This is a genomic window from Cedecea neteri NBRC 105707 = ATCC 33855, assembly GCF_001571265.1.
In the GTDB taxonomy this organism is placed as follows: domain Bacteria; phylum Pseudomonadota; class Gammaproteobacteria; order Enterobacterales; family Enterobacteriaceae; genus Cedecea; species Cedecea neteri.
Map to the genome: position 1 here is coordinate 1 of NZ_BCTL01000038.1, position 57,671 is coordinate 57,671.

Sequence of the window (57,671 nt, forward strand, 5' to 3'; positions counted from 1 at the left end):
GCGTTCACCGTGCTCTGAACGAGCAGGGAAAATTGATCTACGGGTGAACGGAACAACAGCGAACTTACAGATGTAATATCTTCAAATTATTGCGCTTTACATATTTCCCAAATACAGGCCAAAGTACGCTTGGCGCTGCATTTAACTCCCCAGTCCTGGTTAGGTAGCTAAACCCCATACCCCATCATCTTCAGCAATTTCTGCGCATGCTGTACCGCATCCTGACGATGCGCCACGCCCAGTTTCTGATACAGATTTCGGATATGCGTTTTAATGGTCGTTGCCGCGACGTCCAGCTCTCCGGCGATCTGCTCGTTGCTGTAACCTGAATAAATCAGCCCCAGTACCTGCCACTCTCGCTGTGTCAGCGGGCTGGTGCGGATAAGCTCCGGCACTTCCGGGTGGTTGAGCAGGCGGTTCACAAAGCTTTCGTCAAAATGAGCAAACTTATGGCGGTGATGCTGGTTTATCTCGCGCAGGATACGCTGGGCGCGGTGTTGATCCAGCTCCGGCAGCGTGTTGAGCTGGATAAGCTGACGCAGCTGCTGCGCCATCGCTTCCCCTTCAATCACGAAGTGGCTGATGAATCCGGTGCGGTTTGCCAGCGACAGCGCTTCCAGCAGCACGCGCTGAGCATCACTTTTACGCCCCGACTGCCAGTACAGCTGGTTGAGCAGCAGCAGGTTGCGGTTAAGGTCGCTCATCAGGCGCAGGCTGCGGGCGTTTTCGTTTAGCTCTTCCAACACCATTTCCGCCGGATCGTACTCGCCCAGCAGGATTTGTACGCGAGCAATGTTACGCCACTGGCTCTGCAAGAAGTGGTTATTGGCAAATTCAGGCTTCGGCGTCTGACGCAGCCAGTTGGCCGCCGACGTTTTATCGCCAATCATTTGCCAGTAGATCACCCGCACCTTATCGGCGTTGGAGACCCAGTCGCTGTGCCAGGGACCGTTCCCAAGCAAATTTTCAAGGCGGTTAAGGTGATTGCGAGCATTATCCAGGTCACCGCGTGCCAGAGAGCACTGCACCAGCAGCGCCAGGCACTGCAGCTGTTGCTGCGGCTGGAAGCTGGAAAGCACCTCCATTCCGCTGCGGGCTGCCGTTTCGGCTTCATCCAGCCGGGCCCATGCCCAAAGCAGCTGGGCGCGGATACGCTGTAAAAACTCATGCAGCGGCAGTTGCTCGAGGTGCTGCTCGCGAATCAGCACAAAGGCTTTTTCCTGCGTTTCCCATGCGGCCTGTAAAAAACCTTGAGCCAGCAGAATTTCGCTTTGCTGAATCAGACTCCACAGCGCGTAGTGCCAGACATCGTGGCGGCGAGCCATTTGCTCTGTTTGCTGCATAACGGAAAGCGACTTCGTGAGGTCGCCCTTGCAGTGCAGCACTTCGCCGTGAACCGAAGTGGCGACAATACGGCTGTAAAAATTGGCCAGCGGCAGCATTTCCAGCGCCACCATCGCCAGGCGCTCGGCTTCCGCAGGATCGCCCGCGTTGATGGCAACCTGGGCCCGCAGGGCATTAAATTCGCCATGTAGCGTGTCGTCGATAACCAAATTCATTTCCTGCTCGGCTCTCGCCAGCAGGGTGTTCACTTCGCTATAGCGGTGCTGGCTTTGCATCAGCCAGGCCTGGAGCAGTACAAGTTTGGGGTTTTCCAGCAGGCTTTCCCACGGCAGCGCTTTAAGCGACTCTTCCAGCAGCGTCAGTTCGCTGTGATTGAATAGCGCCCATGCGTGTCCCAGCAGGATGTCGCGCAGCATATTGGCATCTCCCGCCGCCAGCGCGTGGTGAATGGCCTCGCTTGGGAAGCCCTGGGCCATCCAGCTTTCAGCGGCCGCCCGATGAATATCCGGCAGCTCTGCGGCCAGCTCCCACTGGCAGCGCTGGCGCAGGAAACTGCCAAACAGCGGGTGGAAACAGAACCATTCGCCGGAATCATCCATGCGCTGCAGGAACAGGCCCTGGCGCTCGGTCTCTTCCAGACGCATCTGGCCGTTTTCTTCGCCTGTCACCTGGCTTATCAGCGTGTCATTCATCGAGCGCAGAATAGAACTTCGCAGCAGGAAGTTGCGGGTATCGGCATCAACGTTATTCAGGACTTCATCCACCAGATAATCTGAAAGATGGCTGGCGTTAATGCCAGACAGGCGGCGCGCAGAATGTTGAGCCGGGGTGTTGCTCTGGCGAGCGGACAAGGCAATTAACTGTAGTGCCGTGACCCAGCCCGCAACGTCATCACACAGGCGGCTGCTGTCCGCTTGCTCGATAGGCGTTGCCAGGCGGTTATCGAAGAACTGTTTGGTTTCCTGATGCGTGAAAGCGAGCTGCTGGCTACCGATTTCCAATAGCTGGTCGCGTACGCGAAGGTTGGCAATGCCAAGCTGCGGTAAGTTACGCGACAGAATCACCAGCGTCAGGTTTTCCGGCTGGTGGCGAATGAAAAAGCGCATCGCTTCGTGGATCACCGGGTTGGCGATCAGGTGGTAATCGTCAATGACCAGATATAGCGGCTTGTCCCATCCCGCCAGTTCGATGAACAACTGGGAAAAGAGCGAAGACAGGCTGGCATATTGCCGCTTTTGCGCCATGATTTCGCTACTGACACAGTGGCCGCCGGTAGCGTGTTGCACGGCAGCAATCAGGTAGCTGGCAAAGCGTTCCTGCTGGTTATCCCCTTCATCAAGGGAGTACCAGCCCAGCTCTTTTCGCCCGGCCGCCCACTGTGAGACCAGGGTAGTTTTACCATAACCGGCAGGGCTGGCGATCAGCGCTAAGCGATAGTTGGCGGCAGTCGAAAGCTTTACCAACAGGCGGTCGCGAACCACAGTGTTTTCCAGCCGAACAGGGCGACTTAATTTGGATGGGATTAACATAGTTGATCACTTCACTGTGTATAAATTTCCCCAACGTATTCCGCGCTGCAAGGCAGTCTTACCGCACTGCAGAAGGAATCATGGAGGGAAATGTTCAAGGATGCGATTTTTTTTACGCTTCGTAATTAATGCTTACGGATAAGGTCTGCCAGAATGCTTTTTATTGCAAGGTTGTTGAACTTTCTATTCTCGGTAAGTTGCACCCTGTCACAGTTCCATTTTTTTCATGAATGCGATTGCCCACTCCTTATGGCAACGCGGCTGAAACCTGTTACATCGCAGCGTCGAGTGGCAGGGATCACATTTTTCACTCATCCTCGCTACTCCTCCCCGCGTAATCCGCGCCGGGAGGAGGAAGTCCCCCAGGCTGCCCGGCACACTAACGGGTAATGATTTTCGAACATTACAGGACCGATTTCCTATGTCACAGCCGATCTTCAGTAAAGAACAGTTCCAGTCCGCTCTGACGCGCCAGTGGCAGCGTTATGGCCTCACTGATGCCAGTGAAATGACCCGGCATCAGTGGTGGCATGCGGTTAGCGGTGCGCTTGCCGAGCTTTTAGCGGCTCAACCAGCAGAAAAACCTGAAGCCAAACAGCGCCACGTAAACTACATCTCGATGGAGTTTCTGATCGGGCGTCTGACGGGGAATAACCTGCTTAACCTGGGCTGGTTCACTGAGGTGAGCGATATACTGAAGGGTTACCAGATTAACCTCACCGATTTACTGGAAGAAGAGACGGATCCGGCCTTAGGCAACGGCGGGCTGGGGAGACTGGCGGCCTGTTTCCTGGATTCAATGGCCACGGTCGGGCAATCGGCCATCGGTTATGGCCTGAACTATCAATATGGCCTGTTCCGCCAGTCCTTTAAGAACGGCAAGCAGATGGAAGCCCCGGACGACTGGCAGCGCGGCAGCTACCCCTGGTTCCGGCACAACAGCGCGCTGGACGTGCAGGTTGGGATCGGCGGTAAAGTGGTTAAAAACGGTAAAAATCAGCGCTGGGAACCGGCCTTTATTTTCCAGGGCGAAGCGTGGGATTTACCCGTGCTGGGCTACCGAAACGGCGTGGCACAGCCGCTGCGCCTGTGGCAGGCAAAGCATGCCCATCCCTTTGATTTAACGAAATTTAACGACGGCGAATTCCTTAAGGCCGAGCAGCAGGGCATTGACGCCGAGAAGCTAACCAAGGTGCTCTACCCGAATGACAATCACCTGAACGGCAAAAAGCTGCGCCTGATGCAGCAGTATTTCCAGTGTGCCTGCTCGGTGGCGGATATTCTGCGCCGTCATCATCTGGCGGGGCGCAAGCTCGCCGAGCTGGCGGATTACGAAGTGATCCAACTCAACGATACTCACCCAACTATCGCAATCCCGGAGCTGCTTCGTGTGCTGATTGACGAGCATCAGTTGAGCTGGGATGAGGCCTGGGCGGTGACCAGTCAAACGTTCGCCTACACCAACCACACCCTGATGCCTGAAGCTCTGGAGTGCTGGGACGAGAAGCTGGTGAAAGCGCTGCTGCCACGCCATATGCAAATCATCAATGAGATTAACAAGCGCTTTAAGCTGCTGGTCGATAAAACCTGGCCGGGCGACGAGGCCGTTTGGGCGAAGCTCGCCGTGGTGCATAACAAACAGGTGCGTATGGCAAACCTGTGCGTGGTGGGTGGCTTTGCGGTTAACGGCGTTGCCGCGCTGCACTCTGAGCTGGTGGTTAAAGATCTGTTCCCGGAATACCACCAGCTGTGGCCGAACAAATTCCACAACGTCACGAACGGCATTACGCCACGTCGCTGGATCAAGCAGTGCAACCCTGCGCTTGCCGCGCTTTTCGACAAGACGCTGAAAAAAGAGTGGGCGAATAATCTCGACGTGCTTGAAGGGTTGGAAAAGCACGCCGATAACGCCAAATTCCGCCAGACCTGGCGCGAAATCAAATACCAGAACAAGGTGAAGCTGGCGGCCTTTGTGAAGGCCCGTACCGGGATTGTGATTAGCCCGGATGCGCTGTTCGATGTGCAGATCAAGCGTCTGCACGAATACAAGCGCCAGCATCTCAACCTGCTGCATATCCTGGCGCAGTACAAAGAGATCCGTGAAAACCCGAAAGCAGACCGCGTACCGCGCGTTTACCTGTTTGGCGCGAAGGCGGCACCGGGCTATTACCTGGCAAAAAATATTATCTTTGCGATCAACAAGGTGGCCGAGGCGATCAATAACGACCCGCTGGTGGGCGACAAGCTGAAGGTCGTTTTCCTGCCGGACTACTGCGTCTCTGCGGCGGAGATCATGATCCCGGCGGCCGATATCTCCGAGCAGATTTCGACCGCGGGCAAAGAAGCTTCCGGCACGGGCAACATGAAGCTGGCATTGAACGGCGCGCTGACGGTGGGGACGCTGGACGGTGCTAACGTTGAAATCGCCGAGAAAGTGGGTGAAGAGAATATCTTTATTTTTGGCCACACCGTCGAGCAGGTTAAAGCCCTGAAAGCCAAAGGCTATGACCCGGTGAAATGGCGCAAAAAAGATAAAGTGCTGGATGCGATCCTTAAAGAGCTGGAGCAGGGCAAATACAGCGAGGGTGATAAGCACGCCTTTGACCAGATGCTGCACAGCATCGGCAAAGAGGGCGGCGATCCTTATCTGGTGATGGCGGACTTTACCGCCTATGCCGAAGCGCAGAAGCTCGCCGACAAGCTTTATCTCGACCAGGAGGCGTGGACGCGCGCGGCCATTCTGAACAGCGCCCGCTGCGGCATGTTTAGCTCCGATCGTTCGATTCGCGATTATCAGCAACGTATCTGGCAGGCAAAACGCTAAGGGAGCGCCATGGAACGTAAACGTCTTGATAGCGCCGCGCTGGCGGCCGGTATCAGCCCGAACTATATCAACGCCCACGGCAAACCGCAGGCTATTCCTGCCGAGACAAAGCTGCGCCTGCTCGAAGCCATGAATCGCACCGCCGCGCCGAAGCAGGTACCCACGCCGGTGCCCGTTGTGCAGGTTTTCACCGCGGGACAGCGGATGCAGCTGACGCTGGAAGGCGAAGGGGAGTTTAGCTGGCAGCTGACTACCGAAGAAGGATATGTCCATCACGGGCATGCCTCCGGCGGCAAGAAATTATCGCTGCCGACGAAGTTGCCTGAGGGATATCACTCTCTGATGGTGACCCAACAAAAACAAAGCTGGGCGAGTCGGGTTATCGTCGCGCCGCCGCGTTGTTATGAGCCGGATGCCTTATTGCAGGGCAAAAAACTGTGGGGTGCGTGCGTGCAGCTGTATACGCTGCGTTCTGAGGCGAACTGGGGCATCGGCGATTTTGGTGACCTGAAGCAGATGCTGGCGGATGTGGCAAAGCGTGGCGGGGCATTTATCGGCCTCAACCCGATTCATTCGCTTTATCCCGCGAACCCGGAAAGCGCCAGCCCGTACAGCCCTTCGTCACGCCGCTGGTTGAATGTCATCTATATCGACGTCAACGCGGTAGAAGATTTCCAAAACAGCAAAGCGGCGCAGGCGTGGTGGAAAAAATCCGCCGTGCAGAAACAGCTTCAGGACGTGAGAGATGTCGAGTGGGTGGATTATTCCGCCGTTACGTCACTTAAAGTTGCGGCGCTTCGTTTAGCCTGGCAGCAGTTCTCGCTGCGTAAATCCAGCGATGAACTGGTGGTCGCGTTTGACAGGTTCGTTGCTGAAGGGGGAGAAGGGCTGTTCTACCAGGCCGCCTATGATGCGCTTCATGCCAGTCAGGTTAACGAAGATCCTATGCGCTGGGGCTGGCCGGTGTGGCCTGAAGGCTATCGCGACGCCCATAGCCCGGAAGTGAAGCAGTTCTGCGAGCAGCATCGGGATGAGGTTAACTTCTGGCTTTGGCTGCAGTATCTGGCCTGGCGTCAGTTTAAGGCGTGCTGGGATGCCAGCCAGCAAGACGGGATGCCGATTGGCCTTTATCGTGACCTTGCGGTGGGCGTTGCTGAAGGCGGCTCCGAGACCTGGTGTGATCGCGAGCTTTACTGTCTGAAAGCCTCCGTTGGCGCGCCGCCGGATATCCTCGGCCCGTTAGGCCAAAATTGGGGGCTGCCGCCGATGGATCCCCATGTCATGGCTGCTCGCGGCTATCAACCGTTTATCGAACTGCTGCGCGCCAATATGACCCACTGCGGCGCGCTGCGTATTGACCACGTGATGTCGATGCTGCGGCTATGGTGGATCCCTTACGGCGAAACGGCGGATAAGGGCGCGTACGTCCAGTATCCGGTCGACGATTTGCTGTCTATCCTTGCGCTTGAGAGCCAGCGTCACCGCTGCATGGTGATTGGTGAGGATTTAGGGACCGTGCCGGTTGAAATTGTCGGTAAGCTTCGCGACAGCGGCGTTTATTCTTACAAAGTGCTGTACTTCGAGCACGATGGCGAGAAACAGTTTAAGGCTCCAGCCTCATGGCCGAGGCAGTCGATGGCGGTCGCCACGACTCACGACTTGCCCACGCTGCGTGGCTACTGGAATAGCGGAGATTTAACGCTGGGCAAAACGCTGGGGCTTTATCCTGACGAAGAGGTGCTGGCGGGGCTGTATGAAGACCGTGAGCGAGCTAAACAAGGCTTGCTGGAGGGTTTGCATAAGTACGGCTGCTTGCCGAAGCGGGCCGGGCATAAAGCGGCGCTAATGACGATGACCGACACCCTCAACCGTGGAATGCAGCGTTATATCGCCGACAGCCATAGCGCACTGCTGGGGCTGCAGCCGGAGGATTGGCTGGACATGGCCGAGCCGGTGAATATCCCTGGCACCAGCGATCAGTATAAAAACTGGCGCCGGAAGCTAACGCGCTCGCTGGAGGCAATGTTTGCCGATGAACGGGTGAATAAGTTGCTGAAGGATTTGGATAAGCGGCGTAAGAAAGCGTAGATACGTCTCAGGTTTCGCGATCTATCCCCTCTCCCTTTTAGGGAGAGGGTGAGGGTGAGGGTGAGGGTGAGGGTCAAACTAATAGTAAGAGTGCTCACCGCGCTGATGTTCGGTCAGGTCACGCACGCCTTTCAGCTCAGGGAACTCAGCCAGCAGCTGTTTCTCAATCCCTTCTTTCAGTGTTACGTCGACCATAGAACAGCCGTTACAGCCGCCGCCAAACTGCAGGATGGCGTAGCCTTCATCGGTAATTTCCATCAGCGTAACGCGACCGCCGTGGCCGGCCAGCTGTGGGTTAACGGTCGCCTGCAGCATGTACTCGACGCGCTCCATCAGCGGCGCATCGTCAGACACTTTACGCATTTTTGCGTTAGGGGCTTTCAGCGTCAGCTGGGAACCGAGCTGATCGGTAACGAAGTCGATTTCGGCGTCTTCGAGGTAAGGGGCGCTCAGCTCATCAACATAGGCCGTTAACTGCTCAAACGGCAGCGCCGTGTCGGTCGCTTCAACCGCATCCGGCGGACAATAAGACACACCACACTCCGCATTCGGGGTGCCAGGATTAATAACGAATACGCGGATTTGCGTCCCTTCTTCCTGATTTGCCAGTAGCTTGGCAAAGTGGGATTGTGCAGCATCGGAAATACGGATCATAACGATTGCTCAATAGTTGACTATTTTAGTCGGTTATAATACGCCCATCGTCGAGGGTCTACAAGGTTCGACACAGGCACCATACCTGGACAGTCGCTGCGCCCTGCTTTTTCAGCAATCGCGCTATCTCCGCAACAGTACTACCCGTCGTCACGACATCATCCACAATAGCCATATGGCGACCCGCCACCGGGATTTCAACCCTAAAGATGCCTTTCAAATTCCTCTTTCTCTCTTTGGCCGTTAACGTGTGCTGCGCCGGTGAAGAACGTATACGTTTGATGGCAAAAGGGAAATACTTGCAACCCAGCCAGCGAGCAAGTGGAGTAGCAATAAGTGCGCTTTGGTTGTAGCCCCGTCGCCACGCTCTGGTGTGGTGTAAAGGCACGCTCAGCACGCTATCGGGCATTTGAATACGTCCCTCTCGCCTGGACGCCAAAATGCGTAGCAGCAGCAGGCGTGCCAAAGCCGGGGCGAGCGAGGGCGTACCGGTAAATTTCAGGTGATGAATCAATGTGCTTAGCGGCGGCAGATAGTCGGTCACGTAGGTTATTGCGTCCCACTCGGGCATTCGCTGCAGGCAGCGACCACAGGGCAAACTCCCGCTCAGGGCCGGTAAACCGCATTGCGGGCAGCAGGCCTGCGGCTTAACGAGCGAAGTGGTGCAGCATGAGCAAATCCCCCAGCCTGAACAGGCAAGCGGTAACTGGCATAGCCAACAGCGGCCAGGGATTGTTAGCATAGCGTTCTCCTTACTGATGAAAATGAGAACGGTAACCGATGAGCGACCTGTGGTGGCAAACAAAAGGTGAAGGAAAAAACGATCTTGTGCTGCTGCACGGATGGGGGCTGAATGCGGAGGTTTGGCACAACATAGAATCAGAACTCGGCTCGCAATTTCGGCTGCATCTGGTCGACTTGCCGGGGTATGGTCGGAGCAAGGGGTTTGGTGCGCTGACGCTGGAGGAAATGGCCGACGTTGTGCTGGCTAAAGCTCCTGAGCGCGCCCTCTGGCTTGGCTGGAGCCTGGGCGGACTGGTCGCTAGTCAGGCCGCACTCGTCAGGCCTGAGCGTGTGAAGGCGCTGGTGACGGTGGCTTCCTCACCCTGTTTTACCGCCGCAGAAGGCTGGCCGGGCATTAAGCCGGAGGTGCTGGCCGGGTTCCAGCAGCAGCTAAGCGAGGATTTTCAGCGTACCGTGGAGCGTTTTCTGGCGCTGCAAACCCTGGGGACGGAAACCGCGCGTCAGGATGCTCGCCTGCTGAAAAGCGTCGTTCTGGAGCAGCCGATGCCGGAGGTGTCCGTGCTTAATGGAGGGCTTGAGATCCTGAGAACCGCCGATTTGCGCACGGGGCTTGCCGCATCAGCAGTACCACATTTACGCCTGTATGGCAGACTGGACGGGCTTGTGCCACGTAAAGTGGTACCTCTGCTGGATGCTCTGTGGCCGCAGTCCAGCTCGGTTATCTTCGACAAGGCCGCCCATGCGCCGTTTATCTCTCATCCGGCGGAGTTTTGCCAGGCGATACGGGAGTGGGAACCAAGCCAGGGGCGGTAAGTTGTTCATCTGTGGCGAAAAAAGCATTTTGTGCCAATACTCAATTATTCACCTTGCGAAGGGTGAATAATTAAACCGTTGCGGGATGAGTCCCGGTTACTAAAAAAGCAGATACCTACGGAGAGTACTGGCTATGAAATTGATAACAGGCATTGTTACTGGATTGTTGGTTGGTGCTGTTTCCTTTGGCGCTTTTGCGGCTAAAGAGCTTGAGAAAGATAAAGTTGCGGGCATGAAATTAACGAAGATCGGCACGATCGTAACGGATAAAACTTCCGCTCCGATGGATGCGAAGCGCGATCTGGTTAAGAAAGCCGATAAGCTGGGGGGTGACTATTACGTGGTGACCAGCGCCGAGAAGTATACTAAAAACGTTCGCGCTACTGCGGATGTTTACAAGATAGCGAAATAACACGCATTTCATGAAGCCGGGCGGGGATGACCCGCCCTTTCTTTTAACGAAGTGCCCAAAGCTCCCGTGCGCACTTTTTCCCTTCTGGACAGCTTTTGCAGCTTCCCGTCAGGCAACTGCTCGGGTCTTCACTGATGCGTGTTGCTTTCCCCATCGCTTCCAGACGATCGAGCATTGCGGCTACCAGCGGCAGAGGGGTGGCAAGCTGCTGGCTTATCTGCTTCGCTTCCAGGCGGCCCTGAAGCGCCAGGGCGTTACGGATATCAATCAGGCTTGCCATCATCGCTCCTTAGTGACAGTCGCCGGCGCTGCTTTGGCAGCAGGATGACTGCGTTTTTCTGGTAGCCAGCAGCGAGACGTCAACGCGGCTGCGGGCCCGGCGCAGGCCGCCCAGCAGCAGGACGTTGAACAACACGACCGCCAAAATACAGATCAGACTGAACTGAGGGTGCTCACTGAAGGTGACGCTTTGGTAGTACAGCGTAGAGAGCGAATAGGCGATGTTCAGCCCCCAAAGTACCGAGAATGTCATCCAGCCCCGGCTTGATTCACGGGCAATCGCGCCCATCACCGAGATACACGGAATATAGAGCAGAACGAAAATGAGATAGCTGTAGGCTGCGGCTTCGCTGCCAAACTTGCTGCTCATCACACCCATCGGCCCGGAGGACATTTCGCCGTCGCCTTTGCTTGCCTCAATCGGGTTTGCCAGCACGCTCAGGCTGAAGGTATTTTTCAGCCCCTGCCAGGTTTCATCGGCTGCGGCGCCCAGCTCATCAAGCAGATTAAAGCTTGCGGCATCAAACTCCTCGTTATGGATATCTTCGGCGGTATAAAGGGTATTCAGCGTACCCACTACCACTTCTTTTGCCATCGCGCCGGTAAACAACCCAACGGTGGCCTGCCAGTTGTCATCGTGGACACCGATCGGCTTCAGCAGAGGGGTTAACACACGGCTGACGGATGCAAGGGCGGAATCGTTAATGTTATCTACCGGCTTGCCGCTAAAGGAGAAACTGTTCAGGGCACCGATGAAAATACTGACGATCACGATGACCTTACCGGCGCGCAGCACGAAGCCTTTCAGACGCTGCCAGGTTTGCAGGATCAGGCTCTTGAGGTGAGGGACGTGGTAAACCGGCAGCTCCATCACGAACGGTGAGGCTTCGCCGCGCATGATGGTGTGCTTCAGCATCAGGCCAGTAAGAATAGCCATCACGATGCCGAGAATATAAAGCGAGAACACCACCAACGCACCCTGCTGGCCGAAGAATGCGGCGGCAAACACCGCGAAAATCGCCAGACGCGCACCGCAGGACATAAATGGCGCCATCATGATGGTCATCAGTCTTTCGCGCGGAGCATCAAGCGTACGGGCCCCCATGACCGAAGGCACGTTGCAGCCGAAGCCGACAATCAGCGGCACGAAGGATTTACCCGGCAGCCCCAGCGACTGCATCAGGCGATCCATCACAAAGGCCGCGCGAGCCATGTAACCGGAGTCTTCGAGGAAGGAAAGGAACAGGTACATCATGCCGATTTGCGGTACCAGCGGCAGCACGGTATTGATCCCGCCGCCTATGCCCTGGGCCAGGAAAATCGTCAGCCAGTCCGGGAAGTGCAGCGTATAGCCGAGCCACTGAATGCCGTGAATAAATATCGCCACCGAGCCGCCATCAAAAATTGGCTGCAGCGCGCCGCCGATGTTAATCGCCAGCAGGAACATCAGGTACATCACCAGCATGAAGATCGGCAGGCCGAGGTAACGATTGAGGATGATTTTATCCATTGCCACCGTCAGCCGGTTGGGTTCGGCGGTCAGGCTATTGCTAACCGCATCGCAAATCGAAGCGATGCTTTGGTAACGGGCATCTGCGATCAGCAGCGCGGGGTCGTCAACGGTTTCAGCGAGGCGCGCGCGCGCCGCGTCAAGATTGTCTGTGGCATTGCCTGCATAAGCGAGGCTGTAGATATCCCCTTCCAGCATCTGCAGCGCCAGCCAACGGCGTTGTGTCACCGGCATTTCCTGCGGCATCTCTTCGGCCAGGCTTTTTGCCTCTTGCAGCAAAATCTGAGGATAGTGCACCAGCTCGTTTTTCTCGTTGGGCTGCTTGCGGTCAATGGCGAGTTTCAGGCTTTCAATGCCACGCCCGCGAGTAGACACCAGCGGCACGACGGGGCAGCCAAGGCGAGCGGCCAGCGCGTCGATGTCGATGCGAATAGCCTGCTTCTCGGCGATATCCAGCATATTAAGCGCAACCACGCACGGAATGCCCAGCTCGAGCAGCTGTAGCGTCAGATACAGGTTACGCTCAAGGTTTGAAGCATCCACTACGTTGATTAACAGATCGGCATCGCCGCTCAGGATGTAGTGACAGGCGATTTGCTCATCAAGCGAAGTTTGCGACGAAATGGTGGTGAGTGAGTAGGTGCCGGGCAAATCAACCAGAGTCACCTGGTGCTCAAGGGTGGAAAACTGACCTTCTTTACGTTCTACGGTGACGCCAGCCCAGTTTCCCACGCGCTGGCGGGCACCCGTCAGCTGATTAAATAACGTGGTCTTACCCGAGTTAGGGTTGCCGATTAAACCTATGGTTAAGTTTTTCATTTTATTCGTGAACTTCGTTGAATGTGCAAAAAGCGCGGATGCTCACCCGCCGTTAGGCAACGGCTTCGATATTCACCAGCGCGAGATCTTTTTTGCGCAGCACAAGGCTTACGCGGCGAGTTTCGATATGAATAGGATCGCCGAGAGGCGCCACGCGGACGACGTTGAATGAAGATCCCGGCAGCATGCCGAGCGACAATAATTTCTGGCGATAAGCCGGGCTGATTTCATTGGCGAAGCCGGTAATTTTCCACGCGCTATTCGGTATGAATTGCATAGGACCTACTTAGAGCTGGGCTCTGCATTGACGCTGACTGAATGAAGGCTTTATCCGCGAGCGATGCGCACGATAAAGCTGATTACGCTATCGGAAGAAAGAGAAGAAATATCGTTCAACACAATGATAATGAGAATGGTTAACGTCGACAATATTTATTTTTCTTTCAAAATTTAACGGAAATTCTTATTTAAGGGGTTTTTAAGGCGAGTGGATTATTTATGGGATAGTAAGTGGTTTTGTTTAATTAACTGAAAATTAAAGCGATACCTTAATCGTAAGGAAGCGAGAGTGTTATTTTACTATTAACGATGTTACAGGAGTGATAATTGCTGGTTTCGCAGCGGAGTCATTATTGAAAATTGATTTAAATCAAAATTAAGTTATTTTTCTGCTTCTGGCAGGACGGTGAAAAATAAATCCTCTCCCCGAAGGGAGAGGAAAAACAATTAACGCTTTTTACCCATCGCAGCCGCCAGGGCATCCATCATGGCGCTATTTCCACCGCTGGCGTTGTCACGCCCGCGTGGCTTTTGCTGTGCTGCCGGCCGCCCTTTTTGCTCGCGAGGGGCGTTACCGCCGTTTCCGCGACGGCTGCCGCTCTCGCCCGGCTGTTCGTCGAGACGCATGGTTAAGGCGATGCGTTTGCGCTGCAGATCAACTTCCAGCACTTTGACCTTCACGATATCGCCCGCTTTCACCACTTTGTGCGGATCGTCGATGAACTTGTCGGACAGCGACGAGATGTGAACCAGGCCGTCCTGATGCACGCCGATATCGACAAATGCGCCGAAGTTGGTGACGTTGGTCACTGCGCCTTCCAGCACCATGCCCGGCGTCAGGTCGTTCATGGTTTCCACGCCTTCGGCAAACTGCGCGGTTTTAAACTCAGGGCGCGGGTCGCGGCCCGGTTTTTCCAGCTCTTTAATAATGTCCGTCACGGTCGGGACCCCGAAACGCTCATCGGTAAACTGGCTGGCCTTCAGATCGCGTAGCTCGCTGCTGTTGCCCATCAGGTCCTGCAGCGCCTGCTGGGTTGCGGCCAGGATGCGTTCGACCACCGGATAGGCTTCCGGGTGAACGGTAGAGGCATCCAGCGGGTTATCACCGTGGTTAATGCGCAGGAAGCCCGCACACTGCTCGAAGGCTTTTGGCCCCAGTCGGCTGACTTTCAGCAACTGCTGGCGATTCTGGAAGCGGCCGTTTTCGTCACGCCAGGTGACGATGTTCTGCGCCATCATGCGGGTCAGGCCGGCCACGCGGGTCAGCAGCGGCACGGAAGCCGTGTTGAGATCCACGCCAACGGCGTTCACGCAGTCTTCGACGACCGCATCCAGCTTCCTGGCCAGCTGAGTCTGGCTGACGTCGTGCTGATACTGGCCCACGCCGATAGATTTCGGATCGATTTTCACCAGCTCGGCCAGCGGATCCTGCAGTCGGCGGGCAATGGAAACTGCTCCGCGGATCGAAACGTCCAGGTCCGGGAACTCCAGCGCCGCCAGTTCGGAAGCAGAGTAGACGGACGCGCCCGCCTCGCTGACGATAACTTTCTGTGCGGTGACCTTCGGGAACTGCTTTTGCACATCCAGGAAGAAGCGCTCGGTTTCGCGGGACGCGGTACCGTTACCGATCGCGACCAGCTCGACGTTGTGCTTCTCGCAAAGTGCAGCCACGGCGACGGCGGCTTTTGCCGCCTGGCCGGTATGCGGATAAATGGTATCGGTGGCAACCAGCTTTCCGGTGGCGTCCACCACCGCGACTTTCACGCCGGTACGCAGGCCCGGATCGAGGCCCATTGTGGCGCGCAGGCCAGCCGGGGCCGCCATCAGCAGATCGTGAAGGTTACGGGCGAAGACATTAATGGCTTCATCTTCGGCGCGTTCGCGCACGGTGCCCATCAGCTCGGTTTCAAGATGCATCAACACCTTGATACGCCAGGTCCAGCTCACTACGGCCTTGCGCCAGCTGTCCGCTGGGGCGTTGTTCAGGCGCAGATTGAGATGGTTGATAATTAGCTGTTCGCAATAGCTCTCACGCGGTGGCTCATCGAACTGCGGGTCAGCATTCAGCGATAGCTGTAATACTCCTTCGTTACGCCCGCGGAACATCGCCAGCGCGCGGTGGGAAGGGACGGTCGCAATGGCTTCGTGGTGGGCAAAGTAGTCGCGGAATTTTGCGCCTTCTTCCTCTTTACCGCTTACCACGGCAGAAACCAGGTGTGCATTCTTCCATAAATAGTCACGCACTTTCGCCAGCAGCGCGGCATCTTCAGCGAAGCGCTCCATCAGAATGTAGCGTGCGCCGTCGAGCGCGGCTTTGGTGTCCGCCACGCCTTTGTCTGCGTCCACGAAGCGAGCAGCTTCCTGCTCCGGGTCGTGTGAAGGCTCGTTCCACAGCAAATCAGCCAGCGGCTCAAGGCCTGCTTCGATAGCGATTTGCCCACGGGTACGGCGCTTGGGTTTATACGGCAGGTAAAGGTCTTCGAGTTCGGTTTTGCTCAGCGTGCCGTTGATGGCACCGGCAAGCTCGTCGCTCAGTTTGCCCTGGTCTGCAATGGATTTGAGGATGGTCTGGCGGCGTTCTTCCAGCTCGCGCAGGTAGCTAAGACGAGTCTCCAGTTGACGCAGTTGCGTGTCATCCAGACCGCCGGTGACTTCCTTACGATAACGTGCAATAAATGGCACGGTATTCCCTTCATCCAGCAGGCGAACGGCAGCTTCTACCTGTTCGTTTCTGGCCTGAAGCTCACCCGCAATAATGCGGCAAAGCGAATCATTCATCATGGCTTTTCATCTGTGTAGTACGGAAAATTCAGCAAACAGTTATACGGATCGGGGCGCGAAAATGCCAGCCGCCGACCCCCGGATATTGGGTTTCAGACAGTTCTGTGCGCATTATTCAGGTTTAGGATACTCAATTTCATTGACGTACCACTGCGCTTCTCCCGCTGGCGTTTGCACTACGGCTAGATCGCCTACTTCTTTTTTGAGCAGCGCTCGCGCCATCGGCGAATCAATAGAAATGTAGTCCTTGCGGCCAAAGATTTCGTCGTAGCCGACGATGCGAAAACGCAGCAGGTCGCCGTCGTCGTTTTCGATTTCGACCCACGCGCCGAAGAAGACTTTGCCTTCCTGTTGCGGCGAGTAATCAACGATTTTCAGCCGTTCAAGAGATTTGGTGATGTAGCGAACCCGGCGGTCAATTTCGCGCAGGCGCTTTTTGTTGTACTGATAGTCGGCGTTTTCGCTGCGATCGCCGAGGCTGGCGGCCCAGGTCACTTTTTTGGTCACCTCAGGGCGTTCTTCACGCCACAGGTAATCCAGCTCTTTTTTGAGCTTTTCGTAGCCTTCACGTGTGATTAACGGCGTTTTCATCTTTTTGCCCTGCAGCCTGTAAAACCAGAGTGTGATTTAAACCGATGCTCAATGAAGAATGCAACCGGTGCATTTTGGGAAGCAAGTCACCAAATTTTGATTTAAAACGTTGATAACCGACTGTTTAATATGCTTTGTAACAATTTCGACTAGAATGTATACCAGAATTGACTGGTTGTATTAGCGCAGTTTTTTAAGAATACACACTCAACTGTTCGAGCCTTTGGGAGTACAAACGATGCAAGAGAACTATAAAATTCTGGTGGTCGATGACGACATGCGCCTGCGCGCGCTGTTAGAGCGTTATCTCACCGAGCAGGGCTTCCAGGTTCGCAGCGTCGCTAACGCCGAACAAATGGATCGTCTGCTGACCCGTGAATCCTTCCATCTGATGGTGCTGGATCTCATGCTGCCGGGCGAGGATGGTCTTTCTATTTGCCGTCGTCTGCGCAGCCAGAGTAACCCCATGCCGATCATCATGGTGACCGCGAAGGGTGAAGAAGTTGACCGTATTGTCGGCCTGGAAATCGGCGCGGATGACTACATTCCTAAGCCGTTTAACCCGCGTGAGCTGCTGGCCCGTATTCGTGCCGTACTGCGTCGCCAGGCCAACGAACTGCCGGGTGCGCCTTCTCAGGAAGAAGCGGTTATCGCGTTCGGCAAGTTCAAGCTGAACCTCGGTACTCGCGAAATGTTCCGCGAAGACGAGCCAATGCCGTTGACCAGCGGTGAGTTTGCGGTGCTGAAAGCGCTGGTAAGCCACCCGCGTGAGCCACTTTCCCGCGATAAACTGATGAACCTGGCCCGTGGCCGCGAATACTCCGCGATGGAGCGTTCCATTGACGTGCAAATCTCCCGCCTGCGCCGCATGGTGGAAGAGGACCCGGCGCATCCGCGTTATATCCAGACCGTTTGGGGTCTTGGCTACGTCTTTGTCCCGGACGGCGCTAAGGCATGAGGCGAGTCCGCTTCTCACCAAGAAGCTCGTTTGCCCGTACGCTGTTGCTGATCGTCACCTTGCTGTTCGTCAGCCTGGTGACGACCTATCTTGTTGTTCTGAACTTCGCGATTTTGCCGAGCCTGCAGCAGTTCAATAAGGTGCTGGCGTACGAAGTCAGAATGCTGATGACCGACAAACTGCAGCTTGAAGACGGCACCCAACTTGTGGTGCCGCCTGCGTTTCGTCGCGAAATTTACCGCGAGCTGGGCATTTCGCTTTACTCCAACGAGGCAGCGGAAGACGCTGGCCTGCGCTGGGCGCAGCACTATGAGTTCCTGAGCCAGCAAATGGCGCAGCAGCTTGGCGGCCCGACCGAAGTGCGCGTTGAGGTGAATAAAAGCTCCCCGGTCGTCTGGCTGAAAACCTGGCTGTCGCCGAATATCTGGGTCCGCGTTCCGCTGACCGAAATCCATCAGGGTGATTTCTCCCCGTTGTTCCGCTATACGCTGGCGATAATGCTGTTGGCGATAGGCGGCGCATGGCTGTTTATTCGAATACAAAACCGACCGCTGGTCGACCTGGAGCACGCTGCGCTGCAGGTCGGTAAAGGTATTATTCCTCCTCCATTGCGCGAATATGGCGCTTCGGAAGTGCGATCGGTGACGCGGGCGTTTAACCATATGGCTGCGGGCGTTAAACAACTGGCGGACGACCGCACGCTGCTGATGGCGGGCGTCAGCCATGACCTGCGCACGCCGCTGACGCGTATTCGTCTGGCAACCGAAATGATGGGGCAGGAAGACGGCTATCTGGCCGAGTCGATTAACAAAGATATCGAAGAGTGTAATGCGATTATCGAACAGTTTATCGACTACCTTCGCACCGGGCAGGAGATGCCGCTGGAGATGGCGGATCTCAATAGCGTACTCGGTGAGGTGATTGCGGCAGAAAGCGGCTACGAGCGTGAAATCGACACCGACCTGCAGGCCGGTGAAATCCGCCTGAATATCCATCCGCTGTCTATCAAGCGTGCGGTGGCCAATATGGTGGTTAATGCGGCGCGCTACGGTAATGGCTGGATCAAAGTCAGCAGCGGCAGCGAGTTAAACCGCGCCTGGTTCCAGGTGGAAGATGATGGCCCGGGCATTGAGCCAGACCAGCTTCAGCATCTGTTCCAGCCGTTTGTCCGCGGTGATAGCGCCCGCAGTACCAGCGGCACCGGGCTGGGCTTGGCCATCGTGCAGCGCATCATCGACAACCATAACGGGATGTTGGATCTCGGGAAAAGCGAGCGGGGAGGGCTGCGTATAAGGGCTTATCTCCCGTTGCCGATAACCCGGGTGGTGACTCATCGGGAAAGCTAGTTTCCCTGTGGCCCAATTAAAAACGAACCCCGAAGGGTTCGTTTTTTTCGCCTAATGCTTCAGATTTACAGCTTCGGACCGGCTTCGACCAGAGCTGCACCGGCTGGGGTGTCGGTGTATTTTTCGAAGTTATCGACAAACAGCTTCGCCAACTGCTCCGCTTTTTCCTGCCATTGCTCCGGAGAGGCGTAGGTATTACGTGGGTCCAGGATCTGGGTATCCACGCCCGCGAGAGAGGTTGGGATGGCGAGGTTAAACATCGGCAGGGTAAAGGTTTCTGCGTCGTCCAGCGAGCCGTCGAGAATGGCATCGATGATTGCCCGGGTATCTTTGATCGAAATGCGTTTGCCGGTGCCGTTCCAGCCGGTATTCACCAGATACGCCTGCGCGCCTGATGCCTGCATGCGTTTCACCAGTACTTCAGCGTACTGCGTTGGGTGCAGCGACAAGAATGCCGCGCCAAAGCAGGCGGAGAAGGTTGGCGTTGGCTCGGTCACGCCGCGCTCGGTGCCCGCAAGTTTAGCGGTAAAGCCGGACAAGAAGTGATACTGAGTCTGGTTTGCGGTGAGGCGTGAAACCGGCGGCAGCACGCCGAAGGCGTCGGCGGTCAGGAAGATAACTTTGGTTGCGTGGCCCGCTTTCGACACCGGCTTAACGATGTTGTCGATATGGTAAATAGGGTAAGAAACGCGGGTGTTTTCCGTTTTGGACGCATCATCAAAGTCGATAGTGCCGTCGGCGCGGACGGTGACGTTTTCCAGCAGCGCATCGCGGCGGATCGCGTGATAAATATCCGGCTCGGCTTCTTCCGACAGGCGGATAGTTTTGGCATAGCAGCCGCCTTCAAAGTTAAACACGCCGTCGTCGTCCCAGCCGTGCTCATCGTCACCAATCAGGCGGCGTTTTGGGTCGGTGGAAAGCGTCGTTTTACCGGTGCCGGACAGGCCGAAGAACACCGCCACATCCCTTTTTCACCGACGTTTGCCGAGCAGTGCATGGAAGCGATGCCCTTCAGCGGCAGCAGGTAGTTCATGATAGAGAACATCCCTTTCTTCATTTCGCCGCCGTACCAGGTTCCGCCGATAAGCTGCATGCGTTCAGTCAGGTTAAACGCCACGAAGTTTTCGGAGTTCAGGCCCTGTTCTTTCCAGTCTGGATTGGTACATTTAGCCCCATTCATCACCACAAAATCAGGCTCAAACGTCTCCAGCTCTTCGTCCGTTGGGCGAATAAACATGTTTTTCACGAAGTGCGCCTGCCAGGCAACTTCGGTGATAAAACGCACCGACAGACGGGTATCGGCGTTGGCGCCGCAGAATGCGTCGATAATAAACAGGCGTTTGCCCGATAGCTGATGGGTGACGAGTCCCTTTAGGTGGTGCCAGGTTTCTTCGGAAAGCGGTTTGTTATCGTTTTTGCCTTTACCGTTGTCGGCCCACCATAAGGTGTCGCGGGTGGTGTCATCACGGACGATGTATTTATCTTTTGGAGAGCGGCCGGTGAAGATCCCTGTATCTACGGAGACGGCGCCTAAGTTAGTGACCACACCGCGTTCAAAACCCTGCAGGTTAGGGTCGAGTTCTTCGCGGTAGAGGGTATCGTAATCGGGGTTATAGACGACTTCGCTGACGTCATGAATGCCATAAGCCTTGAGATCTTGCGGGGTTATGCCTTTAACTCGCATTTCACTGCTCCTTAGCCAATTTATACTGCCGAATATTGTAGGGTTGTTTAGGGGGTGTTAACCGCGACCACTATCATAAATTTACGCGCCTGCTTAAATTTAACAGGGGAAATGCACAGGGGATGCCGCAACGGGGGCAGAGTATGGCAGGAATTCGCTGGCTTTCGGGGAAAATATAGCGGATATGTTAATAATTAGGATAATAACGGAGAACTTTGTGAATGAACGCGCTCTCATACGCAACACGATGAAACAAGACCGTCATTTGCAAGTCGCAGCAGGCCGTTACACTAAGTCAAAAATGATCTAATAAGGGATGACAACCATGTTCATGTCTGAGCCGTTACCCAAGGCGACCCGCTGGGGGATTCTGCTGGTGGGGTTTCTTTTAGGCGTGGTGCTGTACCTCACCGAGGGAGACAGGGTGAGTAGCCTCTGGCTGCGAGGGGATAATCAGGCCCTGTACCTGCGTTCGTTGTCCGTCGTGCTGGCGACGACACTGGCGCTGGTCACCGTGCGTTTCAACGGTCTACGATTTTGGGGATTAGTGCTGCTCCCATTGCCGGTTGTGGCGTTGATGAGCGGCTGGGTGAACTGGACGACTCAGGGGCTGGAAAGCTGGAACCGGCACGATATTGTTCAGGGGTATCTGTGTTCGCTGGCGGCAATGCTGTTTCTGGCCTTACCCTGGCTGCAGGGGCGGCTGCATTCGAACCACGGTTGGGGAGGCTGGCAGGTATTCTACGGCCAGCTCTGGCGTAACGGCATTACTCTGTTACTTACCGGGCTGCTGGTGCTCTTTTTCTGGGGCGTGCTGGCGCTTTGGGCCGGGTTATTCAAGCTGGTAGATATCACCTTCTTCGATCGCCTGTTTTTCAGTTCTTCGGCGTTCGCCTGGATTGCTACCTGTACGACTGCGGCGCTGGCGGTAACGCTTTGCCGTGATCAGATTCGGGCTATTAACGCGGTCAAACATTTCTTCAGCGTTTTTGCGACGGGGCTTTTGCCGCTGCTCTCGCTGATCTCTCTGATGTTTTTGGCGACGCTGCCGGTCGTCGGCCTGGGGTCTATTTCACTGCACTTTTCCTGTAATGCGCTGCTCAACACGCTGACGCTGATGGTGATGGGCACTGCCGCAGTGGCTTATCATCCTGAAAGAGAAACGCGACCTTATCCCGCTTTGCTTGATGGCGCGATTAAGCTGACGTTACTGCTGTCGCCGATTTATGCCTTGCTGGCAAGCTATGCGCTGTGGCTGCGCGTTTCTTCATACGGCTGGACGCCGACAAGGGTGTATGCAGCGCTGATAACCTTTACCGTGCTGGTATGGGCCTTTGGCTATGTCGTCACGCTCGTTCGCCAGCGTCGGGAGCTCGTTTTACAGCCGGGTGGCATTAACCGCACGGTGTTTTTGCTGGCGCTGGCCTTGTTGGTCGCGGTGAATTCTCCGCTTCTGGACCCTTACCGGATAAGCGTTAATAACCAAATGGCGCGTTACCACAGCGGTGTCCTGAAACCCGACAGGCTGAGTATGACCATGCTGCAATACGCCGGGCGGCGGGGCTATGATGCGCTTAGCGAGCTGCAAAGAGATCCAGCATTTATCGCCAGCCCTGAGCGCAGAAGGCAACTGGCGATGTTGTTGAGCAACGGTAAAGCAGGCGGCGCGGCTACGGCGAAGCTTACGGTTGAATCTCTGCGTCAGCGTATCGTGCTGGCGGATAAAAACCGCGTGCCGGAAAACGCGTGGTGGCAGGCAATGGTAAAAGATGAAAGCTACCAGGCTCGAGAGTGCCTGGATGACGAGGATAAGTGTCTGCTGGTTGGGATGGATCTGAACGGTGATGGTCAGGATGAATGGCTGCTGTGCCAGCCGGAAATGAACTACTGCAAAGTTTACGGCAAGTCAGGTGGAAGCTGGAAGGATATCGGCCAGGCCCGGGATCTCGATAAAAACCAGATGATGTCAGCGCTGAAGCAGGCCGCTTCTGAAGGAAAACTCACGGCTGCGCCAAAGGTCTGGCAGGACGTAATGGTGCAAGGGCAGCGTGTCAAAATTGACTATTACCGCTGAAAAAAAACGCCTCCGGTGAGGAGGCGTTTTGCAAATTTCATAAACTTAGTGAACCTGCGGATCTGCCGGGGAAGCGTTGTTCCGGATCGCCGCAATGTCCATTGAGTCAAAGACATAGTGGCTGCCGCAGTAATCGCAGTTCATGTCGATTTCATTGTCTTCCGCCAGAATGCTGTCGATTTCTTCATCCGGCAGCGTACGTAGCGCGTCTGCACAGCGTTCGCGAGAACAGGTGCACTTAAACTCTACGTCCTGCGGATCGTACAGCGTGACTTCTTCTTCGTGGTAAAGGCGCCATAACACATCGTTCGCCGGCAGCGTCAGCAGCTCTTCTGCTTTGATGGTTTCGGTCAGCGTGGCCAGATGGTTGAAGTCGTCGGTTTCCGCGTTCTGCGCCGGCAGAACCTGCAGCAGCATACCGCCTGCCGCCGCTTTACCGTCTACTTCGCCGGTACGAATAAACAGACGAGTTGGCAACTGCTCGGAACGCATGAAGTAATCTTCCAGGCAGGCAGCCAGCGTATCCCCTTCCAGACCGACCACGCCCTGATAACGCTCGCCTTCGCTTGGGCTGATGGTGATCACCAGATAGCCGTTACCCACCAGATCTTTTAACGCCGCATCGGCCGGGATCTCACCCTGTACGCGAGCCACGCCGCGCATTTGCTGTTTGTTATTACCGTTAATCACGGCCAGCGTCATTGGGCCATCGCCCTGGAGCTGAACGGTGATGTCACCGTCAAACTTCAGCGTAGCGGTCAGCAGGCTGGTGGCAACCAGCAGCTCGCCGAGGATATTTTTGACCGGCTGCGGGTAGTCATGGTTTTCCATGATCTGCTGCCAGGTTTCGGAAACCGTCACCAGCTCGCCGCGTACGGCGTAGTTTTCAAACAGATAGCGGTGTAGTTGGTCGTGTTGAGTCATCGTCATCTCTCTTGCTGGTAGGCGGATTTACGCTTCGCCACCGTGTTTAAATTTCATCAAATCTCGCCGCTCTTTTTTATCCGGGCGGCGATCGGGGTGGGGCATGGTTAGCGCGTTCATTTTGCGTGCCAGCGCCACTTTTTCCCGTTTGGCGATACTTTCCGCCGTTTCTTCATAAAGCTGAGTGGCTTCCGTGGCCGGCCTGCGCTGCCCGGTAATCGCGAGTACGTTAACGGTGCGTTCGTCATTGCCCTGGCGCAGCGTGAGAACCGCGTTCAGTTCAACCAGTTTACTGGGTTTGCTGCGCTGGCCGTTGTAGTGCACTTTTCCGCCTTCAATCATTTCCCGCGCCACGGCCCGGGTTTTATAAAAGCGTGCTGCCCACAGCCATTTATCCAGGCGTACACCTTCGGCTGCTTTTTCTTTCATTACGCCCCCTTAAACGGAAAGCGATGGGATCAGGCTGCGGTAATCGCTAAGGCCAGGATGGCGCTCAAACGTTTTTTCCGCTTCGCCGGAATCCGGGTTGAGGACGCCGAAGCAGTAGCGAATGCCAAATGTCGCTGCGGCATCAAGAATCGCTTCGCTGTCGTCGATAAATACCGTTCTGGCCGCGTCGAACCCGGTATGTCCGGCTACCGCCTGCCATAAACGTTGATCTTCTTTCGGATAACCAAATGTGTGGGTAGAAAGCAATAAATCAAGGTGCTGACCCAAACCCGTATGCTCAAGCTTCACCGCCAGATTGTGCGGGTGCGCGTTGGTGAGCAAAATTCGGCGCTTGCCGCTGGCTTTGGCTGCCTCAAGAAACGGCACTGTGTCTTCACGTAGCGCGGCTTTTGGCCCCTGCTCGGTGGTCATGGCACAGATATCCAGCCCGAGGCGCTCGCTCCAGTAATCGAGACAGTACCAGTTTAGCGTATGCTGCACGGCGTGGTATTCGCGGGAAATCAGTTGATGCGCTTCCTGCAGCGGAATGCCGCGCTGAAGGCTAATGGTTTCCGGTACCAGCTTTTTCCAGAAATGGTTATCAAAGGCCAGGTCCAACAGGGTCCCGTCCATATCCAGCAGCAGGGTGTCCACGTCCTGCCAGGCGATAGCACCAGACATAGCTTTAGTCTCGATTGAGGAGAAATAGCGTACCAGGGTAGCACAACCCGGTACGCAAAGTTTACCCGTAGCGGCTACTTGAGCGGCGAGGGCGGGGTCAGTGTTGGGTTGAGGCAGCTATCATAATAGCGCTGAATTTCAGCCAGACGAGTGCTGGCACGGCGATAACGAGTCACCGCCAGAACGCCGTTTATTGCCGCGCAGGCCAGCATCGCGATCAGCATCAGAGAAATACCGATGTAGCTCCAGAGGCTGTGTGTATCGGAGATCCGATGCAGGGTGACGTGCTGTGTACCGTTGGCGTCCGTGTAGATGCCGGTGATGATCCCTTCGGCGTGGAACGGCGTTTGCAGCAGCATTTCCGCCAGCCGTTGGAATTCGGTCCACTGTTCCTGGGCCGGGAAGTCATACAGCGACATTGGCGGCAGCGGCTGGTCCACAAGGTCGCCACCTTCATCGTTGATGATGATGTAGCCGCTAGGCGCCGGGCTGTTTAACGACTGCGCGGCGCGGGCGGTTTCACGGATAAAGAATGGCGCGGTTGAGGTGGTCACCAGGTTATCCAACGACTCGGCGCTAACCGGCCGTAGAAGGACATTCACCCCGGTCAGTTTTCCTGAATCCGCGCGCTTAATCAGGGAATCCCAGTCTTTAGTGTTGCCCAGGTTCACTAGCGCATTTTTCAGGCGCACACACTCTTCCTCTGCGGTGCACAGCGCCTGCGTTTTTTTCACAATCCCGGCAAAATCATCCAGCAGGACCATGCCTGACTTCTGAATGGCGTCCGCGAGCTGCGGGTTTACCTTGCTGTCGGCTTCTCCACCCTGAGGATGGATTTGCCCGCTGACGGCTTTGGTCAGGGCGACCGCCTTGTCCATGATTTCAGACTCCGGCAAGGGCAGAGGACGTGCGTTATTCCAAATAATTTGTGAGCAGTCGAATGGGGTGAACGGGAAATTTTGGCGCGCGTGATAACCGCCAGGCGTTTGAATATTACACATCCCCGTGCCGTTAACTCTCAGCGTATCGCCGACCTGCAGCTTGTATCTGGCGAGGTCCTCAACGCTGGTGGCTTCAATGGACTGAGCGCCCTTTAACCATGAAGCGCTGAGCTTGATAGGCATTTCCAGCGGCACCCAAATAGTCATCATCAGCAGAACCAGCAGCGCACCCGCGGCAATCAGGAGGTTACGCACCCAGTGCTGTAGCGGGAAGTTACGCACTTCATCATGGAGTGAAAGGAAACGCCCCTGACGCACCACATGGCGGTCAAGGTAGATATCAATGTCGGTTTTCTGTCCCAAATCCTGCGCCACAAAAGGCTGCCAGTGCGGTGGATAAACCAGGTCGATAATCCCCAGGGAGATATTGTTCATCTGGTCCTGGTTGGACTCGCCGAACAGCCCCCAACGTTTAGGGGTGCCGCGCAGGCAATGGATTTCGCGCAAGGCTGTTTTTGCAGGAGGGGCAAACAGGCCCCACAATCCGGCGGCAATCAGCAAAACGGCACCGCCAATTAACCAGGGCAGGAACACTGGCGGCGTGACGAGACTCAGGAACAGCATGATAAAAGCGATGCAAATAAGTGCGGCTTCACGCACGCCGTCGGGGCGGCTCAGGGAATACTCTTCCTGGGTTTCCTGGCGAATGTTCAGCAGCTCTATTTGCTCGCTTTCTTCGCCCCGGATGGATGCCTGGGTGCCGGAGTAGCCTTCCAGAGCATACTGCTGCGTGTCCAGCGTATCGTTTTGCAGCGTATTGCCATTGAGCGAAATGACCAGCGGGATGCTGCTCGTGCGGATAAGCTCTACGTCGTTATCGTTGGTGATGTATTGTTCCCAGAACGGCGGCAAATGTACTTCAATAGAATCAAGATAATAACGCCATTTATTAGCGTCATCGGCAGAGAGGCCGTAGCGAGTGATTGACCGTGTCAGGGAGAAAACCGTGTTGCTTTGCGCGGTGAGCGTTAACCTTGGCGGTGGATTGCTTGCGCCCGAAGGGCCGATCAGTTCCTGGGAACGCGAATAGCGCTCGAGATAATTTTCGACAGCAATACGCTCTTCTGGAGCCAGTTTACGCGTGGTGGCACCGGAGAAGGAACGATCGTGCGAAACCTGGGCACGCAGCCTCAGGCTTCGCCATATCAGCCATCCGGCAATCAGTATGCAGGCCAGCATAGCAGCTAACAGAAATAATAAGGTGCTCATGCTTTCCCCATCAAACAATCGTCTTTTTCATCAAACTCGGCAAAAGATCGGCCTTTCAAAAGGTTAAGAAGCCAGAAGTCATTATCGGCAGGTAAAGCTGCAAACTTGAGCTGTTTTTAAGGCGACCAGCCTACAGTAACACAATGTTAGCAAAGCGACTTCGTCTGAAATACAAGTAAATTCCTATTCAATAGTACCCGCCTTGACAGGGGGCTGCATTACGTGTTTTGGCTCAATAGAAGTTACAAAAATGTAAATAATAGCCAATGCTCGTTGCACGATATGTGCGGCATGCCGCACAATAACTTACCTCTTTCACTGTTGATCCCGGCCACATGAGCAAATCACTAACTAAACCAACGATTTTACATGTAGAAACAGTGGCGCGTTCGCGACTGTTTAATGTCGAAACGGTGGATCTGGAATTTAGCAATGGCGTTCGCCGCGTCTACGAGCGAATGAAGCCGTCTTCCCGTGAGGCGGTGATGATCGTGCCTATTGTTGATAACCACCTGATCTTAATCCGTGAATACGCTGTTGGCACAGAATCCTATGAACTAGGGTTCTCTAAAGGGTTGATCGACCCAGGCGAAACGGTGTTTGAGGCCGCTAACCGCGAGCTGAAAGAAGAAGTAGGTTTTGGTGCGAACCAACTGACGTTTCTGAAAAAGCTGACGATGGCACCGTCCTATTTCTCGAGCAAAATGAACATTGTAATTGCAGAAGATCTGTATCCCGAATCCCTGGAAGGGGATGAGCCGGAAGAACTACCGCAGGTGAGGTGGCCGCTGGCGAAAATGATGGATTTGCTCAATGAAGATGATTTCAGCGAGGCGCGTAACGTCAGCGCATTGTTCCTGGTTCGGGAATGGTTAAGACAGCAGGGCAGGCTGTAAATCTGACTGCATAAGAATGAAAAAGGGCCGCTAAGCGGCCCTTTGTTATTTTGCCTGGGTTAGAACAGCTCGTGCTCTTCCCCGTTATCGATAAGCGTCGTGCCTACCTCATGCACGGCTTGCTGCGTAGGCTGCGTGCCTTCGATGAAATACTCTTCACGACTGTTGCCGCCGTTGGCTAACTGGCCGGTACTCCGGTCAATATTGACGGTGACAATCCCTGGCGGTGGCGCCATCGGATCTTCTGGCACGCCTGACAGCGCAATTTTCATGAAATCATCCCAGGCTGGCTGGGCGCTCTTCGCGCCGCCTTCGTAGCCGGAGATCTGATCTTTAATTGCGCCTGACGCAGTGGTGCGGCCAAGGTCGCGGCGATGATCGTCGAACCCAATCCAGACTGACGTGACAACGCCCGGGCCGTAGCCTGAGAACCAGGCATCTTTCGAACTGTTGGTTGTCCCGGTTTTGCCGCCGATATCCCGGCGCTTCAAATCACGGCCTGCTCGCCAGCCCGTTCCCTGCCAGCCCGGTTCACCATAAATGTTGCTGTTAAGCGCACTTTTGATCAGGAACGCCAATGGGGTGTTGATCACATGCGGCGCATACTCCTCGCCCTGTGCTTTTGCCACCAGAGCGCTGTTGGCCTGCTCTAACTGCGGCATTGGTACGTTGCTGTTCTGCGGCGTTTGCGAGACGGCAACGTCTTCTACATCCTGGTTTTCCAGTACCGTTGATTTCGGCGTGTCGCCATAGATAACCGGAATATCACAGCTGGCGCAGGCAACTTTGGGCTTCGTCTCAAACACGGTATTCCCTACGTCATCGACAATTTTGGTGATGTAGTAAGGATCTACCAGGAAGCCGCCGTTTGCCATGACGGAGTAACCGCGGGCAACCTGCATTGGCGTAAATGAGGCAGAGCCCAGCGCCAGTGATTCGGTATGAACAATGTTTGCTGCAGGGAAGCCAAAGCGCTGCAGATATTCTGCGGCATAATCGACGCCCATCGCTCGCATCGCACGTACCATCACCACGTTCTTGGATTCGCCCAGCCCCTGACGTAGACGGATTGGTCCGGCGTATTGTGCCGGAGAGTTCTTCGGCCGCCAGTCGGAGCCCGCCCCGGCATCCCAGCGTGAAATCGGCACATCATTCAGAATGCTTGCCAGCGTCAGGCCTTTGTCCATTGCCGCGGTATACAGGAAAGGTTTGATGTTTGAACCTACCTGACGCAGCGCCTGGGTCGCACGGTTGAACTTGCTTTGGTTAAAGTCAAAGCCGCCGACCAGCGCCAGCACGGCGCCATCGTGTGGATTGAGCGAAACCAGCGCGGAGTTAACGTCAGGCACCTGGCTAAGCCACCAGGCATCATCCACTTTGCGTACCCAAATTTGCTGGCCAGCCTGTACCACGTCGGTGACTTTGCGTGGCGTAGCGCCTTGCGCGGTGTCGGATCGATACGGGCGTGCCCAACGCATGCCTTCCATCCCCAGCGAAACGGAACTGCCGTCAGCCAGCATTGCCGTTGCTTCGTCAGGCACGGCGCGGGTGACAACCGCCGGGAACAATGGCCCGTAGACCGGAAGGTTTTTCAGCGAGTCGGTGATTTTTTTCTTATCCCAGGCGCTTTCTCCCACTTTCCACAGCACATTAGACGGGCCGCGGTAACCGTGGCGCATATCGTAGGCCATGACGTTGTTGCGAACGGCATCCTGGGCGCCTTGCTGAATTTTACGGCTCAGCGTGGTGTAAACCTTGTAGCCATCTTCGTAGGCTTTGTCGCCGTAACGGGCGACCATGTCCTGCCGCACCAGCTCAGAGAGGTATGGCGCGGAGAAGGCAATCTCAGGCGTGTGATAGCTGGCGTCAATCGGCTGACTGCGGGCTTCATCGTACTGGCTTTGGCTGATGTAACCTTCGCTCAGCATGCGCGACAGTACTACGTTGCGGCGCGCCGTTGAACGATCCATGGAATAAAGCGGGTTAAAGGTTGACGGTGCTTTAGGCAGCCCGGCAATTACCGCAATCTCGCTCAGGGTCAGCTGATCGACCGTTTTGCCAAAGTAAACCTGTGCGGCGGCACCCACACCATAGGCGCGGTAGCCGAGATAGATTTTGTTCAGGTAAAGCTCAAGGATCTCGTCTTTGTTCAGCATCTGCTCGATGCGGACGGCAAGAAACGCTTCCTTAATTTTACGCATCAGGGTGCGTTCCGGACTCAGGAAGAAGTTACGTGCCAGCTGCTGCGTAATGGTACTTGCGCCCTGAGAGGCATGGCCCGAGAACAGCGCCACGCTTGCTGCACGGAAGATGCCCACCGGGTCAACGCCGTGGTGCTCGTAAAAGCGGCTGTCTTCTGTCGCGATAAACGCCTTTACCATCACCGGGGGGATCTGGTTCAGGGTCAGGGGAATACGACGTTTCTCGCCGTACTGAGCAATCAGCTCGCCGTCAGCGCTGTAAACCTGCATCGGAATCTGCAGTCGCACATCTCTTAATGTCGCCACGTCGGGCAGCTGGGGCTCAATGTATTTGTATAGACCGTAAATCGAGCCAGCTCCCAGCAGAACGCAACAGACTGCAAGGATTAATAAATACTTTACGAACTTCACCTTAAATTTCCCATCAGGTTTCAATTGGGCAGTTTCTAAACAACCGCGCGGTAGTATAAAGGCAAGCCAGGAGCTTTGATATACCCGTTACTGTTTCGGGGTCAGGGCTGTTCATCATCCGGATAAGGAGATCGAAACCATGATGTTTCCTGGTTGGCGGATTGGCCTGGATATCCAGGCAGAAGGCGTACGTGCCGCAGCGATACAGTGGCACCGACAAGGGTGGCAGTTGCGGCATTGGTGGTATTTACCTTTCCCGAAACAAACACTTGCGGACGGCATGTTACCCGAACCTGACACACTGCGCGAGGCGCTTGCGGCATGGCGCACAGAAATCCCCGTACGCCATCATCTACGGGTTGGCTTTCCGGCACAGCGAGCTTTGCAACGCCAGATCCCCAGACCTCCACGGCGGTTGCAGGAATCAGCCCAAGAAAAGTATATCGCGGGTGCAACGGCTCGCCAGCTGCAAATGCCCACGGAGCAACTCTGTTATGACTATCTGGCGGAGGATTCGTCATTTTGCGTGACGGCGGCGAAACAGGTGGATATTGCTGCACTGCAGGCCTTTTTTGCGAGCATGAATCTCTTTCCCCGGACGATAACGCCGGGAGACAAAATTTTGAGCGCCTTGCCTCAGGATTGCTATCCAACAGATTGTCGTTTTCTGGTTCATGAAGAGCGAGGCTACTGGCTGTGGGCGTCAGTGAACGATCGCGAACGCTCCGGCTGGCTGGATAAACGACAGGCAGTGGATTTCCCTGCTCTTTGTCAGCAGCTGGAGGCCAACGCCTGCGACATTGCCTTTAGCCACGCTGACGTTGAAGGCTCCTGCCCGGCCGGAGCAGAAAGACTGAATGCCTGGCAACTCATTGTCCGCCAACAGCCGCCTTTACCGCGTCACGGTGGGCTTTACACGCTCGCATTAGGGCTGGCCCTGGGATCAGAACGCTAATGATGCCGCTGATAAATCTTCTGCCGTGGCGACAGCTGAGACGCCGCCATCGGCTAAAACTCTGGGGTGGCACTCTGCTGTTTGGCGTGCTTTTGATTACAGGGGTGATGCTGCTTTGGGCCCAGTTTCTCGCTGTAAAAGTGCACTGGCAACAGGTTCAAGTCAGCCAGTGGGAGACGCAAGAATCTGCCTTGAAGTCACTGTTATTGCGTCAGCAAACAGAGTTGAAAGAGAGTCAGCAGCGGCAGGCGATATTACGGGCGGAGACGGTGCGAAAAGGCAACATTTCACGTTGGGAAAGTGTGCTGAATATGCTGGCCTTGCGGTTGCCCGAAAACAGTTGGTTACAGAGCGTTAGCTGGCAAAACGAAAGCGCAATCATCTCTGGCGTGGCGGGAGATGCACGAGAACTGGAGCGGTTTGAGGCAGTGCTGGCCGATTTACCGGGCGCGTTCAAGGTCAAGCCTGGTGAGCTGCGTGATGAAAAACAAAAAGGCCTGGTTTTTACCTTCACCTTAAACCCGCAAGGTGGCGAACATGCTGAATAACCTGGAGCGCCTTATTGATGGACATGTTGCATATCGAGTATTGGGCCTGTTGGGGGGCCTGTTTGCTGTCGCGCTAATCTGCTTGTGGCTGTGGGTTTGGCCCTTGCGGCAGCAGTTGCAGGCGAAAGAACAGCACAACCAGCAGCGCTGGCAGCATGTGCTTTCTTTGCAGCGGCAAATCGCAGCTTTGCCGAAACCAGAGCCGTTACCTGATGTCGTTCCTCTGGAGACGTTTTCTGCCATGGCCGCGGTAAAGCGAACCGGAGGGAGGTTAGTGAAGTGGCAGCCCGATCCGCGACATTCTGTGTTGGAAGTGCTGCTTCCCTGGCCCAGGGTGCCACCGTTTTTTAGGGAACTGTCCGGCTATGGGGGGCTGAAGCTGCCAGCCTTTATTTTGAGCGAAGCTGGGGAACAGGTGCGGGTTTTGGTCACACTGGAGTTTACCGATGAAAGTCGCTAGCTGGATGTTACTGGCCGCGCTCAGTTCGTCGCTGCAAGCGTTGCCTCGTAATCCGTTTCTTTTGCCCGTATCACCCTGTGAGGCGTTACTTAAGCGTCTTGACCGCTGGCAATTACACGGCGTGTTTTCCCCGACTGGCTCTGCAGAAAGCATTGCCTTAATGAAATTCTCCGGGAAACGCTGGCAAAGGGTAAAAGAAGGTTTTTTTCTGGAGCCGGATGTGCAGGTGACCATGCTTCTTGAGCGGCAAATGCGGGGCACGCTCACCGGCGTCTGCGAAGGGCGCTATTACCACTGGGAAATACAGGGAGGAATCAATGATAAGACATATCGTGGCAAGCGGACTGATACTGATGCCCCTGACGGGATGGGCGAATGATCGCGTCACTCTGACGTTAGATGAAACACCGGTCGTGCAGGTTTTGCAGGCGCTGGCCGAGCAGCAAAACTTCAACGTGGTGATTGCGCCTGAGGTGGCGGGAAATCTCTCGCTACGTTTGGCTGATGTGTCCTGGGAGCAGGCTTTCCAGCAAGTACTCAGATTGGCAAACCTGACTTCATTAAAGACGGGCAATATTCTTCAAATTCAGCAGAAACAGGATCCGGCGCAACGACGCGCTCAGCAAGAGGCTGCTCGTAAGCAAAAAGCGCTTGAGCAGCCGCTAGTCCAGGCGGTTTATACGCTGCGCTATGCTGAAGCCGCCGACCTTGCCGCGGGAATAAAAGCTAATGAAGAAAAATTGCTTGGGCCCAGGGGCAGCATTACCGTGGATAAGCGCACAAACCGTCTGGTGCTGCATGACAGCCAGCAGGCGCAAAAGCGTGTTGCGGCCTGGATTAAAGATATGGATGTTTCGATGGGGCAGGTCGAGCTGTCCGCGCATATTGTCACCATTAACCAGGACAAGCTACGCGAGCTCGGCGTGAAGTGGAGTGCCCCGTCAGGTGATATGGAGTCCGGGCTATACCAGACCACAACAGTCTCAAGTGAGTTAGCGGTGAAAGCGCCAACCACGACCGTGGGGTTTAATATTGGCCGAATCAACGGCCGGATGCTTGAGCTGGAGCTCAGCGCGCTTGAACAGCAACAGCAGCTGGAAATCATAGCCAGCCCGCGCCTGCTGGTGGCACACCAACAGTCTGCCAGCATCAAACAGGGCACCGAAATTCCCTATCAGGTATCCAACGGGAAAAATGAAGCGACCTCGGTGGAATTTAAGGAGGCGGTACTGGGTATGGAGGTGACGCCGACATTGAGCCACCACGGGGTGATTCGCCTGAAGCTTCGCATCAGCCAAAATATGCCTGGGCGCAGTATCCAACATGCGGATGGGGAGGCGCTCGCCATTGATAAACAAGAGATCGAAACGCAAGTCGAGGTGAAGGATGGTGAGACGCTGGCGTTAGGCGGAATCTTTCAACAGCAGAACAACCACACTCGGGATAGCGTTCCTTTGCTGGGAAATATTCCTTTTATCGGCCAATTGTTTCGCCACGACGGGAAAAAGCACCAACGTCGGGAATTAGTCGTGTTCATCACACCCAGACTGATTGCGTTGCCCTAGCGGGTTTCTTCTTCAGCCTGAGGGTTTTTCTGCCAAACAGCGCCCAGGTGTTTGACGGCAGAGAGGAATTAGCTTACAAGGTGTACCGTTTCGGGAGGCAGGGTATTTAGAGCCTGTGGCCGGTAAAGCTGGCGCACGCTTTTCGTCCCGAGCCAGGCGCCAGGTGATTTATTCGGTTGCCAAACCCCCTTGAGTGTTGAGATAATTTTTAGTCTGATTCTCGAACTCACGCTTATGAGGTTTCAGTTCATGTCCCGCCGCAGCAAGTTGTTACCGGGCGGGTTTATCATCAACGAATTGTCTTAGTAGTACCGAAAAAATGGCAGAGAAACGCAATATCTTTCTGGTTGGGCCTATGGGTGCCGGCAAAAGCACTATTGGGCGTCAGTTAGCTCAGCAACTCAATATGGAATTTTTCGATTCTGATCAAGAGATTGAGAAACGTACCGGAGCTGATGTGGGCTGGGTATTCGACGTTGAAGGCGAAGAAGGCTTCCGCGATCGCGAAGAAAAAATCATTAATGAACTCACTGAAAAACAGGGCATCGTGCTGGCTACCGGTGGCGGCTCTGTGAAGTCTCGTGAAACCCGCAATCGTCTTTCCGCCCGTGGCGTAGTGGTTTACCTTGAAACCACCATTGAGAAACAGCTTGCACGTACTCAGCGCGATAAAAAACGTCCGCTGCTGCAGGTTGAGACTCCACCTCGTGAAGTGTTGGAAACGCTAGCAGGCGAACGCAATCCTCTGTATGAAGAGATTGCAGATGTCACGATTCGCACCGATGATCAAAGCGCCAAAGTGGTCGCAAACCAGATCATTCATATGCTGGAAAGCAACTGATTCTGGCTTAATCAAGAAACGCCTGCGGGCAAAGCAACAATAAGGTGGGCTCCGCGTAATGGAGAGGCTGACAGTCACTCTCGGGGAACGTAGTTACCCTATTACCATTGCCGCCGGGTTATTCAATGACCCGGCTTCCTTTTGGCCGCTGAAGGCTGGCGACCAGACTATGCTGGTTACCAATGAAACCCTTGCACCGCTCTATCTGGACAAGGTTCGTGGTCTTCTGGAACAGGCAGGCGTTAAAGTGGATACCGTCATTCTTCCGGATGGCGAACAGTTTAAAAGCCTCGCGGTGCTTGATACCGTCTTTACGGCGCTGTTGGAAAAGCCCCACGGTCGCGACACGACCTTAATTGCTTTAGGCGGTGGTGTTGTGGGCGATTTAACCGGTTTTGCCGCGGCGAGCTATCAGCGCGGGGTACGTTTTATCCAGGTCCCTACCACACTGCTTTCGCAGGTGGACTCCTCCGTTGGCGGCAAAACGGCCGTTAACCATCCCCTCGGCAAAAACATGATTGGCGCGTTCTACCAGCCCGCTTCGGTGGTGGTGGATCTCGATTGCCTGTCGACTTTGCCTGCGCGGGAGCTGGCTTCAGGCCTGGCGGAAGTCATTAAATACGGCATCATTCTGGACGGCGAGTTCTTTGACTGGCTGGAAGAGAATATCGACGCATTGTTGAAGTTGGACGGTCAGGCAATGGCGTACTGCATTCGTCGTTGTTGTGAGCTGAAGGCCGAAGTTGTTGCCGCAGACGAGCGAGAAAGCGGCTTACGTGCTTTACTGAATCTGGGTCATACGTTTGGCCATGCTATTGAAGCCGAAATGGGCTATGGCAACTGGCTACATGGCGAAGCCGTGGCGGCCGGGATGGTGATGGCGGCGCGAACCGCTCAGCGCCTGGGTCAATTCAGTGAGGCAGAAGTTCAGCGCGTGATCGCGCTGCTGGTACGAGCCGGGTTACCGGTTAACGGGCCGCAGGAAATGTCCCCTGACGCGTATATGCCCCACATGATGCGTGACAAAAAAGTATTAGCTGGCGAGCTGCGTTTGATTCTGCCGCTGGCGATAGGGAAGAGTGAAGTACGCGGTGGAGTACCGCACGATGTCGTTCTATCAGCCATTGCTGATTGCCAGCAGGCTTAACAACTAGAATTTTAATAGTATTTAACTTCGGGCGTGATGCAGAGATGGGCATACGCCTTTGAGTGGGGTGTTAAATGGATGAGTTTAAACCAGAAGACGAGCTGAAACCCGATCCAAGCGATCGTCGTCCTGGGCGTTCCCGCAAACCTGACGAGTTCGAGAAAGAACCGCAGATCAACGTTGATGACGTCGATCTTGATGCGGACGAACGCCGTCCTTCTCGTTCACGCCGCGAGCGCGAAGTAGAGGTTGAGGAAGAGTACGAAGGTGATGATGGCCTGGCCGCAGAACCTCGTCCGGCGCGTGGACGTAAAAAGGCAGCAAAACAGAAAGCGCCTGCTTCTCGTCAGCACATCATGATGGGCGTCGGGATTCTGGTACTGCTGCTGCTTATCATCGGCATCGGTTCAGCCCTGAAAGCGCCTTCATCCACCCCAGATACTGCCGAGCAAAAACCAGGCGCAGAGAAGAACATCGATCTCTCCGGTTCGAACGGTGCGGCATCTGCCGACCAGGCAAACGCCGCTCAGCCACAGTCAGGGAATACTCCAGCTGTTGGCCAGCAGAATCCGCAGGATGTTTCCCTGCCGCCTATTTCCTCTACGCCAACTCAGGCGCAGACTCAGCCGCAGCCGGAAGGGCAGCAGCGCGTTGAGGTTCCAGGGAACCTGAATAACGCACTGACTCAGCCTCAGCAGCAGGGCCAGATTGACAACGTGGCCAGTAATTCCACGCTGCCAACTGAACCAGCTACTGTCGCGCCAATCGCTGGCAGCAAAACCGAGCCGCGTAAGCTGGCCGGTACCCAGGAACCAACCCGCACCGTTGAATCTCGCCCTGAGCGCAAGAAAACGGTGATTGAGCCAGTACGTAAAGCCGAGCCTAAACCGCAGGTTAAAGCTGAAAGCAAGCCAGTTGCTACGGCGAAACGTAGCGAACCAGCCCCGGCTGTTTCTGCCCCGATTACCGCGCCATCAACCAGCGCTGCCACTTCAACCCCGGCGCCGAAAGCAACAGCATCTACTGCACCTAAAGCGGCACCGCAGGCTGCAGCGACGGCAAGTACTGGCGGCACAGTAACCGGTGACGCAAGCGCCATTAAGAGTGCGCCAGGCAGCCACTACACGCTGCAGCTGAGCTCTTCTTCAAACTCGGCAAACCTGAATGCATGGGCGAAAAAAGAGAACCTGCAGCACTATATGGTTTATCAGACTCAGCGTAACGGCCAGCCCTGGTTTGTGCTTGTGAGCGGTGTTTATGCCACGAAAGACGATGCAAAACGCGCGGTGACAAGCCTGCCGGCAGACGTTCAGGCGAAGAACCCGTGGGCAAAACCTATTCATCAGGTGCAGTCTGACCTCAAGTGAAAATAAGCGCAGTCGCTGTCGGAGCCTTTCCACAGCTGGATAAGGTGTAAATAGTAAGACAGCATGAAAAAAAATCGCGCTTTTCTGAAATGGGCAGGGGGAAAGTTCCCCCTGCTGGACGACATAAAAAAGCATCTGCCGCAAGGCGACTGTCTGATTGAGCCCTTCGTTGGCGCCGGGTCGGTATTTCTCAATACCGACTATCAGCGCTATATCCTCGCGGACATCAACAGCGATCTGATTAACCTCTACGATATCGTCAAAAACCGCGCGGATGAGTACGTGCGGGAGTCTCGTTTGCTGTTCACCAAAGAGCAAAACGAAGAGGCTACCTATTACGCCTTCCGCGTCGAATTTAATCAGTGCACCGACAAATTCCGGCGCGCGGTGTTGTTTTTGTACCTCAACCGTCATTGTTACAACGGCCTGTGCCGTTATAATCTGCGCGGTGAATTTAACGTGCCGTTTGGCCGCTACAGCAAACCTTACTTCCCGGAAGAGGAACTGTACAACTTTGCTGAACGGGCTAAAAATGCCACTTTTGTCTGCCAGTCATATGACGTCAGCATGGTAAACGTTGCCGCAGGTTCCGTTGTGTATTGCGATCCGCCTTACGCGCCGCTTTCCGCCACCGCCAACTTTACCGCTTATCACACGGACAGCTTCAGCATGGTGCAACAGAGGCATCTGGCGGAGCTGGCTGAAAAACTGCGTGAGCAGAGCATCCCGGTGGTGATTTCCAATCACGATACCGAGCTCACTCGCGAGTGGTACAAGAATGCTACCGATTTCCGTAAGCTGCAGGTAAGACGCAGCATCAGCAGAAACGGTGGAGCACGTAACAAGGTGGACGAACTTCTGGCGCTTTATAAAGTAAAGCTTGCCTGAGCCGTTTCGCCCGCCGCTGAAGATGAATGACTCCTGGAGAAGCGGATGAAACAGTATTTGATTGCCCCCTCAATCCTCTCTGCCGACTTCGCCCGACTGGGCGAGGATACGGCTAAAGCGCTTGCAGCAGGTGGTGACGTTGTCCATTTTGACGTCATGGACAACCACTATGTCCCTAACCTGACAATGGGGCCGATGGTGCTCAAAGCGCTGCGCGATTACGGTATTACTGCGCCTATCGACGTCCATCTGATGGTGAAGCCGGTTGACCGTATCATTCCTGATTTCGCCGCTGCCGGCGCCAGCATTATTACCTTCCATCCCGAAGCTTCTGAACATGTCGATCGCTCCCTGCAGCTTATCAAAGAGCATGGCTGTAAAGCGGGTCTGGTACTTAACCCGGCGACCTCCCTTTCCTGGCTGGATCACGTCATGGACAAACTGGATGTGATTTTGCTGATGTCCGTCAACCCTGGGTTTGGCGGGCAGTCGTTTATTCCACACACGCTGGAAAAGCTGCGCCAGGTTCGCGAACGCATTGATGCCTCCGGCTATGATATTCGCCTTGAAGTGGACGGCGGCGTTAAAGCCGACAATATTGCGGAAATCGCCGCTGCGGGTGCAGATATGTTCGTCGCAGGTTCCGCTATTTTCGGCCAGCCTGACTATAAAGCGGTGGTTGACCGCATGCGTTCTGAACTGGCTAAGGTAAGTCATGGATAAGTTTCAAAAAATTCGAGGCGTTGCCTTCGATCTCGACGGCACGCTCATCGACACGGCGCTTGGCCTGAGCCAGGCCGTTGATCTGGCGCTTTATGCGCTTGAACTGCCTGTGGCAGGTGAAGATCGCGTTGTAACCTGGATTGGCAACGGCGCGGATATCATGATGCAGCGGGCGCTTAAGTGGTCGCTGAAAGATAAAGAGCCCGACCTCGCCCAGCTGAATATGGCGCGCAAACTGTTCGATCGCTACTATGCGGAAACGGTTGAAGAAGGGAGCTTCCTGTTCCCTGGCGTGGCCGCAACGCTTGCTGCTCTGAAAGAGAAAGGCCTGCCGCTCGCCGTGGTTACCAACAAACCCACGCCTTTTGTCACGCCGCTGCTGGAAGATCTGGGCATTGCCCAATATTTCCAGACCATCATCGGCGGTGACGATGTGAAAGAGAAAAAGCCGCACCCGGAAGCGCTATACAAAGTTATGGAAACCCTGGGGCTGGCGGCGGATGAGCTGCTTTTTGTCGGCGACTCCCGCAATGATATTCAGGCTGCAAAGGCGGCCGGCTGCCCGAGCGTCGGCCTGACCTGGGGCTATAACTATGGCGAAGCGATTGGGCTGAGCAACCCGGACGTGGTGTTCGATCGTTTCGCAGACTTATTGCCCGCTTTCGGGCTACCACCTTTAGCAAATCAGGAAGCAGAACATGAGTAAGCCCATCGTATTTAGCGGCGCCCAGCCGTCAGGCGAATTAACTATCGGTAACTACATGGGTGCGCTGCGTCAGTGGGTAAACATGCAGGATGATTACCATTGCATTTACTGCATCGTTGACCAGCATGCGATCACCGTTCGCCAGGACCCGACCGCGCTGCGCAAAGCGACGCTGGACACCCTGGCGCTGTACCTGGCCTGCGGCATTGACCCGAAAAAGAGCACCATTTTTGTTCAGTCCCACGTGCCGGAGCACGCGCAGCTGGGCTGGGTGCTGAACTGCTACACCTATTTCGGCGAGCTGAGCCGTATGACTCAGTTCAAGGACAAATCTGCCCGCTATGAAGAAAACATCAACGCCGGCCTGTTTGATTATCCGGTGCTGATGGCGGCAGACATTCTGCTGTACCAGACCAACCAGGTGCCGGTGGGTGAAGACCAGAAACAACATCTGGAGCTGAGCCGCGACGTTGCCAGTCGTTTTAACGCGCTGTACGGCGACATATTCAAAGTGCCGGAGCCGTTCATTCCTAAGTCCGGCGCCCGCGTGATGTCCCTGCTGGAGCCAACCAAGAAGATGTCCAAGTCTGACGATAACCGCAATAACGTTATCGGCCTGCTGGAAGATCCGAAATCCGTGGTGAAGAAGATCAAACGCGCGGTGACCGACTCCGAAGAGCCGCCTGTTGTGCGTTACGATGTGAAAGAAAAGGCCGGGGTGTCTAACCTGCTGGATATTCTTTCCGGCGTCACCGGCAAAGCGATTCCTGAGCTGGAAGCCAGCTTTGAAGGCAAGATGTATGGCCATCTCAAGGGCGAAGTGGCGGAAGCCGTGTCCGGTATGCTGACCGAGCTTCAGGAGCGCTATCACCGTTACCGTAACGATGAAGCTTTCCTGCAGCAGGTGATGAAAGAGGGCTCAGAAAAAGCGCGTGCTCGCGCCGGTGAGACGCTGAAAAAAGTGTACGAAGCGATCGGGTTCGTCGCTCACCCATAATCTTTCCCTATGAATAGCCCGCCGCCTGGCGGGTTATTTCTTTTTTGTGACTGCATTCTCCTTTTGTCATTTTCCCCTTTGCCATCTATATTCAATTTTATGAAGATATATTCATTCAATAAATTGAAGATAACCGATGAGCCGCAGCTTTATTAAAAAAGAGGGCGTAGCCCAATCCAGCCTGGCCCGTTATTTACTGGGTGAGAAATGTGGTAACAGGCTGAAAACCATAGATGAATTAGCAGGTGAATGCGGCTTTTCAGTTGGCCTGACGCAGGCCGCTTTGAAGACGCTGGAGAAGGCCGGGGCCGTGAGCGTTGAACGCCGCGGCCGCAACGGTAGTTACCTGTTGAGTATGGATAACAAAGCCCTATTGGCGTTCGCAGATATCGGCAATGTAGTGTGTGCTATGCCGCTGCCGTACACCCGACTTTATGAAGGGCTTGCCAGCGGCTTGAAGGCGCAGTTTGACGGGATCCCGTTTTATTACGCCCACATGCGTGGGTCGGATGTTCGCGTGGAATGTCTGCTGAATGGCGTTTATGACCTGGCCGTCGTGTCCAGGCTGGCAGCAGACAGCTACCTCAGCAACCCGGATCTTTTTATCGCGCTGGCGCTGGGGCCGCACACCTACGTGGGCGAGCACAAGTTGATTTGTCGCGCCGGGCAGCAGGAAAGTATCCGCCGCATTGGGATTGACCCACGTTCGGCGGATCAGCGCATCATGACGGATGTTTATTTCGCCGGGCAGGATGTGGAATTGCTCGACGTGTCGTACCACGAGTGCCTGCACAGAATCGCAAAAGGCAGCGTGGATGCGGTGATTTGGAACGTCAGCAACGAGGCCGACCTGACGGCGCTGGGGCTGACCGCACTCCCGTTAAACGGGGACAAATGCTTCCTGGCTGCATCGGAAGCGGTGGTGCTGACGCGCAGCGAAGATATCCCCATTCAGCAATTGCTGAGAACGGTGGTGGATAAGAATGCGCTGCTGACTCATCAGCAAAGCGTGCTGAGTGGTGAACAGGAACCAAGCTATTGACAGAGGTAATCAGTATGGAAGACCGGCTCAATCTGCTGTGTGAGGCAGGCGTCATCGACCGGGATATTTGTGATGGCATGAAAGCTGTGGTGACGCAGCTGGAGACTCACTGGGCTATCCCGCTACAGAACGACCAGGGGGCAATGGCAATCACCCACATGGCTAACGCGCTGATGCGCAGCCGTCGGGGTGAGGAAGTCGGTCCGTTGGATGACGAACTGTTGGCGGAGATTAAAGCCGACAGCGTATTTGGTGAAGTTGAGCAGGCCCACCACGCATTGCTGGCGCCGTTCAACGTGCAGATGCATCCGAACGAAGAAGGGTACCTGCTCGCCAACCTGTTTAGCCTGTGGCTGATTCATAAGAGCTAACGGATTTGTTTGCAGCGGTTTTTCTCAACTTAAATATTCAAAAAAATGATTATTTAAGAAGTTTATTTCTCAGGTCGCGAGGCAAGGCATGTTTATTGAGGCACTCAAGGCACAGAACCCGGCGTTGATTGATGCGGCCAGAACCCTTTGGCGGCAGGGCGCGGTGCTCCCCGATACCTGGATTATCGATGTCGATCAGGTTCTGGAGAATGGTCGGAAACTGCTCGCGGCTGCGCGGAAGCACGGCATCACGCTCTACTTTATGACCAAGCAAGTAGGACGTAACCCGTGGCTTGCCAACAAGCTGGTTGAGCTGGGCTTTAAAGGTGCCGTGGCCGTTGATTTTAAAGAAGCCCGCACGCTGCGCGAAGCCAATGTGCCCGTTTCGCATGTGGGCCATCTGGTGCAGGTGCCGGTGGCTCTGGTTGAAGAGAATGTGAACGGCGGGACGGAAATTATCACCTTGTTCTCGCTGGAAAAAGCCCGTGAAGTCTCGGATGCCGCGCTGGCGAGCGGGCGCGTTCAGGCGGTGATGCTGAAGGTGTTTGCCGACTACGACCGGCTTTATCCGGGTCAGGAATCCGGTTTTCCGCTCATAGAGCTGGATGATGTGGTGCACAAAATTCGTGAAATGCCGGGAATTCGGCTTGCCGGGCTGACGCATTTTCCCTGTCTGCTCTGGAACGAAGAGCAGCAACAGACGCAGCCAACCCGCAACCTGATGACGCTGCTTAAGGCCCGGGATTTGCTGCACGAGCAGGGGATTGAGATCGAGCAAATCAACGCGCCCTCGGCCTCAAGCTGCAGCACTTTCCCGATTCTGGCTGAGCACGGGGTAACGCATGCCGAACCGGGCCATGCGCTAACCGGCACCATCCCGGCGAACCAGCATGGCGATCAGCCGGAGGCCATAGCCATGCTCTATCTGACGGAGGTTTCTCACCAGTTTCAGGGCAAAAGCTATTGCTATGGCGGGGGGTATTATCGCCGTGGCCATGCGCAGAATGCGCTGGTGTTAAGCAGTGATGCACGGCCCGAGCAGGCACGATTGCTGCCGCCAGACAGCACCAGCATTGATTATCACCTGGCGCTGGAAGGCCGCTATCCCGTTGGCAGCCCGGTGGTGATGTGCTTCCGCACGCAGATTTTTGTTACCCGCAGCGATGTGGCGCTGGTGTCCGGCATCCAGAGCGGGAACCCGGTACTCGAAGCGCTGTACGACAGCCTTGGTCATCCAATTCCGGGAGGTCAACATGAGTAAGTTTCTGGTGCTGGTGATAGACAGTTTCGGCGTGGGCGCGATGGACGATGTGCCGGAGGTCAGACCGCAGGACATCGGGGCGAATACCTGCGGGCACATTTTGCAGCATTTTCCTGAACTGCGCTTACCCACGCTTGAGAAGCTAGGGCTGATAAACGCGCTGGGCTTTGCTGCCAACGTTATGCAGGCGAACGTCGATGCAGTCTATGGTACCGCGGCGCTGCAGCATGAAGGCGGCGACACCTTTATGGGCCATCAGGAAATTTTGGGTACGCGGCCACAAACTCCGCTACGTATGCCGTTTTCAGCAGTGATCGACGACGTTGAACGTGAGCTGATTGGTGCTGGCTGGCAGGTTGAACGCAAAGGCGCTGAGCTGCAGTTTTTGTGGGTAAACCAGGCCGTGGCCGTGGGCGATAATCTTGAGGCCGATCTCGGGCAGGTGTTTAACATTAGCGGCAATCTCAGCGCTATACCGTTTGAGCAGGTCCGCGCCATTGGCGAAGCGGTGCGCCGCTGCGTCAAAGTGGGTCGAGTCATTGCCTTTGGCGGCCTGCTTGAGAGTAGCGAACAGCTGATCGACGCCGCTGAAGAAAAACAGGGCCTTTATATCGGCATTAATGCGCCGCGTTCCGGGGTATACAAAAGTGGGTTCCAGGTCGTGCATATGGGCTACGGCGTGGATGCCAGCGTTCAGGCTCCGCAGCAGCTGCATCAGGTCGGGGTTAAAACCGTGTTGGTGGGCAAAGTGGCCGACATTGCGATTAACCCACACGGCATCAGCTACCAGAATCTGGTCGACTCCCAGAGCATCCTTGATATCACCCGGGATGAGCTGAATAAACCCGGTAGCGCGTTTATTTGTACCAATATTCAGGAAACCGACCTGGCGGGCCATGCCGAAGACGTTGCGCGCTACGCCGAGCGGCTTGAGCTGGTAGATAAAAATCTGGCTTTGCTGATGGCGGATATGCAGGCGGGGGACTGCCTGGTGGTGATGGCCGACCACGGGAACGATCCGACGATTGGTCACAGCAAGCACACCCGTGAAAACGTCCCTTTGCTGGTGTGGCAGCCTGGCATAACGGGCGCTTATCTGGGCGCACGCGCTACGCTTTCTGATGTAGGCGCAACGGTTTGTGACTTTTTTCGGGCAGTTGCGCCGCAGAACGGAACGTCGTTCTTGCCGCTGCTGAATATCTCTTCAACGCGTGGAGCGAATCATGACGGGGCATAAGCATATCGATCCATCGGGCTATACCTATGCCCATGAGCATCTTCATATCGATCTTTCCAGCTTCAAGGACAACATCGATTGCCGTCTGGATCAGTACGAACTGATTTGCGGTGAAATGAAGTCACTCTACGCGCAGGGTGTGCGCAATATCATAGAAATGACCAACCGCTATATGGGGCGTAACCCTCAGTTTATGCTGGATATCATGCGTCATACCGGAATGAACGTGATGGCCTGCACCGGTTATTATCAGCATGATTTCTTCCCGCCGCACGTGGCTACCACGCCGGTGAAAGTGCTGGCGCAGGAGATGATCGATGAAATTGATATCGGTATCGACGGCACGGCGTTAAAAGCCGGGATCATCGCGGAAATAGGGTCCAGCGTTGACGTTATCACCCCGGTAGAAAAGCGAGTTTTCCAGGCGGCGGCCATTGCGCATCATGAAACTGGCAGGCCGATCTCTACCCACACGTCATTCAGTACCATGGGCCTTGAACAGCTTGCGTTGCTGAAGTCATGGTGCGTGGATCTTTCCCGCGTCACTATCGGCCACTGTGACCTGAAAGACAATCTGGACAATATCCTGCGGATGATCGATCAGGGTGCCTACGTGCAGTTCGATACCATCGGCAAAAACAGCTATTACCCGGACGAAAAACGCATTGCGATGCTGAGCGCGCTCAAAGAGCGCGGCCTGCTCGACCACGTCATGCTGTCGATGGACATTACTCGTCGCTCCCATTTAAAAGCGAACGGCGGGCCAGGTTTTGATTATTTGCTTACCACGTTTGTGCCGATGCTGCTGGAGGCCGGTTTCAGCCAGCCAGACATCGATTTGATGTTACGTGACAACCCCTCTGTCTTCTATAAGTAAGGATTTTCCATGAAAAAGATCGGTGTCGCTGGCTTACAGCGCGAACTCATCAAACAAACCATCGAAACCGCCGCGCCCGGCAGCTTCGAAGTGTTTATCTATAACGACATGGACGCCGCGCTGAAGGTGAAATCCGGCCAGCTTGATTACTACATTGGGGCCTGTAATACCGGGGCGGGTGCGGCGCTGTCTATCGCCATCGCGGTGATCGGCTACAACCGCAGCTGTACCATCGCCAAGCCCGGTATCAAAGCCAAAGAAGAGCAAATCGCCCGCCTGGTCTCAGAAGGCAAAGTGGCGTTTGGGCTTTCCGTGGAGCATATCGAGCATGCCATCCCGCTGCTGGTTAACCATTTAAAATAAAGGCATCCGTATGGAATTCTATCTTCACCTTGCTGTTGTTGCCTTGCTGACCGGGATGACGGCTTTACTGGCGCACCGCTCAGCGGCGGTATTTCATGACGGGATTCGACCGATTCTGCCCCAGCTTATTGAAGGCAATATGAACCGCCGCGAGGCGGGCAGTATCGCCTTCGGCCTGAGCATCGGCTTTGTGGCTTCGGTCGGGATCTCTTTTACCCTGAAAACCGGGCTGCTCAACAGCTGGCTGCTGTTCTTGCCGACCGACATTCTCGGCGTGCTGGCGGCCAACAGCGTGCTGGCCTTTGGGCTTGGCGCCGTCTGGGGGATTCTGATCCTCACTTGCCTGGTGCCGGTGAACCACCTGCTGACCGCGCTGCCGGTTGATGTTCTCGGGTCGTTGGGTGAATTGAGTTCCCCGGTGGTATCAGCCTTTGCGCTGTTCCCATTGGTAGCGATTTTCTACCAGTTTGGCTGGAAGAACAGCCTGTTCGCGGCGGTGGTTGTGCTGCTAACCCGCGTGCTGGTAGTGCGTTTCTTCCCGCAGCTGAACCCGGAATCCATCGAGATTTTCGTCGGCATGATTATGCTACTGGCGATTGCGATTTTTCAGGACCTGCGCGCTCGCGATAAGCATGAGCACGATGCTCACGGGCAGTCGGTATTTGAGGAGCGTACCTCGAGAATTATTAAAAATCTGCCTTATATCGCCATCGTTGGCGGCCTGATCGCCACCGTTGCCAGCATGAAGCTCTTTGCAGGTAGCGAGGTGTCTATCTTTACGCTGGAAAAAGCCTACAAGATTGGCCTCGACCCGACCCAGTCCCAGAGCCTGATAGATCAGGCCGCGCTGGCCGAGTTTATGCGTGGCCTTGGCTTTGTGCCGATGATTGCCACGACGGCGCTGGCGACCGGCGTTTATGCCGTGGCGGGGTTCACCTTTGTTTTTGCCGTAGGCTATCTGATTGCTAACCCGCTGCTCGCTTTTGTGGTCGGGGCGCTGGTGATTTCTGCCGAAGTCCTGCTGCTTCGCTCCATCGGGAAATGGCTGGGGCGCTATCCTTCGGTACGCAACGCCTCGGACAATATCCGTAACGCGATGAACATGCTGATGGAGATGGCGCTGCTGATTGGCTCTATTTTTGCCGCCATCAAGATGGCGGGGTATACCGGCTTCACCATCGCGACGGCGCTGTACTTCCTCAACGAATCGCTGGGTCGCCCGGTGCAGAAAATGGCCGCGCCGGTTGTGGCGGTGATGATCACCGGCATTGTGCTGAATATTCTCTTCTTCTGCGGCCTGTTTATCCCGGCCTAAGGGAGGTTGTGTGGAAAGCTCGCCGTTGCAAAGCCTGAGCCTGGCTCAGGCGCAGCAAAAGCAGTTTCGGCTGGTGGATATTATATGTCGGCATTTTCCCGGCGCTGATTTTCTCAGCCAGGGCGATGTCGGCCTGGTATCCGGCCTCAATCAGCCAAAAACCACGCAGCGGGTTGAGGCGGTTCTGGCCGACTTCTTCTCTGCGCCGGCCGCCGCGCTAGTGCAGGGGGCCGGCACCGGGGCTATTCGCAGCGGGCTGGCGGCGTTGTTAAAGGCGGGCGATAAGCTACTGATTCATCAGGCGCCTCTGTACCCTACCACGGCGGTTATTGCCGAACAGATGGGGCTGGAGCTGATTCGGGCAGATTTCAATCAGCTAAATGAAGTTGAAGCTGCCATTTCCACGTATCGCCCGGCCGCAGCGTTGATTCAGCATACCCGCCAGACATTGGATGATGCCTATCGGCTCGCTGAGGTGGTGGCCTGTTTCAATCGGCAGGCTTTACCTTCGTTGGCGGACGATAACTATGCGGTGATGAAGGTCGATAAAATCGGCTGCGAATGCGGATCGACGCTGTCGACCTTCTCCTGCTTTAAGCTGTTTGGTCCTGCTGGCGTGGGCGTTGTGGTCGGCGATAAATCGGCCGTTCAGACCGTGCGTCAGAGCATGTACTCCGGTGGCAGCCAGGTACAGGGTTTTCAGGCTATGGAGGTGCTGCGCGGGTTAGTCTTTGCCCCGGTGATGCATGCCGTTCAGGCGCAGGTTAACGATGCGCTGGTTGAGCTCCTGTCGCAAGGGGCTGTGCCTCAGGTTAAAAATGCGTTTATCGCCAACGCGCAGTCAAAGGTCCTGCTGGTCGAGTTTCATCAGCCGATTGCCGAAAAGGTGCTGGCCGCCGCGCAGAAGTTGGGGGCTTTGCCTTATCCGGTGGGTGCAGAATCTAAGTATGAAATCCCGCCGCTCTTTTATCGGCTATCCGGGACGTTCAGGCAGGCTGAACCAGCTCTTGAGAAGCGGATGATTCGCATCAACCCGAACCGCAGCGGCGCAGAAACCGTGCTGAGAATTTTGCGGGAAAGCTGCGCAGAGGCAGACAAGTAAAAGGGAGGCGAAAGCCTCCCTTGGTATTTAGTGGTTTGAGAACCAGTTGAGCCTGTCTCGAAGGCCAACAACGCGCCCAACAATAATTAATGCCGGGCTACCGACCTGGGTGGCCAGCTCGCCTAATTGATTCAGAGTCCCGTCCACGACTCGCTGATTAACCGCCGTGCCGTTTTCCACCAGCGCCACCGGCATCGTCTCTTCCATGCCGTGTGCGATCAGCTGCTGCTGAATAGCAGAGGCCTGGTTAAGCCCCATGTAGAACACCAGCGTCTGTTTTTCTGCCGCCAGGTTAGCCCAGTCGAGCTCACCGCCGGTTTTCAAATGGCCGGTGACCAGGCGAACGCTTTGCGCGTAGTCCCGGTGCGTGAGCGGAATGCCGGAATAGGCGGAACAGCCGGAAGCAGCGGTAATTCCCGGCACGACGGAGAACGGGATCCCGCCGTTGCACAAAGTTTCCAGCTCTTCGCCGCCGCGCCCGAAGATAAACGGATCGCCGCCTTTCAGGCGCACGACGCGTTTGCCCTTTTGCGCTTCACGCAGCAGGATTTGGTTAATCTCTTCCTGCGGCACGCAGTGGTAGCCCGCGCGTTTGCCAACGAATACGCGGTCGGCATCGCGACGGACCAGGTTCATGATGTCATCCGACACCAGGCGGTCGTAAACCACCACGTCAGCCTGCTGGATTTGCTGCAGGCCTTTCAGCGTCAGCAAACCTGCATCGCCTGGGCCTGCGCCAACCAGCACAACTTCGCCGCGGTGATCGAGCGGGGTGGAGAATAGGGATTCCGTCTCTTTGTCAACGGCAAGTTGGTCTTCATTGGCCAGATACTGTGCCAGACGGTCATTGGTGAAGAACTTTTCCCAGAAACGGCGACGCTCGCCCATGGTGGCAAAAGTTTGCTTCACGCGGCCACGCAGCGTGCCCGCAAAGGCGGCGATTTTACCCAGATGCAGCGGCAGGCTGGCTTCCAGTTTTTCGCGGAGCAGTCGGGCCAGAACAGGGGAGGTACCGCCGGAAGAAACGGCGACCATCAGCGGGGAGCGGTCGATAATCGACGGCATAATGAAGCTTGCCTGTTTCGGTGCATCGACCACGTTGCAGAAGATCCGGCGAGACTCGGCGGCATCGCTAACCTGCTGATTGACCTCATCATCGTCGGTGGCGGCAATCGCCAGCCAGCTTTCGTCCAGCAGCGTTTCTGAGAACGTGCCTTCGGCCAGGGTCAGCATATTTTGCTCAGCCCACACCTTAAACTGTGGGCTGAACTCGAGGGCGTTAACGGTGATGCGCGCACCTGCCTCCAGCAATAAACGCGCTTTGCGTTCAGCGACGTCGCCCCCGCCTACCAGCAGGCAGGCGCGGCCACGTAACTGACAAAATATCGGCAGGTGATCCACGGTCAATCCTCAATTAATTACGGGCGGTTTCCGGTGCGCCTGCGGCGGCAGGCTGCGGACGTTCGGTTTTCGGCGTAGCATACCAATAACCCAGACCCATGAATACCACGCCGGAAAGGGTGTTCCCCAGCGTGACCCACAGCAGGTTATGGCCGATGCCGGACAGCGTATAAGCCTCGCTGTGGTGACCAAACCAGGACAGGGCAAACAGCGTCATGTTGGCGATGGAGTGCTCGTAGCCGGAGGCGATAAACGCCAGCAGGCACCACCAGATGGCGATGAACTTCGCTGCCCCTTCGGTACGAATTGCCATCCAGATTGCCAGGCAAACCAGCCAGTTACACAGCGCCCCTTTAAAGAACAGAACCATCGCCGGCGCGGTGGTTTTTGCCAGCGCTACGGCGTGCACAATGCTGGTATCTACCGGCAACAGGCTACCGCCGCCCCAGCTATACAGCAGCGCAACAAACACCGAACCGACCAGGTTACCAAGCCAGGTTTGCGGCAGAATCGCCCACATCTGGCCGTGAGAGATGGTGCCGGCTTTCACGCCGAAGGTCAGGAACATGGTGTGGCCGGTAAACAGCTCGGAACCGGCGATAATCACTAGCGTCAGGGCTATCCCGAAGGTTGCGCCCATGACCAGCGGACGAATGGACGGATCGAGTAAATTACCGAGGGTGAAAATCAGGATGATGCTAAGGCCAACGTAGGCGCCCGCCATGGCGGAACTCACCCAGAAGCCCAGAGGATTCGTCCGCGAGAGACGGTTAATCCGCGCGGCATTCGCCGCACACTTATTGATGGTATCGGTGAACATTTTTGCTATCCCAATGAAGTTAAAAAAATAAAAATCAAAAATAAATGTCCCTCACCCTAACCCTCTCCCAGAAGGAGAGGGGGACGCCGGGGAAGCCTTTGTGACTTTCTCCCTCTCCTTCAGAGAGAGGGCCGGGGTGAGGGTTGTGTAAAATATTAAGCTTTTATCTGCACCAGCCCGTCCTGCACGCGCGCTTCATAGTGCGGCACGGAGCGGCTTTCATCTTCCATGCACAGGCCGTCCCGCAGGCGGAAGTGCTGTTTTTTCAGCGGGCTGGCAACCCACAGCTCGTCCTGATGTTCTGCAATCAGTCCGCGGGAAAGCACGCTTGCTTCAAAGAACGGGTCGATATTGCTGATGGCGTAAACCTGCTCGTCTTTACGCGGGCGGAAAATAGCAACCTGTGCCGAACCCACCAGGGCGCAAACGCCGGTTGCAGGCAGGATATCGTCTAGCTGACAAACGGTTGTCCACTGGCTCATGCGTGTTCCTCCACTTCTACCAGAGTGACCGGGATACGCTCATACGGCGTGGCCGGGCGGTGTTGTTCACGCTCGCTAACTGTCTGCACGTTCGGGTCGCGCTGCGGGCTGTTGATAAAGTGTTTGAAGCGAACCTGCGCCTGTGGCGTGTTCACGGTTTCTGTCCACTCGCAGATCACTTTCTCACGCAGGCGGTTAAGCTCAGTTTCAAGCTGATCGTTGAGGCCCAGCTTGTCGTCGACAATCACGCTACGCAGGTAATCAATGCCGCCTTCCAGGTTTTCCAGCCAGACGGAAGTACGAGTGAGTTTGTCGGCGGTGCGGATATAGAACATCATGAAACGGTCGAGATATTTGATGATGGTATCGTGGTCGAGGTCCGCCGCCAGCAGGTCCGCATGGCGTGGCTTCATGCCGCCGTTGCCGCAAACATACAGGTTCCAGCCTTTCTCCGTGGCGATGATGCCCACGTCTTTGCCCTGCGCTTCCGCACATTCGCGGGTACAGCCGGAAACACCGAACTTCATTTTGTGCGGAGTACGAATCCCTTTGTAGCGGTTTTCCAGCTCGACGCCGAAGCCCACGCTGTCGCCGACGCCGTAGCGGCACCAGGTGCTGCCGACGCAGGTTTTTGCCATACGCAATGCTTTGGCATAGGCGTGGCCGGTTTCGAACCCGGCTTCAATCAGCTGACGCCAGATTTCCGGCAGGTCGTCCTTTTGTGCGCCGAACAGGCCGATGCGCTGGGAGCCGGTGATTTTGGTGTAAAGGTTATATTCTCGGGCGATGCGGCCCACTTCCATCAGCCCTTCTGGTGTGATTTCGCCGCCTGCGGAGCGCGGGATCACCGAGTAGGTGCCGTCCTTCTGGATGTTGCCGAGGAAGTTATCGTTGGTGTCCTGCAGCGGCGTCAATTCAGGCTGCAGCACGTAGTCGTTCCAGCAGGATGCCAGCAGCGAGCCCACGGTTGGCTTGCAGACTTCACAGCCGTAGCCTTTGCCGTATTTTTGCAGCAGCTGGTCGAAGGATTTGATCCCTTCCACGCGGATCAGGTGGTACAGCTCCTGGCGCGAGAAGGCAAAGTGTTCGCACAGATTGTTGTTCACTTCGATTCCGGCTTTGGCCAGCTCGGCGTTCAGCACCTGGGTGACCAGCGGAATACAGCCGCCGCAGCCGGTTCCGGCTTTGGTTTCGGCTTTCAGCGCCGCCACGGTGTGGCAGCCTTTATTGATAGCCTTGATCAGGTCGCCTTTGGTGACGTCAAAGCAGGAGCAGATCTGCGCGCTTTCCGGCAGCTTATCCACGCCGATAGATGGCTTACCGCTGCTGGCGTGAGCCGGCAGGATCAGCGAGTCCGGGTTCTCCGGCAATTCAATCGCATTCAGTACCAGCTGCAGCAGGTTGCCGTAGTCACTGGTGTCGCCAACAAGCACCGCGCCGAGCAGGGTTTTGTTGTCTTCGCTGACCACCAGACGCTTGTAAACCTCTTTGCTTTCATCGAGGTAAACATAGCTGCGGGCGTTTGGCGTGCGGCCGTGAGCATCGCCAATACCGCCGACGTCAACGCCGAGCAGTTTCAGCTTGGCGCTCATGTCCGCGCCTTCAAAGGCGTTTTCGCTCCCGAGCAGGTGGTCTGCGGTAACCTGAGCCATTTTGTAGCCCGGCGCGACGAGGCCGAAGACACGGTTATTCCAGCTGGCGCACTCCCCGATGGCGTAAATATCCGGGTCTGAAGTCTGGCACTTATCGTTGATGGTGATGCCGCCGCGTTGCGCCGTTTCCAGTCCACACTGGGTCGCCAGCTTGTCCTGAGGACGAATACCGGTAGAGAAGACGATGAAGTCCACTTCCAGCTCGCTGCCGTCTGCAAAACGCATGGTTTTGCGGGCCTCGGTGCCCTGCTGGACGATTTCCTGGGTGTTTTTGCCGGTGTGCACGCGCACGCCCATGCGCTCGATTTTGCTGCGCAGCTGCTCGCCGCCCATGCGGTCAAGCTGTTCGGCCATCAGCATTGGCGCGAATTCGATAACGTGGGTTTCCACGCCGAGGTTTTTCAGCGCCCCGGCCGCTTCCAGCCCCAACAGGCCACCGCCAACGACGGCACCGCGTTTGCTGCGGCGGGCACAGGATTCAATGGCGTTAAGGTCTTCGATGGTGCGGTAAACGAAACAGTCCTGGGTTTCCGAACCTTTAATGGGCGGGATCCACGGGTAAGAGCCCGTAGCCATGACCAGCTTGTCGTAATAAACGGTGCGGCCGGTATTGGAGTGGATCACTTTTTCCTGGCGGTTGATGGTGATCGCGCGTTCGCCAACCAGCACCTTTACGCCGTGTTTTTCGTAGTAGCCATCGCGGACGAGGGAGAGTTCTTCAGCGGTATGATGGGAGAAATAAGAAGAGAGGTGCACGCGATCGTAGGCTTTACGCGGCTCTTCACAAAATACGGTGATATCGAACTGGTCCGGCGGGGCTTTATCAAGTAAGTCTTCGATAAAGCGATGGCCCACCATGCCGTTACCGATAACTGCGATTCTGACTTTGCTCATAATTGCCTCAATTTCTTTTCTATTACCGCCTACCTTAACGATTCAGCTGTGGTGATTATTGATGCAAATCAAATGCGCCTTTATATACCCATTAAGAGGTATGCTATTGATTTTGATGTATTTTTGTAAGTTATGGAATTGGCTGGTTTTTCACCAGGATAGAGATGTGGGGATATTCAGTTCAGCAAAGGGTTAGCGCGGATCCGGGCAACAATCAGATCAACAAAAGTGCGTACTTTGGCGGAAGCGTGGCGGCCTTCGGTATGCACCACATGTATTGGAAGAGGCTCGAGCTCGTATTCGCTCAATATAATTTGCAATTCCCCCTCGCGCAGGGCTGGCGCTATCTGATAATCCAGGACTCGTGTCAGCCCCCAACCTGCTTTTGCGGTGGCAATCGATGACTCGTTGTTGTTGCACTGGAGCGCGGCATTGATCATGACGCGTTGTTCACCCGCAAAGCGCCACTCCGGTGAGGCCCAGGCACTGGCCGAAGAAACAATACGATGGTTTTTAAGGTCCGCAGGCGTCAACGGTGTGCCGTGTTTTTCCAGGTAGCCAGGGGAAGCGCAAACGACCCGGCGCACGGTGCCGACTTTGGTTGCCGTCAGACCTGAGTCGGGCAAATGCCCAATGCGTACGGCGACATCGATGCCTTCTTCGATGATGTTCACCTGGCGATCAACGAACAGTGACCTGGCGCGCATAGTTGGCCACGCATCAAGATAATCAGTGATGACCGGCAAGACGAATTTCTGGCCGAACAGCACGGAAGCGGTGACCGTCAGGATCCCGGACGGCGTGGCATAGGAGCCTGCCGCTGCCGCCTCGGCTTCCTCTATACTGGTGAGAATCGTGCGGCAGTCATTGAGATATCGCAGGCCAGGCTCGGTCAGCTTAACTGTGCGAGTGGTGCGGATAAACAGCCGGGTCCCGATGACCTCTTCCAGGGCAGCAACCGCACGCGTTACCACTGGCGCACTGATATGGAGCTGGCGTGCCGCAGCGGCAAAACTCTCGGTTTCTGCGACTTTGACGAAAATTCTCATCGCCTGCCAACGATCCATGCACAACCTCATCATCTGCCTGAAAGGAATTTCAGTATCGGGTATTAGCCGGGTATGGCGCAATCCCGGTATCACAGCTCGAGCTGAATGCGGTTTTCTTCGCCAGCAGGCAGTTGTGCCGGGACTGCGCAGCAAATCAGGACCTCATCATCTGCCGTGCTTGCGGAGGGGGTTTTCGCGTAGGTGACTGAGCCTTTGAGGAGTTTAGTCCGGCAGGTTCCGCAGTGGCCCTCCCGGCAGCTGAATTCCGGGGTTAATCCCCGAGCTTCGGCCAGCTCTAAAAGCGAACCTGAATCCGGCAGCCAGCGAGCCTCTTTTAGCGAACGCATAAAAGCAATCGGTACGGGGCTGGTGGAAGGCTGAAGGGCATCAGGTTTTGGTGTTTGGTTGTCTGTGGTGCGAACTAGCGATGAGGGGCCAAAGGCTTCAGCATGGATTCTGCCATCGCCGATGTTGTATTTCCGCAGTCCGTCATAGAGAGATTGGGTGAACGCTGCCGGACCGCATAGATAGAAATCGTAGTCGTTAAACGGCAGACGGCTGGTCAGCAAAGGCATATCGATATGGCCATGAACATCATACCCCACACCCAACTGAGCGCTTTCCGGCTGGCTGAGTACGCGAATCACCTGCACGGCACCTTTGGCTGCCGCGACCAGCTCGTCAATCTCCTGAGTAAAAGGCAAATCTTCCACCCTTCTTGATGCCTGGAACAAAAACGTTTGTCGAATACGTTGTTTGCGTAACCCTTCATAGACAATATGCCGCAGCATGGCGAGCATCGGGGTAATGCCAACGCCGCCGGCCAGCAACACGGCAGGGCGTTGCGCATGCGCATCAAGGATGAAACCGCCCGCCGGAGCACGGACGTCAATAATATCGCCAACGGAAACGCCGTTGTGCAGGTGGCTGGAGACGCTTCCTTCCCGCTTGACGCTAATTCGATAAAAGACGTCGGACGGAGCCGATGAAAGCGTGTAAGTACGGATTGCAGGAGCTTCTGTGCCGTGAAGTTTCACGCGAATGGGCAAGTGCTGTCCGGCGAGATGAGGCAGCAGACCTGCGCCGTCACCCGGCTGAAGATAGAAGGAGCGGATCGAACTGCTCTCATCGACAATGTTTACCACGCGAAACGGCCTCCAGCGTGTTGCCAGCTCGGCAGCTTTTATCTTGCCCGCAGCTTCCTGCCAGCTGCCGGTCATCAGTGAATGAGGGGAGTGCCCTTCAGCCTCAGACTTCCAGCGCAGTGCCAGCGCGTTGCGGCGGCGAACAACCCGGCGGGCTTTAAACGTCCATAGCCGTTCTGCACCCTGGAAGGCCGCGATTTCCGGTGAGTCCAGAATGACTTTTGCTTCGCCGGTCATTTGCAGCATGTCGCCGGTGTTAAAGTCCACGAACAGCAGGCCAGCCTGGCCGTTAAGCAGAATATTACCGAGCGTGGCAAAAAAGAGATTACCGTTGAAGTCAGGAATGGTCAGCGTGCCGTCGTCGCTGGCCCGGATGAAGCCGGGTTTGCCGCCGCGATGGGAAACATCGGCCTGTCGTTTAGTGTTCCTTTCGCCCCAGGAAGCCACAAAAAAAGCGTCCGCTGCTTGAACCATTACTCTCGCTTCAGCGTCCAGCCCTGGAAGTGTCTCTACCGTACCACCGGCATGGCTACCAGGCGCGCGGGTAAAAGTGAATTCACGCAGTTGTATATAGCGTGGGCAGTTACCGAAGCTTTGGTCGACTTCAACCTGGAGGCCGTCCTCCGTCTGCAGCAGTGTACCGTTCATCCGGTTACGCCGCCGGGTATGAAGCTCGATTCCCAACAGGCCAATGGGTGCGTTGTGCCCCATCCCTTCGGTGGCCGGATCTTCCCCAGGCAACGACGCTGCAATCGTCAGACAGGTCGGTGTGGGAGATGTTACGAAGCCTGGCTTTCCTTCCAGAAATGTTGCCCACGCTTCGCCAATCGGGGAGATGCTGCCGATGACGATAAAAGGCAACTGAGCGTAGAAGTCACGATGCTGCTCTGGCATGTAATCACGTATCACTCGCTGGCCCACTTCAGCCATCCGTTCGGTGACGCCGGCCTTGTCCTGAAGGAATATTTCACCTTCATGCCAGACGGACTTCTTCATCGGCTTCTCGCTCATTTTACTCTCCCAGGAATGCGTGAGATTAGGCGACGGCGTTAAGGCCAGCGGCCGTTTTAACGAATGGCACAAACCCTGGCAACGCTTCTATCCGGCGCAGGAAAGCATTCACGGCTGGATAACTGGAGAGGTCTACATTCCCTTCAGGTGCGCTGGCCGTGTAGCTATAAATGGCGACGTCGGCGATGGTTGGGTGGTCGCCGACCAGCCATTTACGGTTGGCGAGATGCTGTTCAAGGCGTCCCAGGAAGACGTGAGCACGGGCAATCACCTCATCAGGATTAAATTTGGCACCGAAAACCGTGACCAGACGGGCTGCGGCTGGACCAAAGGCGAGGTCACCAGCGGCGACGGAAAGCCAGCGTTGAACGGCTGCCGCGCCCTGTGGGTCTTCCGGCAGCCATGCACGTTGGCCACTTTTTTTCGCCAGGTAGACAAGAATGGCGTTGGAGTCAGGGATCAGCGTGCCTTCATCGTCCAGCAGAGGTACCTGCCCAAACGGGTTAAGCGCCAGGTACTCCGGCTGCTTATGGGCGCCGGCCTTCAGGTCCAGCTCAACAAGCTCATGTGGCAGGCCTAGCAGGGAGAGAAACAGACGAGCGCGGTGGGCATGGCCTGACAGAGGAAAGTTGTAGAGTTTCATAAATCGGTTCCTGATTGGCTGAACGGGAAGGGCCCCGAACGATGCAAACAGGTTGCCACAGGCAATAATGGGCAGGAATAAGCCTTATCGGTAATTCATTATTGCGAAAAACGTAATAATAGCGGGAAAGTGAAGGAACCCTCTCCCCGTTAAGGAAGAGGGCAAATCGCAGGGCGATTAGTGTGCCGCAGCTTCTGCGCCGTGACGACGGTGTTTGGTCACGAAACCAAGCACCAGGCACATGACGAACACCACAGCGTACAGGCCATTCGCGGTATGCAGAGCAGCCAGAGGGCCGCTGTGAGCTACGATTGGGCCGGTAACGATA

The 57,671-nt window shown here is 55.6% G+C and carries 49 protein-coding genes and 1 pseudogene (1 of these 50 running past the window's edge); 28 read left to right on the forward strand and 22 right to left on the reverse strand.

The annotated features are described in order from the left end of the window. Nucleotides 1–167: 167 nt before the first annotated feature. Nucleotides 168–2,873, reverse strand: a complete 2,706-nt coding sequence (gene malT, locus CNE01S_RS16290; protein WP_061277351.1) for an HTH-type transcriptional regulator MalT — start codon at nt 2,871–2,873, stop codon at nt 168–170. Between the two features lie 421 nt (nt 2,874–3,294). Here malT and malP point away from each other — a divergent pair, with 421 nt between their 5' ends. Both malP and malQ read left to right on the forward strand, forming a co-directional pair. Next, complete coding sequence (malP, locus tag CNE01S_RS16295) at nt 3,295–5,697, forward strand: maltodextrin phosphorylase (RefSeq protein WP_061277352.1); 2,403 nt, start codon at nt 3,295–3,297, stop codon at nt 5,695–5,697. Between the two features lie 9 nt (nt 5,698–5,706). Beyond that, nucleotides 5,707–7,785 carry a 4-alpha-glucanotransferase gene (gene malQ, locus CNE01S_RS16300; protein WP_061277353.1) on the forward strand — a complete coding sequence of 693 codons (2,079 nt, stop codon included), beginning with the start codon at nt 5,707–5,709 and terminating at the stop codon, nt 7,783–7,785. A gap of 78 nt (nt 7,786–7,863) precedes the next feature. On the opposite strand, the gene nfuA is transcribed toward malQ, so the two are convergent. Together nfuA and gntX are read right to left on the reverse strand one after the other, a co-directional pair. Beyond that, nucleotides 7,864–8,439 carry a Fe-S biogenesis protein NfuA gene (gene nfuA, locus CNE01S_RS16305; protein ID WP_008457887.1) on the reverse strand — a complete coding sequence of 192 codons (576 nt, stop codon included), beginning with the start codon at nt 8,437–8,439 and terminating at the stop codon, nt 7,864–7,866. Between the two features lie 58 nt (nt 8,440–8,497). Continuing rightward, a complete protein-coding gene (gene gntX, locus CNE01S_RS16310) occupies nt 8,498–9,181 on the reverse strand; it encodes a DNA utilization protein GntX (RefSeq protein WP_061277354.1) in 684 nt (227 codons plus the stop codon). Nucleotides 9,182–9,219: 38 nt separating this feature from the next. On the opposite strand from gntX, the gene bioH reads away from it, so the two are divergent. Both bioH and CNE01S_RS16320 read left to right on the forward strand, forming a co-directional pair. Continuing rightward, nucleotides 9,220–9,996, forward strand: coding sequence for a pimeloyl-ACP methyl ester esterase BioH (bioH, locus tag CNE01S_RS16315; protein WP_061277355.1), 777 nt, complete (start codon nt 9,220–9,222; stop codon nt 9,994–9,996). Between the two features lie 133 nt (nt 9,997–10,129). Continuing rightward, nucleotides 10,130–10,408 (forward strand): YdgH/BhsA/McbA-like domain containing protein, encoded by a 279-nt coding sequence (locus CNE01S_RS16320; protein ID WP_061277356.1) that lies wholly within the window; start codon nt 10,130–10,132, stop codon nt 10,406–10,408. A gap of 43 nt (nt 10,409–10,451) precedes the next feature. On the opposite strand, the gene feoC is transcribed toward CNE01S_RS16320, so the two are convergent. From feoC to greB, 5 genes are all read right to left on the reverse strand, one after another. After that, the gene (feoC, locus tag CNE01S_RS16325) at nt 10,452–10,688 is read right to left on the reverse strand and encodes a [Fe-S]-dependent transcriptional repressor FeoC (RefSeq protein WP_061277357.1); all 237 of its coding nucleotides are present in this window, start codon (nt 10,686–10,688) and stop codon (nt 10,452–10,454) included. A gap of 9 nt (nt 10,689–10,697) precedes the next feature. Beyond that, complete coding sequence (gene feoB, locus CNE01S_RS16330; protein ID WP_061277358.1) at nt 10,698–13,016, reverse strand: Fe(2+) transporter permease subunit FeoB; 2,319 nt, start codon at nt 13,014–13,016, stop codon at nt 10,698–10,700. Nucleotides 13,017–13,068: 52 nt separating this feature from the next. Beyond that, nucleotides 13,069–13,293: a ferrous iron transporter A gene (gene feoA, locus CNE01S_RS16335; RefSeq protein WP_061277359.1), complete on the reverse strand. Its 225-nt coding sequence runs from the start codon at nt 13,291–13,293 to the stop codon at nt 13,069–13,071. A 449-nt stretch (nt 13,294–13,742) separates the two neighbouring features. Beyond that, the gene (locus tag CNE01S_RS16340) at nt 13,743–16,076 is read right to left on the reverse strand and encodes a Tex family protein (protein WP_061277360.1); all 2,334 of its coding nucleotides are present in this window, start codon (nt 16,074–16,076) and stop codon (nt 13,743–13,745) included. Between the two features lie 111 nt (nt 16,077–16,187). Continuing rightward, a complete protein-coding gene (gene greB, locus CNE01S_RS16345) occupies nt 16,188–16,667 on the reverse strand; it encodes a transcription elongation factor GreB (protein WP_038478036.1) in 480 nt (159 codons plus the stop codon). Nucleotides 16,668–16,905: 238 nt separating this feature from the next. On the opposite strand from greB, the gene ompR reads away from it, so the two are divergent. Together ompR and envZ are read left to right on the forward strand one after the other, a co-directional pair. Continuing rightward, nucleotides 16,906–17,625 (forward strand): osmolarity response regulator transcription factor OmpR, encoded by a 720-nt coding sequence (gene ompR, locus CNE01S_RS16350; RefSeq protein WP_006177890.1) that lies wholly within the window; start codon nt 16,906–16,908, stop codon nt 17,623–17,625. Next, nucleotides 17,622–18,971, forward strand: a complete 1,350-nt coding sequence (gene envZ, locus CNE01S_RS16355; protein ID WP_039288465.1) for a two-component system sensor histidine kinase EnvZ — start codon at nt 17,622–17,624, stop codon at nt 18,969–18,971. Before ompR ends, envZ begins: the two co-directional genes overlap by 4 nt. 65 nt (nt 18,972–19,036) lie before the next feature. Here the strand turns inward: envZ and pckA are convergent. Further along, nucleotides 19,037–20,655: pseudogene (gene pckA, locus CNE01S_RS16360) on the reverse strand (phosphoenolpyruvate carboxykinase (ATP)). 325 nt (nt 20,656–20,980) lie between these two features. On the opposite strand from pckA, the gene CNE01S_RS16365 reads away from it, so the two are divergent. Beyond that, nucleotides 20,981–22,729 carry a DUF4153 domain-containing protein gene (locus CNE01S_RS16365; RefSeq protein ID WP_061277361.1) on the forward strand — a complete coding sequence of 583 codons (1,749 nt, stop codon included), beginning with the start codon at nt 20,981–20,983 and terminating at the stop codon, nt 22,727–22,729. Nucleotides 22,730–22,774: 45 nt separating this feature from the next. Here CNE01S_RS16365 and hslO read toward each other — a convergent pair whose 3' ends face one another. The 4 genes from hslO to CNE01S_RS16385 all read right to left on the reverse strand — a co-directional run bounded on the left by hslO (nt 22,775) and on the right by CNE01S_RS16385 (nt 26,973). Continuing rightward, the gene (gene hslO / locus CNE01S_RS16370) at nt 22,775–23,653 is read right to left on the reverse strand and encodes an Hsp33 family molecular chaperone HslO (RefSeq protein WP_061277404.1); all 879 of its coding nucleotides are present in this window, start codon (nt 23,651–23,653) and stop codon (nt 22,775–22,777) included. Between the two features lie 27 nt (nt 23,654–23,680). After that, nucleotides 23,681–24,082, reverse strand: coding sequence for a ribosome-associated heat shock protein Hsp15 (hslR, locus tag CNE01S_RS16375; protein WP_061277362.1), 402 nt, complete (start codon nt 24,080–24,082; stop codon nt 23,681–23,683). Between the two features lie 9 nt (nt 24,083–24,091). Further along, a complete protein-coding gene (gene yrfG, locus CNE01S_RS16380) occupies nt 24,092–24,763 on the reverse strand; it encodes a GMP/IMP nucleotidase (protein ID WP_061277363.1) in 672 nt (223 codons plus the stop codon). 74 nt (nt 24,764–24,837) lie between these two features. Further along, on the reverse strand, nt 24,838–26,973 hold the full coding sequence (locus CNE01S_RS16385) for an intracellular growth attenuator family protein (protein ID WP_061277364.1): 2,136 nt from the start codon (nt 26,971–26,973) through the stop codon (nt 24,838–24,840). A 335-nt stretch (nt 26,974–27,308) separates the two neighbouring features. On the opposite strand from CNE01S_RS16385, the gene nudE reads away from it, so the two are divergent. Further along, a complete protein-coding gene (gene nudE, locus CNE01S_RS16390) occupies nt 27,309–27,869 on the forward strand; it encodes an ADP compounds hydrolase NudE (RefSeq protein WP_061277365.1) in 561 nt (186 codons plus the stop codon). A 59-nt stretch (nt 27,870–27,928) separates the two neighbouring features. Here the strand turns inward: nudE and mrcA are convergent, their stop codons facing one another. Beyond that, nucleotides 27,929–30,481, reverse strand: a complete 2,553-nt coding sequence (gene mrcA / locus CNE01S_RS16395; protein WP_061277366.1) for a peptidoglycan glycosyltransferase/peptidoglycan DD-transpeptidase MrcA — start codon at nt 30,479–30,481, stop codon at nt 27,929–27,931. A gap of 139 nt (nt 30,482–30,620) precedes the next feature. On the opposite strand from mrcA, the gene CNE01S_RS16400 reads away from it, so the two are divergent. From CNE01S_RS16400 to CNE01S_RS16495, 20 genes are all read left to right on the forward strand, one after another. Next, nucleotides 30,621–31,436, forward strand: a complete 816-nt coding sequence (locus CNE01S_RS16400; protein WP_061277367.1) for a type IV pilus biogenesis protein PilM — start codon at nt 30,621–30,623, stop codon at nt 31,434–31,436. Beyond that, a complete protein-coding gene (locus tag CNE01S_RS16405; RefSeq protein WP_061277368.1) occupies nt 31,436–31,984 on the forward strand; it encodes a PilN domain-containing protein in 549 nt (182 codons plus the stop codon). Before CNE01S_RS16400 ends, CNE01S_RS16405 begins: the two co-directional genes overlap by 1 nt. Then, a complete protein-coding gene (locus CNE01S_RS16410; protein ID WP_061277369.1) occupies nt 31,974–32,444 on the forward strand; it encodes a HofO family protein in 471 nt (156 codons plus the stop codon). The genes CNE01S_RS16405 and CNE01S_RS16410 overlap by 11 nt, the downstream gene beginning before the upstream one ends. Next, nucleotides 32,431–32,823, forward strand: coding sequence for a HofP DNA utilization family protein (locus CNE01S_RS16415; RefSeq protein ID WP_061277370.1), 393 nt, complete (start codon nt 32,431–32,433; stop codon nt 32,821–32,823). Before CNE01S_RS16410 ends, CNE01S_RS16415 begins: the two co-directional genes overlap by 14 nt. After that, entirely contained in the window at nt 32,762–34,009 is a 1,248-nt protein-coding gene (pilQ, locus tag CNE01S_RS16420) for a type IV pilus secretin PilQ (RefSeq protein WP_096753943.1), read from the forward strand. The genes CNE01S_RS16415 and pilQ overlap by 62 nt, the downstream gene beginning before the upstream one ends. A gap of 319 nt (nt 34,010–34,328) precedes the next feature. After that, complete coding sequence (gene aroK, locus CNE01S_RS16425) at nt 34,329–34,850, forward strand: shikimate kinase AroK (protein WP_061277372.1); 522 nt, start codon at nt 34,329–34,331, stop codon at nt 34,848–34,850. A 58-nt stretch (nt 34,851–34,908) separates the two neighbouring features. Next, nucleotides 34,909–35,997 carry a 3-dehydroquinate synthase gene (aroB, locus tag CNE01S_RS16430; protein ID WP_061277373.1) on the forward strand — a complete coding sequence of 363 codons (1,089 nt, stop codon included), beginning with the start codon at nt 34,909–34,911 and terminating at the stop codon, nt 35,995–35,997. 74 nt (nt 35,998–36,071) lie between these two features. Further along, nucleotides 36,072–37,364 carry a cell division protein DamX gene (gene damX, locus CNE01S_RS16435; RefSeq protein WP_061277374.1) on the forward strand — a complete coding sequence of 431 codons (1,293 nt, stop codon included), beginning with the start codon at nt 36,072–36,074 and terminating at the stop codon, nt 37,362–37,364. 63 nt (nt 37,365–37,427) lie between these two features. Continuing rightward, a complete protein-coding gene (gene dam, locus CNE01S_RS16440; RefSeq protein ID WP_061277375.1) occupies nt 37,428–38,252 on the forward strand; it encodes an adenine-specific DNA-methyltransferase in 825 nt (274 codons plus the stop codon). Between the two features lie 45 nt (nt 38,253–38,297). Continuing rightward, nucleotides 38,298–38,975: a ribulose-phosphate 3-epimerase gene (rpe, locus tag CNE01S_RS16445; protein WP_039288419.1), complete on the forward strand. Its 678-nt coding sequence runs from the start codon at nt 38,298–38,300 to the stop codon at nt 38,973–38,975. Beyond that, complete coding sequence (locus tag CNE01S_RS16450) at nt 38,968–39,681, forward strand: phosphoglycolate phosphatase (RefSeq protein ID WP_061277376.1); 714 nt, start codon at nt 38,968–38,970, stop codon at nt 39,679–39,681. The genes rpe and CNE01S_RS16450 overlap by 8 nt, the downstream gene beginning before the upstream one ends. Next, complete coding sequence (gene trpS / locus CNE01S_RS16455) at nt 39,674–40,678, forward strand: tryptophan--tRNA ligase (RefSeq protein ID WP_039288414.1); 1,005 nt, start codon at nt 39,674–39,676, stop codon at nt 40,676–40,678. The genes CNE01S_RS16450 and trpS overlap by 8 nt, the downstream gene beginning before the upstream one ends. A gap of 136 nt (nt 40,679–40,814) precedes the next feature. Beyond that, a complete protein-coding gene (yhfZ, locus tag CNE01S_RS16460) occupies nt 40,815–41,720 on the forward strand; it encodes a GntR family transcriptional regulator YhfZ (RefSeq protein WP_061277377.1) in 906 nt (301 codons plus the stop codon). Nucleotides 41,721–41,734: 14 nt separating this feature from the next. Further along, nucleotides 41,735–42,091 carry a hypothetical protein gene (locus CNE01S_RS16465; protein WP_061277378.1) on the forward strand — a complete coding sequence of 119 codons (357 nt, stop codon included), beginning with the start codon at nt 41,735–41,737 and terminating at the stop codon, nt 42,089–42,091. An 88-nt stretch (nt 42,092–42,179) separates the two neighbouring features. After that, nucleotides 42,180–43,352, forward strand: a complete 1,173-nt coding sequence (locus tag CNE01S_RS16470) for a YhfX family PLP-dependent enzyme (protein ID WP_061277379.1) — start codon at nt 42,180–42,182, stop codon at nt 43,350–43,352. Next, entirely contained in the window at nt 43,345–44,589 is a 1,245-nt protein-coding gene (locus tag CNE01S_RS16475) for a phosphopentomutase (protein WP_061277380.1), read from the forward strand. Before CNE01S_RS16470 ends, CNE01S_RS16475 begins: the two co-directional genes overlap by 8 nt. Beyond that, nucleotides 44,576–45,466 carry a phosphotriesterase-related protein gene (locus tag CNE01S_RS16480; protein WP_061277381.1) on the forward strand — a complete coding sequence of 297 codons (891 nt, stop codon included), beginning with the start codon at nt 44,576–44,578 and terminating at the stop codon, nt 45,464–45,466. The genes CNE01S_RS16475 and CNE01S_RS16480 overlap by 14 nt, the downstream gene beginning before the upstream one ends. Nucleotides 45,467–45,475: 9 nt before the next feature. Continuing rightward, the gene (locus tag CNE01S_RS16485; RefSeq protein ID WP_038478118.1) at nt 45,476–45,829 is read left to right on the forward strand and encodes a DUF2620 domain-containing protein; all 354 of its coding nucleotides are present in this window, start codon (nt 45,476–45,478) and stop codon (nt 45,827–45,829) included. Between the two features lie 10 nt (nt 45,830–45,839). Beyond that, a complete protein-coding gene (locus CNE01S_RS16490; protein ID WP_061277382.1) occupies nt 45,840–47,144 on the forward strand; it encodes a YhfT family protein in 1,305 nt (434 codons plus the stop codon). A 10-nt stretch (nt 47,145–47,154) separates the two neighbouring features. Continuing rightward, nucleotides 47,155–48,246, forward strand: coding sequence for an aminotransferase class V-fold PLP-dependent enzyme (locus CNE01S_RS16495; protein ID WP_061277383.1), 1,092 nt, complete (start codon nt 47,155–47,157; stop codon nt 48,244–48,246). Nucleotides 48,247–48,273: 27 nt separating this feature from the next. Here the strand turns inward: CNE01S_RS16495 and cysG are convergent, their stop codons facing one another. The 8 genes from cysG to tsgA all read right to left on the reverse strand — a co-directional run. Next, the gene (gene cysG, locus CNE01S_RS16500; protein WP_061277384.1) at nt 48,274–49,647 is read right to left on the reverse strand and encodes a siroheme synthase CysG; all 1,374 of its coding nucleotides are present in this window, start codon (nt 49,645–49,647) and stop codon (nt 48,274–48,276) included. Nucleotides 49,648–49,660: 13 nt separating this feature from the next. After that, nucleotides 49,661–50,467: a nitrite transporter NirC gene (nirC, locus tag CNE01S_RS16505; protein WP_061277385.1), complete on the reverse strand. Its 807-nt coding sequence runs from the start codon at nt 50,465–50,467 to the stop codon at nt 49,661–49,663. A 155-nt stretch (nt 50,468–50,622) separates the two neighbouring features. Beyond that, nucleotides 50,623–50,949: a nitrite reductase small subunit NirD gene (gene nirD, locus CNE01S_RS16510; protein WP_038478132.1), complete on the reverse strand. Its 327-nt coding sequence runs from the start codon at nt 50,947–50,949 to the stop codon at nt 50,623–50,625. After that, nucleotides 50,946–53,495, reverse strand: coding sequence for a nitrite reductase large subunit NirB (nirB, locus tag CNE01S_RS16515; RefSeq protein ID WP_061277386.1), 2,550 nt, complete (start codon nt 53,493–53,495; stop codon nt 50,946–50,948). Before nirB ends, nirD begins: the two co-directional genes overlap by 4 nt. Nucleotides 53,496–53,671: 176 nt before the next feature. Then, complete coding sequence (locus CNE01S_RS16520) at nt 53,672–54,562, reverse strand: LysR family transcriptional regulator (protein WP_061277387.1); 891 nt, start codon at nt 54,560–54,562, stop codon at nt 53,672–53,674. Between the two features lie 71 nt (nt 54,563–54,633). Beyond that, entirely contained in the window at nt 54,634–56,700 is a 2,067-nt protein-coding gene (locus CNE01S_RS16525; RefSeq protein WP_061277388.1) for a 2Fe-2S iron-sulfur cluster-binding protein, read from the reverse strand. 25 nt (nt 56,701–56,725) lie between these two features. After that, nucleotides 56,726–57,343, reverse strand: coding sequence for a glutathione S-transferase family protein (locus tag CNE01S_RS16530; RefSeq protein WP_061277389.1), 618 nt, complete (start codon nt 57,341–57,343; stop codon nt 56,726–56,728). Between the two features lie 177 nt (nt 57,344–57,520). Further along, nucleotides 57,521–57,671, reverse strand: the final stretch of a protein-coding gene (tsgA, locus tag CNE01S_RS16535; protein ID WP_061277390.1) for an MFS transporter TsgA. It continues 1,034 nt past the right edge of the window; the window shows 151 of its 1,185 coding nt (coding positions 1,035–1,185); its start codon lies beyond the right edge, outside the window; the stop codon is at nt 57,521–57,523.

What these genes read in the sequence shown, in the direction of transcription:
- CNE01S_RS16320 (WP_061277356.1), top strand. Translation starts at nt 10,130, where the DNA reads ATGAAATTGATAACAGGCATTGTTACTGGATTGTTGGTTGGTGCTGTT.
- nudE (WP_061277365.1), top strand. Translation starts at nt 27,309, where the DNA reads ATGAGCAAATCACTAACTAAACCAACGATTTTACATGTAGAAACAGTG.
- trpS (WP_039288414.1), top strand. Translation starts at nt 39,674, where the DNA reads ATGAGTAAGCCCATCGTATTTAGCGGCGCCCAGCCGTCAGGCGAATTA.
- feoC (WP_061277357.1), bottom strand. Translation starts at nt 10,688, where the DNA reads ATGGCAAGCCTGATTGATATCCGTAACGCCCTGGCGCTTCAGGGCCGC.
- dam (WP_061277375.1), top strand. Translation starts at nt 37,428, where the DNA reads ATGAAAAAAAATCGCGCTTTTCTGAAATGGGCAGGGGGAAAGTTCCCC.
- rpe (WP_039288419.1), top strand. Translation starts at nt 38,298, where the DNA reads ATGAAACAGTATTTGATTGCCCCCTCAATCCTCTCTGCCGACTTCGCC.
- CNE01S_RS16465 (WP_061277378.1), top strand. Translation starts at nt 41,735, where the DNA reads ATGGAAGACCGGCTCAATCTGCTGTGTGAGGCAGGCGTCATCGACCGG.
- CNE01S_RS16485 (WP_038478118.1), top strand. Translation starts at nt 45,476, where the DNA reads ATGAAAAAGATCGGTGTCGCTGGCTTACAGCGCGAACTCATCAAACAA.
- CNE01S_RS16525 (WP_061277388.1), bottom strand. Translation starts at nt 56,700, where the DNA reads ATGAGCGAGAAGCCGATGAAGAAGTCCGTCTGGCATGAAGGTGAAATA.
- feoB (WP_061277358.1), bottom strand. Translation starts at nt 13,016, where the DNA reads ATGAAAAACTTAACCATAGGTTTAATCGGCAACCCTAACTCGGGTAAG.
- yrfG (WP_061277363.1), bottom strand. Translation starts at nt 24,763, where the DNA reads ATGTCTGGTGCTATCGCCTGGCAGGACGTGGACACCCTGCTGCTGGAT.
- CNE01S_RS16405 (WP_061277368.1), top strand. Translation starts at nt 31,436, where the DNA reads ATGATGCCGCTGATAAATCTTCTGCCGTGGCGACAGCTGAGACGCCGC.
- aroB (WP_061277373.1), top strand. Translation starts at nt 34,909, where the DNA reads ATGGAGAGGCTGACAGTCACTCTCGGGGAACGTAGTTACCCTATTACC.
- CNE01S_RS16365 (WP_061277361.1), top strand. Translation starts at nt 20,981, where the DNA reads ATGTTCATGTCTGAGCCGTTACCCAAGGCGACCCGCTGGGGGATTCTG.
- greB (WP_038478036.1), bottom strand. Translation starts at nt 16,667, where the DNA reads ATGAAAACGCCGTTAATCACACGTGAAGGCTACGAAAAGCTCAAAAAA.
- nirC (WP_061277385.1), bottom strand. Translation starts at nt 50,467, where the DNA reads ATGTTCACCGATACCATCAATAAGTGTGCGGCGAATGCCGCGCGGATT.
- gntX (WP_061277354.1), bottom strand. Translation starts at nt 9,181, where the DNA reads ATGCTAACAATCCCTGGCCGCTGTTGGCTATGCCAGTTACCGCTTGCC.
- CNE01S_RS16415 (WP_061277370.1), top strand. Translation starts at nt 32,431, where the DNA reads ATGAAAGTCGCTAGCTGGATGTTACTGGCCGCGCTCAGTTCGTCGCTG.
- aroK (WP_061277372.1), top strand. Translation starts at nt 34,329, where the DNA reads ATGGCAGAGAAACGCAATATCTTTCTGGTTGGGCCTATGGGTGCCGGC.
- nirB (WP_061277386.1), bottom strand. Translation starts at nt 53,495, where the DNA reads ATGAGCAAAGTCAGAATCGCAGTTATCGGTAACGGCATGGTGGGCCAT.
- CNE01S_RS16385 (WP_061277364.1), bottom strand. Translation starts at nt 26,973, where the DNA reads ATGAGCACCTTATTATTTCTGTTAGCTGCTATGCTGGCCTGCATACTG.
- CNE01S_RS16340 (WP_061277360.1), bottom strand. Translation starts at nt 16,076, where the DNA reads ATGATGAATGATTCGCTTTGCCGCATTATTGCGGGTGAGCTTCAGGCC.
- CNE01S_RS16475 (WP_061277380.1), top strand. Translation starts at nt 43,345, where the DNA reads ATGAGTAAGTTTCTGGTGCTGGTGATAGACAGTTTCGGCGTGGGCGCG.
- CNE01S_RS16410 (WP_061277369.1), top strand. Translation starts at nt 31,974, where the DNA reads ATGCTGAATAACCTGGAGCGCCTTATTGATGGACATGTTGCATATCGA.
- nfuA (WP_008457887.1), bottom strand. Translation starts at nt 8,439, where the DNA reads ATGATCCGTATTTCCGATGCTGCACAATCCCACTTTGCCAAGCTACTG.
- yhfZ (WP_061277377.1), top strand. Translation starts at nt 40,815, where the DNA reads ATGAGCCGCAGCTTTATTAAAAAAGAGGGCGTAGCCCAATCCAGCCTG.
- ompR (WP_006177890.1), top strand. Translation starts at nt 16,906, where the DNA reads ATGCAAGAGAACTATAAAATTCTGGTGGTCGATGACGACATGCGCCTG.
- hslR (WP_061277362.1), bottom strand. Translation starts at nt 24,082, where the DNA reads ATGAAAGAAAAAGCAGCCGAAGGTGTACGCCTGGATAAATGGCTGTGG.
- pilQ (WP_096753943.1), top strand. Translation starts at nt 32,762, where the DNA reads ATGATAAGACATATCGTGGCAAGCGGACTGATACTGATGCCCCTGACG.
- CNE01S_RS16470 (WP_061277379.1), top strand. Translation starts at nt 42,180, where the DNA reads ATGTTTATTGAGGCACTCAAGGCACAGAACCCGGCGTTGATTGATGCG.
- envZ (WP_039288465.1), top strand. Translation starts at nt 17,622, where the DNA reads ATGAGGCGAGTCCGCTTCTCACCAAGAAGCTCGTTTGCCCGTACGCTG.
- CNE01S_RS16490 (WP_061277382.1), top strand. Translation starts at nt 45,840, where the DNA reads ATGGAATTCTATCTTCACCTTGCTGTTGTTGCCTTGCTGACCGGGATG.
- CNE01S_RS16480 (WP_061277381.1), top strand. Translation starts at nt 44,576, where the DNA reads ATGACGGGGCATAAGCATATCGATCCATCGGGCTATACCTATGCCCAT.
- hslO (WP_061277404.1), bottom strand. Translation starts at nt 23,653, where the DNA reads ATGACTCAACACGACCAACTACACCGCTATCTGTTTGAAAACTACGCC.
- bioH (WP_061277355.1), top strand. Translation starts at nt 9,220, where the DNA reads ATGAGCGACCTGTGGTGGCAAACAAAAGGTGAAGGAAAAAACGATCTT.
- CNE01S_RS16530 (WP_061277389.1), bottom strand. Translation starts at nt 57,343, where the DNA reads ATGAAACTCTACAACTTTCCTCTGTCAGGCCATGCCCACCGCGCTCGT.
- feoA (WP_061277359.1), bottom strand. Translation starts at nt 13,293, where the DNA reads ATGCAATTCATACCGAATAGCGCGTGGAAAATTACCGGCTTCGCCAAT.
- nirD (WP_038478132.1), bottom strand. Translation starts at nt 50,949, where the DNA reads ATGAGCCAGTGGACAACCGTTTGTCAGCTAGACGATATCCTGCCTGCA.
- CNE01S_RS16400 (WP_061277367.1), top strand. Translation starts at nt 30,621, where the DNA reads ATGATGTTTCCTGGTTGGCGGATTGGCCTGGATATCCAGGCAGAAGGC.
- CNE01S_RS16520 (WP_061277387.1), bottom strand. Translation starts at nt 54,562, where the DNA reads ATGGATCGTTGGCAGGCGATGAGAATTTTCGTCAAAGTCGCAGAAACC.
- malP (WP_061277352.1), top strand. Translation starts at nt 3,295, where the DNA reads ATGTCACAGCCGATCTTCAGTAAAGAACAGTTCCAGTCCGCTCTGACG.
- CNE01S_RS16450 (WP_061277376.1), top strand. Translation starts at nt 38,968, where the DNA reads ATGGATAAGTTTCAAAAAATTCGAGGCGTTGCCTTCGATCTCGACGGC.
- malQ (WP_061277353.1), top strand. Translation starts at nt 5,707, where the DNA reads ATGGAACGTAAACGTCTTGATAGCGCCGCGCTGGCGGCCGGTATCAGC.
- damX (WP_061277374.1), top strand. Translation starts at nt 36,072, where the DNA reads ATGGATGAGTTTAAACCAGAAGACGAGCTGAAACCCGATCCAAGCGAT.
- malT (WP_061277351.1), bottom strand. Translation starts at nt 2,873, where the DNA reads ATGTTAATCCCATCCAAATTAAGTCGCCCTGTTCGGCTGGAAAACACT.